Raw genomic sequence first — 56,823 nt, forward strand, 5'->3', positions numbered from 1 at the left:
CAACGGGCGCCACCGGCTCTTCCGAGGGCGGCGGGGGTACGTAGCGGCGTGGCGTACCGGGGGCCAACGGAAGCACCGGCGCGACGTCCTCCGCCGACGGCTGCGAGGCCGCCGGAGCCGAGGCCGTAGGAGCCGGAGCCGCAGGGATCGGGTCGGCCCGGGGTGGGTCGGCCAAGGGTGGGGCGGGACGGGTCGCCGAGGGCTGTGGCGCCTGCCAGGTGGGTGGTGGGGCGACCGACGGGCGTGCGTCCGCCGCCGGGGCCGGCCGCTCCGGCGTGTACGGGCGTTGCGGCGCGGCCGGGCGATCCGCCGCCGGCGGCCGCTGCGGTGCGGCCTGTCGATCGGCGGTGTGCGGCCGCTCCGTGGCGGGCGAGCGGGGCGGGGAGACCGGGCGGCGGTCGGTCGGTGGGGTGCCGGGCAGCGGGTCGCCGACCCGACGGTCCGGCTCCGCGCCGCGTCGCTGGTCCGCCGGGCGGTCCCCGGTGCCCGGGCCGGGGTAACGCGGTGGCGGGGCGGAATGTGCCCCGGACGCCGGTGGCGGTTCGGCCAGCTGCCGGCGTCCCGACGCTGGCGGGGCATCCGACCGCTCGTCGGCGCCGGGCGGGTCCACCGGCGCGGGCAGGTACTCCAGCCGCAGGCGTGCGGCGGGTGGCCCGGAGACGGGCCGGTCGAAGGCGGGCGAGACCGGGGCAGCCGACACCGGTCTTTCCCAACCGGGCGCGGCAGGGGATACGGGCGCCGGCGACACCGGCCGTTCCGGGACGGCAGAGACCGGTCGGTCCCACTCGCGTGCGGCGGGGGAGTCGGGTGCCGGCGACGTCGGCCGTTCCGGGGGAGCGGGGACGGCTGACACCGGTCGGTCCCAGCCGCGTGCGGCGGGGGAGTCGGGTGCCGGCGACACCGGCCGTGCCGGGGAGACCGGGGCGGCCGACACCGGTCGGTCCCAACCGGGGGAGACGGGTGCCGGCGATACCGGTCGCTCGGGGGAGACCGGTGGGACCGGCAGGGCACGGCCGGACGCGGGCGGCGCCGTCGCGGCCGGGCGGACCGGTCGATCGTCGTACCGTGCCGGGGTGGCCGGCGGGCGCTCGTCGGGCCGGGACGGCGTGGCCGCCGGACGGTCGGGCCGGGCGGCCGGCCGCGACCCGACGCCCGGCTCGGCGCTGCGGTACGGGTCCGATGTGCGGTACGGGTCGGGGCTGCGGTGCGGGTCGGCGCGGTGTGGATCTGCGGTGCGGTGTGGGTCGGTGCCGTGGCCCGGCTCCCGGGTGCGGTCCTGGCGCACCGGACCCGGCGGGGGCCAGGGCAGACTGCCGTCCGGCCGTTGGCCCGGCTGCGGCCGGGCCTCGCGGTACGCGTCCTCACGAGGCGCGTCCTCGCGGTACCCGTTCTCGCGGTACGCGTCCGGGCGAGCCTGCTCGCGGGGTCGCCGGTCCGGGTACGCCTCGGCACGGGCCGCCGCCTCACGGGGCTGCTGCCGGTGCGGGTCGGTGTCGGGCCGACGCCGGTCGTCGTCGAGGCGGGGCTGGTCGGGCAGGTCCGGCTCGGGGCGCCGCCGTCGTCCACCGTTGGGTGCGGGTGCTGCCCCGATCCCCTCGTCCGCGCGGTAGCGCGGCTCTGGGCGGCGCGGGTCGTCGGCGGTCCGGTCCGGGTACCCGTCGGCGCGGTACCGCGTGCGGTCGTCCACCGGCGCCCACGGGTCGACCGCGTCGGCGATCCGGCCGTCGTGGTCGCGGGTGGGGCGGACGCCGTACCCGTCGCCGGGGTGCCGTTCGTAGCCAGCCGCCGGTCGTTCCGGTGTGCCGCGCCGACGTGGCGCGTCGCCCGGCTCGGGCACCCAGCCGGGTTCGGCCCGGGGCGCGGGCGAGACCGGCGGCGTGCCCCGGTAACCCCGATCCCGCTCGGTGGGCTCCTGCCGGGGACGGCGGCCGTCGTACCGCTCGGTGGTGGGCTGGTCCCGGTGCCAGGCGGCTTCCCGCGCGGGTGCCCGCTCGTCGGCGGGGCGTCGGTCGGACCAGGCGGTACGCCGGTCCGACTCGGGGGAGCGGCGTTCGTCGCGGCGGGGTGGCTCGGGCAGCGGACGACGGTACGGCTCGTGGTCGTAGTGGCGGGAGTCGGCGCTGTCGGGCCGGCCGTAGGCGGACGTGTCCGCGGAGCGCTCGTCGCCGCGGGGTCGGCCGTAGGTCGGTGTCTCGTCCGGCTCGTCGTCCACCCAGGAGCGGCCCGGGGGTGCCTGTTCCGCCGGTGGTTCGTCGGACCACGACCGGCCGAGGTAGGTGCCGTCCGGGCGGGTGGGGGCGAGCGGCGGCACCTCGGCGCGTCCGGACACCGTCGCCCGGCCCCGCGGCGGCGGCTGGTGCGGCATGCCGATGTCGCCGGGGTATCGCTGCCCGGGGAACTGGGGGTGCCACTCGGTGGTCGGTTCGACCACCCAGGACGGTTCGTTCGGGTCCGGCCACCGGTCGGTGTAGCGGCCGTTCATCCGTCGAGCCCGTCGCCACACCCGGCCGTCGGGCCGATCCTCGCCGGGGGTGAGCTGTCCGCAGCCGCCGTCGGATTACCGCTGGGCGTCCGGTCGCCGCCTGCCACGCCCCGGTGGCCGGCTCGCGTCCGCTCGCTCACGCGTTGTCACCTCGTTGCAAATTGTCGCGCTGGGGCCGCACGTGCCGGTCAGGTCGCCGCTCCGGCAGGCCGTGGCTGCGGATGGAGGGTAACGGCGTGGGCTCGCTCACCGCCACTGTGGTGCCGCCCACCGGCGCAAACGTTATCCCATTGGTTTCGGACATTTGGTCCTATAACCGAATCTGGACTCCGACCCTACCGCACTCGAAGACCACCTGGCCCCGACGGGACCGAAGGGCTCGTTCAGGGATGCTCCATGATGAGGACGGCGAAGGTGCCGGGAGCGAGCGCCTCGTAACGGTGCGGGGCGTCGCCGGGGAACGTGGCGTAGTCGCCGGGGTCGAGTTCGACAGGCGCACCCTCGGGCCCTACCCGCAGTCGGCCGGCGGCGACCACCACGTGCTCGATGCTGCGCGGGGTGTGCCCGTGGCCGGTCCGGACCGCGCCCGGTTCCAGCCTGATCAGGTAGACGTCCCGGCGCAGGTGCGCCGCGCCGGCGCTGAGCAGCTTTCCGCTGAAGTCGGCCTGCTCGGAGCGGACGTCGGGCCCGTCCCCAGCCCGGATGACCCGTACGGCGTCGTCGACGGGCTCCACCAGCCGGCTGAACGGCACCCCGAGAGCGACGCCCAGCGCCCAGAGTGTCTCCACGCTCGGGTTGCCGGTGCCCGACTCCAGTTGCGAGAGGGTGGACTTGGCCACCCCGGCCCGGCGGGCCAACTCGGTCAGCGAGATGCCGACCCGTTCCCGCTCCCGGCGCAGGGCGGCGGCGATGGTGGCCAGCGGGGCAGCCGGTTCCGAAGGCATGCCTTCGCTCCATTGGGTCGAACGTTCGGTCTGGCGAACAACGGCGACCCGTTCAGCATGATGAACGCACGACAGGATCCGCGCAGTTACGGCGAAACTGCTGCCTCCGAGGTGCCTGAGGCAGCAGTTTCGCTGATGGTGCAGGGATCTCGCGGGAGCCGGGGCTCAGACCTTGTCGCCCAGCTTCACCTGGGGCGCCGGAGCGCGCATCCGTCGGAAGGTGATTGACCGCATGACCGCGTAGAGGAAGAGCGAGCCCATCCGCTGGTCGGTCTTCGGGAAGCGCTCCCGGACCAGCTTGCTGATCTTGCGGCAGATCAGCACCGAGTCGACGACCACGCCCAGCGCCAGCGCGCCCCAGAGCACGTTGGAGACCAACCGGACCAGCGGCGGCATGGCCGCGTTCGACCCGACCAGCACGATCAGCGCGCCACCGAAGAACCAGGTGCCGACGGTACGCCGGGAGTCGACCACGTTGCGGGCCAACAGCCGCTCCGGGCCACGGTCGCGGGGGCCTCCCTCGCGGCGGAACTCCGATGCGGCCTCGGCGCGCAGTTGGCGGCGACGCTCCCGCTCCTCCTCCTTGGTGAGGGGGCGAGTGGGGCCGGCCGGGCGCCGGCCGGCGGTGGGCCGCTTGGGCGTCTCCCGACCCTTGGCCGGGGTGTAACCCCGGGGACGCTCAGCGGTCTCCTCGGGGGTCACCGAGGAGACGGCCTCGTCGACGAGGTCGGTGGACTTGCGGCGAAAGAGCGACGGCACGCGGCAAGGGTAGCCAACGGTCCGCGCCCGCTGCACATCGCGGTGCAACGGCCGACGGCTCCAGGTCGCAGCGCGACCTGGAGCCGTCGGAGGAAACGAAGGGTGACCGAGGTTACGGACGCTCGGCGTGCGCGCCCAGGTCGGCGAGCTTCGCCTCGAAGTCCTCGTAGCCACGGTTGATCAGGTCCACGCCGTACACCCGCGAGGTGCCCTCGGCCGCGAGCGCCGCGATGAGGTGGCTGAACCCGGCCCGCAGGTCCGGGATGACCAGGTCGGCGGCGTGCAGCTTGCTCGGCCCGGCGATCACCGCGGAGTGCTTGAAGTTGCGCCGGCCGAAGCGGCACGGGGTGCCGCCGAGGCAGTCCCGGTAGACCTGGATGTTGGCGCCCATCGAGTTGAGGGCCTCGGTGTAGCCCAGCCGCTGCTCGTAGACCGTCTCGTGGACGATCGACAGGCCGCGGGCCTGGGTCAGCGCCACGACCAGCGGCTGCTGCCAGTCGGTCATGAAGCCCGGGTGTACGTCGGTCTCCAGCGCCACCGCGTTCAGCTCGCCACCCGGGTGCCAGAACCGGATGCCGCCCTCCTGGCCGGGGTCGCCCAGCTTCGGTGCGCGGGCGTCGGTGACCTCGTACTCGCCGCCGACCGAGCGGAAGATGTTCAGGAAGGTCATCATGTCGGCCTGCTGCGCGCCCAGCACCTCGACGTGACCACGGGTCGCCAGGGCGGCGGCCGCCCAGCTCGCCGCCTCGATCCGGTCCGGGATCGGCCGATGCGTGTAGCCGTGCAGCTTGGGAACGCCCTGGATCTCGATCACCCGGTCGGTGTGGACCTTGATGATCGCGCCCATCTTCTGCAGGATGCAGATCAGGTCGATGATCTCCGGCTCCACCGCTGCGTTGCGCAGCTCGGTGACGCCCTCGGCCATCACGGCGGTCAGCAGCACCTGCTCGGTGGCGCCGACGCTCGGGTACGGCAGGGCGAACTTGGTGCCGTGCAGCCCGTTCGGCGCCGACAGGTGCAACCCCTCCGGCCGCTTGTCGACCGTGGCGCCGAACTCCCGCAGCGCCTGCAGGTGGAAGTCGATCGGGCGCGGGCCGATGTGGCAGCCGCCCAGGTCGGGGATGAACGCGTGCCCGAGGCGGTGCAGCAGCGGGCCGCAGAACAGGATCGGGATCCGGCTGGAACCGGCGTGCACGTTGATCTGGTCAGTGCTCGCGCTCTCCACGTTCGCCGGGTCGAAGACGAGCTCGCCGTCCTCGGTGCCGTCGGTCACCTTGACGCCGTGCAGGCCGAGCAGACCTCGCACCACCTCGACGTCGCGGATCTTGGGCACGTCGAACAGTCGGCTCGGGCTGTCGCCGAGCAGCGCGGCGACCATCGCCTTCGATACCAGGTTCTTCGCGCCGCGCACGCGGATCCGCCCTTCGAGCGGAGTGCCTCCGTGCACAACCAGGACGTCGTCGGTCAACGCAACCTCCAGCGCGTCGGTGCTGCCGTGTTGATGGTGGGGCGCCTGAACCTTCTCGCTACCCCGGATGCGGCCATGTCGAAACGGCCCGCGTGTGTCGTCGCTTGGGGAGCATAGCCCTCGGTGACGAAAAAGGACTCGGTCACATCGGCGTGTGTGGCATTAATCGGTGATCCGGCACTTTTGCGTACCAAGAGCGCTACGGATCGTGATCAGGACACCGTCGGCGGCGGAGTGTCCGCGCCGGGCAGAGCGAGCATCTGGTCCAGTGCGACCCGGGCGTGGTGCGCGGTGTCGACGTCCACCGTGATCTGGTTGACGACCCGCCCCGCGACCAGCTCCTCCAGGGCCCAGACGAGGTGCGGCAGATCGATCCGGTTCATCGTCGAGCAGTAGCAGACGGCCTTGTCCAGGAACATGATCTGCTTGTCCGGGTGCGCCAGCGCGAGCCGGCGGACCAGGTTCAGCTCGGTGCCGAGCGCCCACGCCGAACCGGCCGGAGCCGCCTCGATCGTCTTGATGATGTATTCGGTGGAGCCCACGTAGTCGGAGGCCGTCACCACCTCGTGCCGGCACTCCGGGTGAACCAGGACGTTCACCCCCGGCACCCGCTCCCGTACGTCGTTGACGCTGTCCAGCGTGAACCTGCCGTGCACCGAGCAGTGCCCCCGCCAGAGGATCATCTTGGCGTCGCGCAGCTGCTCCGGGGTGAGCCCGCCGCCGGGCTTGTGCGGGTCGTAGAGCACACAGTCGTCCAGCGACAGCCCCATCTCCAGCACCGCCGTGTTGCGGCCCAGGTGCTGGTCCGGCAGGAAGAGCACCTTCGACCCCTGCTCGAAGGCCCAGTCCAGGGCGCGCTTGGCGTTGGACGAGGTGCAGACCACACCGCCGTTGCGGCCCACGAAGCCCTTGATGTCGGCCGAGGAGTTCATGTACGTCACCGGCACGGTCTCGCCGGCGATGCCCAGCTCGGTAAGCGTGTCCCAGGCGGCCTCGACCTGACCCAGGACCGCCATGTCGGCCATCGAGCAACCCGCCGCGAGGTCGGGCAGGATCACCCGCTGGGTGTCGGTGGTGAGGATGTCGGCGCTCTCGGCCATGAAGTGCACGCCGCAGAAGACGATGTACTCCGCGTCCGGGCGGGCCGCGGCCTCCCGGGCCAGCTTGAACGAGTCGCCGGTCACGTCCGCGAACTGGATCACCTCGTCGCGCTGGTAGTGGTGCCCCAGCACGAAGACCTTGCTGCCCAGCTTCGCCTTCGCGGCGGTGGCACGGGCCACCAGATCCGGGTCGCTGGGCGCCGGCAGGTCGCCCGGACACTCGACGCCGCGCTCGGTGTCGGGGTCGCTGCCCCGGCCGAGCAGCAGCAGAGCCGTCGCCGTGTTGGAGGGTTCCACCCAGGTCGAAGTCACGTAGTCCATGGTCCCACAGCGCGAGCGCGACGCAGCTTCGCTCGGTGTGGGCTGCCACACTGCTCGGCATGCGCGTGCTGCTCTGCCCGGACAAGTTCGCCGGCACCCTGCCCGCACCGGAGGTGGCCGCCGCGGTCGCCGAAGGTTGGCGCACCGTCACCGACGGAGACGATCTGCTGATCCGGCCGCTCGCCGACGGCGGGCCGGGCTTCGTGGAGGTGCTCGCGGAAGCCCTCGGCGGCCGGCGGGTGCCGGTGTCGACGGTCGATCCGCTGGGCCGACCGGCGGCCGGTGAGATCCTGCTCACCGCCGACGGCACGACCGCCTATCTGGAGAGCGCGCAGGCGTGCGGCCTGCACCTGCTCTCCGCGGCCGAACGCGATCCGAAGGTCACCACCTCGTACGGGCTGGGTCTGTTGGTGGCCGCCGCGGTGGAGAGCGGCGCCCGCACGGTCGTGATCGGGCTGGGCGGCTCCGGCACCAACGACGCCGGCGCCGGAATGCTCGCCGCGCTGGGCGCGACCCCCCTCGACCAGGGCGGCGCCGCGCTGCCGTACGGCGGGGCGGCGCTGGCCGTCGTCGACGCGCTGGACGGCGCGCCTCGGCTGCGCGGCGTCCGGCTGGTCGCGGCCACCGACGTGGACAACCCCCTGCTCGGCCTGCACGGCGCCAGCAACGTGTTCGGCCCGCAGAAGGGCGCCGACCGGGCCGACGTGCTGCTGCTCGACGCGGCCCTGGAGCGTTTCGCGGCGGTGCTGGAACGGGACCTGGCCGGCTGCCCGGCGGGGCTCGGCGCGCTGCCCGGAGGCGGGGCCGCCGGCGGCATCGGCGCGGCGCTCCTCGCCCTGGGCGGCGACTGCGAGTCGGGGATCGGCCTGGTCACCCGGGCCACCAGACTCGACGCCGCACTGGACACCGCCGATCTGGTGATCACCGGTGAGGGGTCGTTCGACCACCAGTCGCTGCGCGGCAAGGTCGTCGCCGGGGTGGCCGGCGCAGCCCGCGACCGGGGAGTGCCATGCGTGGTGGTGGCCGGGCAGGTGAGCACCGGCCGGCGGGAGGCCGCCTCGGCCGGGGTGACCGACGCGTACAGCCTGGTGGAGCACTTCGGTGGCGAGGAGGGCGGCGGGCTCGACGCCGCGCTGAGCCGGCCTGCGGAGGGGCTGCGCGAGCTGGGCGCCCGGCTGGCCCGGCAGTGGAGCCGCTGAGCGTCCCGGCCGCTGGGACTGGGGCCGACCTGGGGCGGGGGTCACGCCACGCGGGTGAGCCAGGCCGAGGCGGCGTACGATCGGCTGAGGACCACAACCGGGAATCACTGGACGGCGTGCGACGTTGGCCAGTGCGTCCGGACCCAAACCGCGCAGGGAGACTTCCACGTGACCACGCCAGCGCAGACCGAGTCGACCGAGGCCCAGGCCCCTACTTCCGTCGTCCTCACCGACGTCGCGGCGCAGAAGGTCAAGGCCCTGATCGAGCAGGAGGGCCGCGACGACCTGCGGCTCCGCGTCGCCGTGCAGCCGGGCGGCTGCTCCGGCCTGCGGTACCAGCTCTTCTTCGACGAGCGTTCGCTCGACGGTGATGTCGTGACCGACTTCGGTGGTGTCGGGGTCGTCGTCGACCGGATGAGCGCCCCGTACCTTTCCGGCGCGACGATCGACTTCGCCGACCGGATCGACGCCCAGGGCTTCACCATCGACAACCCCAACGCGGGCAGCTCGTGCGCCTGCGGTGACTCGTTCAACTGAGTCACACCACACACACCAGCGACGATGGGGCCGTCCTTCGGGACGGCCCCATCGTCGTACCGGTCGGAGGTCGCACACCGGCCTGGGAGCGGTCCCCGAAGGGGGCCGTGGCGGGCTGGTTGCCGTTGTCCGACCGAGCGGTGACCATCGGGTTGCCGTGCCGGTAGGCTGACCGCGCCCTGCTCCCGACCCCGAGGGTTGACATGAAGATCGCCGTCACCGGCTCGATCGCCACCGATCACCTGATGAGTTTCCCCGGTCGCTTCGCCGACCAGCTCATCGCCGATCAGCTGCACAAGGTGTCCCTCTCCTTCCTGGTGGACGACCTGGTGCTCCGCCGCGGCGGCGTGGCGGCGAACATCTCCTTCGGGATGGGCCAGCTCGGCCTGCGCCCGGTGCTGCTCGGCGCGGTCGGCGCCGACTTCGCCGACTACCGCTCCTGGCTGGAGCGCCACGGCGTGGACTGCGACTCGGTGCACGTCAGCGAGGTGGCGCACACCGCCCGCTTCGTCTGCACCACCGACACCGACATGTGCCAGATCGCCTCGTTCTACGCCGGTGCGATGAGTGAGGCCCGCAACATCGAGCTGGCCCCGGTCGCCGACCGGCTCGGCGGTCTGGACCTGGTGCTGGTCGGCGCCAACGACCCCGAGGCGATGCTGCGCCACTCGGCCGAGTGCCGCACCCGCGGGTACGCCTTCGCCGCCGACCCGTCCCAGCAGCTCGCCCGGATGGGCGGCGAGGACGTGGTGGCGCTGATCGAAGGCGCCGAGTACCTGATGACCAACGACTACGAGAAGTCGCTGCTGCAGAGCAAGGCGCAGCTGAGCGACGACCAACTGCTGGACCTGGTCAAGGTGCGGGTCACCACGCTGGGCAAGCACGGTGTGGAGATCGCCGGGCGCGGCATCGACCCGATTCACGTACCGATCGCGCGGGAGATCCGGGCGGTCGACCCGACCGGCGTCGGCGACGGCTTCCGGGCCGGCTTCTTCACCGCGCTCTCCTGGGGAGTTGGCCTGGAGCGCGCCGCCCAGGTCGGCTCGCTGCTGGCCACGCTGGTCCTGGAGACCGTCGGCACCCAGGAGTACGACGTCCGCCGCGACCTGTTCGTCAAGCGGCTCGCCGAGTCCTACGGCGACACCGCAGCGGAAGAGGTTCGCCCCCACCTGCTCCCGTAACCCTTCCAGTTGGGTTGATCATGGAGTTGTGGTGGCCAAATGGCTGCCGTTCGCGGCGTTTGTCCCCCACCACAACTCCATGATCGACGCCGGGTGGGGCGATGGTGGGTCAGTGAGTGCGGCGGACGTCGTAGGCGGGGCCGTCTGGGCCGTCGACGGATCCTAGGTACTCCTGGCCGCGCATCCGGCACCAGGCGGGAATGTCGACCGCCGCCGCCGGGTCGTCGGCCAGCACCCGGACCACCGTGCCGACCGGCACCTCGGGCATCCGTCGCGCCGCCGCGATCACGGGCAGCGGACAGCGTTGCCCCCGGCAGTCGATCACCTCGTCCGGCATCGTCACAGCCCCACCACCCCGGCCTCGGCGCGCAGTCCGGCGACGATCCCGGGCAACTCGGTCAGGAACCGCTCCACGTCCGCCTCCGTCGTCTCCCGGTGCAGGCTGACCCGCACGTTGCCGTGCGAGAGCACCCCCATCGCCTCCAACACGTGCGACGGACGCAACGTGGACGAGGTGCAGGACGAGCCGGACGACACGGCGAAGCCCCGCCGGTCCAGGGCGTGCAGCAGCGCTTCGCCGTCGACGTACAGGCAGGAGAAGGTGACCAGGTGGGGGAGCCGGAGCACCGGGTCGCCCACCACCTCCACGTCGGGCACCTCCGCCGCGACCCGCTCCCGGATCCGGTCCACCAGGGCGGCCAGCCTGGTCGCCTCGGCCGCCGCGTCGGCCGCCGCCGCCCGCAGGCTCGCCGCCGCCGCCACGACCGCGGGCAGGTTCACCACCCCGGGGGTACGTCCGCTCTCCCGCTCGTCGGCCGGCCAGGGTGACTCCCAGCGGGTGCCCTTGCGCACCGCCAACACCCCCACCCCGGGTGGTCCGCCCCACTTGTGCGCGCTCGCCGTGAGCACCGACCAGCCGGCCGGCAGGGGCACCCGGCCCACCGACTGCGCCGCGTCCACGTACAGCGGCACACCCGCGTCGGCGCACGCGGCCGCCGCCTCGGCGACCGGCTGCACCGTCCCCACCTCGTGACTGGCGGTGATCAACGCGGCCAGCGCGACCCCCGGGGCCCGAACCGCGCTCGACCAGGCGGTCAGGTCCAGCCGGCCCAACCGGTCGACCGGCACCGCGGTGGCGGTCCCGCCCACGCCGACGTGCCGCTCCGCCGCGTGCAACACCGCCGAGTGCTCGATCGCCGAGTGCACCAGCGTCGACCCGACCCGGCGCCGCCCCGCCAGACCCCCGAGCACCGCGCCGTGGGCCGCGGTCGTACCACTGGGGGTGAAGGAGACCTCGTCGGCGCGGACACCGAGCGTCAGCGCGGTGGCCTCGCGGGCGGCGTCGAGCAGTTGCCGGGCCCGGCGGGCCTGCGTGTACAGCTTGCCCGGGTCGGCCCAGCCGTCGTCGAGCGCGGCCAGCAGCGCCTGCCGCGCGACCGGATGCGTCGGCGCGGCGGTCGCCGCGTCCAGGTAGACCGGGGATGCGCTCACAGACCTGCCTTCGTTCCCGGCTGCGGGGCTCGCAACCCCGGCGCACTCCTCGCGCTCACAGATCATTACGGTATCGCGGCGGTATGCCCAGGATGCCCCCGATGGGGGTCGGACAGTGACCCCACCACGGCCGAGCCCGTCATGGTCGAGTAATCTGCGACCGTCGGTGACGCCTTTGCCGCCGGTGCTGAGGAAAGACGCACCGCGGCGCGCTAGGGAGGCAGGACCAGGTGGTCGCAAGGAGTTCGGAGGTACGGCCGTCGGCCGTACGGCACAGCGCTTCCCCAGGGGTTGGTGGACGCCGGGGGCGTGGTGCTGGTCGCCTGGCCGGGCTCGGTCTCGGTGGCGTGGCGTTGCTGGTTCTGCTCACGGGCTGTGACGTCGGTCAGACGTTCCACGGCTTCGGCTGGCCGCAGGGCGGCATCTCGGCGGAGTCCAAGCGGATGTACGACCTGTGGATCGCCTCCTGCATCGCCGCGCTCGCGGTCGGCGTCTTCGTGTGGGGCCTGATCTTCTGGTGCGTCGTGCGCTACCGCAAGCGTGGCAACGCGCTGCCGGTGCAGACCCGCTACAACATGCCGATGGAGTTCCTCTACACCATCGCGCCGATCCTGATCGTCTCCGTGCTCTTCTACTACACGGCGATCGTGCAGACCGACGTCGACAAGCTGTCGAAGAACCCGGACGTCACGGTCGAGGTCGTCGCGTTCAAGTGGAACTGGCAGTTCAACTACCGCGACGGCCAGGGCACGGAAGCCCGCACCACCGCGTCGACGCTCGGCACCAGTGAGGTCATCCCGGTGCTGGTGCTGCCGACCAACCGGTCCATCCGGTTCGAGGAGACCAGCCGCGACGTCATCCACTCGTTCTGGGTGCCGGAGCTGCTCTTCAAGCGCGACGTCATGCCGGGCAAGATCCGCAACGTGTTCGAGGTCTCCAGCCTGGATGCCGAGGGTGCCTACGTCGGGCGCTGCGCCGAGCTGTGCGGCAGCTACCACGCGTTCATGAACTTCGAGCTGCGGGTGGTCTCGCCGGAGAAGTACGACCAGTTCCTGGCGGCCAAGCAGAGTGGCAAGTCCACGCAGGATGCGCTGTCCGCGATCGGTGAGCAGCCGTACGCGCAGACCACGCAGCCGTTCGACACGCGGCGGACGCAGGACAACTTCAACCCGGACGACGTTCCGGCCCGCACGGGAAGCTGAGGCAGCCGCATGAAGACCGAGTGGCGTATCTTCCTGATCATCGCCGGGTTCCTCTTCGGTGCCACCATCCTCTACGGCGCCTGGACGAACGGGGAGTCGGGCGGCGTCGAGTGGGTCGGCACCGTCGCCCTGCTGCTGTCGTTCCTGCTCTGCTCGATGTGCGGTGGCTTCTTCTGGTTCGTCTCCCGCCGTATCGATCTGCGCCCGGAGGACCGCCCGGACGCCGAGATCGCCGACGGCGCCGGCGAGGTCGGCTTCTTCAGCCCGGGCAGCTACTGGCCGTTCGGTCTGGCGCTGGCCGCCGCGATCGCCGCGCTCGGCATGGTGTTCTGGCAGTTCTGGCTGATCGGCGCCGGCCTGCTGGCCGTCGTCTTCGCCGCCTGCGGGCTGCTGTTCGAGTACTACAGCGGCACCCGGCGCACCGCCGAGCACTGACCCACCCGGTCGCCGTCGCGACCGACCCGCACGACGAAGGCCCGTTCCCCGAGGGGAGCGGGCCTTCGGTCATGCGCGGCACCCGGTGGGGTGGTGCGGCGGTCAGGCGGCGTGGCGGCGGGCGGGCTGACGGCGGCGGACGGCCAGCCGGGTGACCGGGAAGGCGAACGCGCCGACCACCACGGCGGCGCCGCAGTCGGTGCAGATCAGCTCTGGACAGTCGGTGCCGTGGCCGTCGACGCAGGGCGGCGCCTCGAACAGCGCCACGCCCTCGCAGACGTCGCAGTAGAGCTCGCGATGCGACACGGGCGTCTCCTCTCGATACCAGGCGGACCACCCCCGGATGCGACAACGACGCACCGACGGCAGCAGAGAACCACTCAGCTGTAGTTTCCCAGACGGGTCCGACAAATCTCCGCGCCGACGGGTCCGGCGAGGGCGGGGTCAGGCGGTGGCGGTCTCGATCCAGCGGTCCAGGGTCGCGGCGGCCGCGCCGGAGTCGATCGCCTCGGCCGCGCGGGCCAGGCCGGCGCGGAGCGCCTCGGTCAGGTCGCCGTCGAGTGGGCCCTGGGTGGCGAGCGCCGCCGCCGCGTTGACCAGCACCGCGTCCCGGACCGGGCCCGTCTCGCCGGCCAGCAGGCGACGGGCCACGCCCGCGTTGTACGCGGCGTCTCCGCCGCGCAGGTCCGCCAGGGTGGCCCGGGGTACCCCCAGGTCCGTCGCGTCCAGCACGGCCTCGCGTACGGTGCCGCCCTGGGCCGCCCAGACCCGGGTCGGCGCGGCGGTGGTGAACTCGTCCAGCCCGTCCTCGCCGCGCATCACGATCGCCGAGTCGCCACGGGCCGCGAACACGCTGGCCATCACCGGGGCCATCCGCAGGTCGAAGCAGCCGACCGCGCCGGCCCGGGGGCGGGCCGGGTTGGTCAACGGGCCGAGGAAGTTGAAGAAGGTGGGCACGCCCACCTCGCGCCGAACCGGGCCGGCGTGCCGCATCCCGGGGTGGAACCGGGCCGCGAAACAGAACCCGATACCGGCCTCCTCGACACAGCGGGCGACCTGCTCCGGGCCGAGATCCAGCGGGATGCCGAGGAACTCCAGCAGGTCCGCGGTGCCGCACAGGGAGGAGGCGGCCCGGTTGCCGTGCTTCACGACGCGGACCCCCGCACCGGCGACCACCAGTGCCGTCATCGTGGAGATGTTGACCGTGTGGGCGAGGTCACCGCCGGTGCCGACCACGTCGAGCGCGGTACGGCGCAGCTCCTCGGGGAGCGCCACCGGGACCGCGCGACCCAGCATCGCCTCCACCAGGCCGGCCAGCTCGGCGGGAGTCTCCCCCTTGGCCCGCAGCGCCACGGCGAAGGCGGCGATCTGCGCCGCGCTCGCCGAGCCGGTCATGATCTCGTCCATCGCCCAGGCGGTGTCGGCGGTGGAGAGTTCGTCACCGCGCAGCAGCGCGTTGAGCAGGTGCGGCCAGGTCCGATCGCCCATGGCGGGCCTCCCGAGCATGCGAAGTGCGGGTGGGCTGGAACCGGCGCCGAGGAGATCCGGCGCCGTGGGGGGTGCCGGAGGAGCGTGGGACGTCAGGCGGGTGCGTGCGTCCGCAGCAACTCGGCCACCGTGCCGCCGGTGGTCACCGGGTCGAGCGGGTGCACCAGCGTCGCGTCGACCTCGGCGTACGCGGCCAGCCATCGGTCGGCGGCGCGGGCGATCACCAGGCAGGTCGGGGGAGCGTCGTCCCGGTCGTCCTTGATCTGCCGGGCGATGCCGATGCCGCCGCCCGGGCTCGCCTCACCGTCGAGCAGCAGCAGGTCGATCTCGTAGTCGTCGACCAGCCGGATGGTCTCCGCGTAGGTCGACGCCTCGACGAACTCGATCTGCAGACCGGGCGCGGGCCGGGTGCCGACGGCCATCCGCATCCGATCACGGACCTGCGGGTCGTCGCTGTAGAGCAAAACGGTGCAAAGACGATCGCTCATGGCTGGCCTGACTCCCACCTCGTAGCTGCTCGCAGATCGTACCGGTCGGCGTGACGTAGCCGACATCCCGCCCGGCGTCGCGCGTCGGGGCGTACCGTCCGGGCAGCTCAGGCGGGCGCGGCGTCGGCGGCGCGGTCGCGGGCCTCCTGGCGGTCCAGCTCGCGGTCCACCCGGCGGGCCTCCCGCTCGGACTGCTTGACCCACTGCACCACCAGCACGGCGAGCATGGTCACACTGACGAACTCGCCACCGGCCCAGAGGATGCCGCCGGCGACCACCTGGTCCTGCCAGGGGTCGACCCAACCGAGGTTGAGCGACGGGTACCAGTCGCCGCCGAAGAGCGTGCTGCTCTGCATGATGGTGAGGCCGAGCACGGTGTGGAACGGCACGGAGAGCAGCATCAGCAGCGCACGCGCCGGGTACGGCCAGCGGCCGGGCAGCGGGTCGAGGCCGAGCAGCGGCCAGAAGAACACGCAGCCGGTCATGATGAAGTGCGCGTGCACCAGCTCGTGCGCCCAGGCGTGTTCGAGGGTGAAGCGGTACAAATCACTGAAGTACAGCACGAACGGGTTGACCACGAAGATGGCGAACGCCACCAGCGGGAAGCTGTAGACCCGGGCGACGCGGCTGTGCACGATCGCGAGCAGGCGCTTGCGCGGACCGACCGGCAGGGTCCGCAGGGCCAGGGTCATCGGCGCGCCCAGCGCCAGGAAGATCGGCGCCACCATGGACAGCACCATGTGCTGGATCATGTGCACGGACAGCAGCGCGGTGTCGTACGCGTGCAGCCCGCTGACCGTGACGAGCGCGATACCGCCCAGGCCGGGGCCGAGGAAGAACACGGTACGGGCGACCGGCCAGCGGTCGCCCCGCAGCCGCAGCCGGTACACCCCGTAGAGGTACAGGCCGGCGGCGAGCACCAGGCCGAGGGCCAGCCAGCTGTCCAGCCGGGTCTCGCTCAGCACCGCGCCGACGGTGAACGGCGGCGGGGCCGAGGTGGCGGCGAAGATCGGATCGACGTGCAGCACGCTTTTCAGGCTAGGCCAGGCGAACCGGACCCTGACGCTCGGGCCACGGAAGGCGCAGGTTTGCCACCCCGCTGATCGCCGGCCCCGGTCAGGGGCAATAATGACGGCGTGACTGCGGCCCCAGCCATTGACAAGAGCCGGATCCACTCTCTGACCCGACCGAACATGGTCAGCGTCGGGACGATCGTGTGGCTCTCCAGCGAACTCATGTTCTTCGCGGCGCTGTTCGCGATGTACTTCTCGATCCGCGCGGCTGCGCCGGAGCAGTGGGAGAAGCACACCGAGGCGCTGAACATCCCGTACGCGACCACCTTCACGGTGATCCTGGTGCTGTCCTCGGTGACGTGCCAGCTCGGCGTCTTCGCGGCGGAGAAGGGTGACGTGCACGCGCTGCGGCGCTGGTTCACCGTCACCTTCGTGATGGGCCTGATCTTCGTTCTCGGCCAGCTGAACGAGTACCGGCACCTGGTCGCCGACGGCATCAAGATCAACGGAGACGGGTACGGGTCGGTGTTCTACCTGACCACCGGCTTCCACGGCCTGCACGTGACCGGCGGTCTGATCGCCTTCATCATCTTCATGGTCCGCACGACCATGGGCCGGTTCACCCCGGCGCAGGCGACCTCGGCGATCGTCGTGTCGTACTACTGGCACTTCGTCGACGTCGTGTGGATCGGGCTGTACGCCATGATCTACTGGCTCCAGTGATCTTGCGCGTCACATTCCGCGCTGCTGCTCCGTCCCCTGAGACAGGTCCAACCGGTTAAGGACACCGCTCATGACTTCTGACAACGACCGCCGACGCGGTCTGCTCGCGCGGTTGCGTGAGCGGCCCGCCGCGCGCAGCAGGGGCCGCCGCCGGCTGGGCGCCGCGGTCCGGCTGATCGCCGCGCTGATGCTCGCCGGCGGCGCATACACCGTCTTCGCCCCGGGCGCCCAGGCGCAGGACAACCCGCAGCTGACCGGCGCCGCCGCCGAGGGCAAGGCGCTGTTCGACGTGAGCTGCGTGACCTGCCACGGCCGTAACGCCCAGGGTGTCGAGGGCCGCGGGCCGAGCCTGATCGGCGTCGGCGCGGCATCGGTCGAGTTCCAGGTCAGCTCCGGGCGGATGCCGCTGGCCCGCCAGGAGGCCCAGGCGCACCGCAAGCCCCCGCTCTTCACCGACGAGCAGACCCGCCAGCTGGCCCAGTACATCCAGGAGCTCGGCGGCGGCCCGGTCGTGCCCGACGGCGACGACCTCCGTGAGGACGGCAACATCGCGGCCGGCGGTGAGCTGTTCCGGATCAACTGCTCGCAGTGCCACGCCTTCGGTGGTGGCGGCGGCGCGCTCTCCTCGGGCAAGTTCGCCCCGAGCCTGCACCCCGCGACCGACCGCCAGATCTACGCGGCGATGCTGAGCGGCCCGCAGAACATGCCGGTGTTCGGCGACAACCAGCTTCGGCCGGAGCAGAAGGCCGACATCATCGCCTACATCCAGGAGACGCTGAAGCACGACCAGGACCCGGGTGGGTTCAACCTCGGGCGGTACGGCCCGTCCACCGAGGGCCTGGCGATCTTCCTGGTTGGCATCGTGGCGCTCGTCTTCGCTAGCCTGTGGATTGCGGGTAAGTCGTGACCGAGCAGGCCATCCGAATCAGTGCTGTGGTGCCGCTCGGCGCCACCCGTAGCGAGGTGACGGCATGAGCACCCACACCGAGCACCAGGCCCCGCAGGGCCAGGAGCCGCTCGACGTGAACGACCCCAAGCTGACCCGGTTCGACATCGTTCGTGAGGGCGCGCGCCGGGACGACATCGAAATTGTCCACTACGAGCCGCAGGTGCTGCCGGGCACCAAGGCGGAGCGTCGGCTGACCCGGGTGGTCGCCGGCTTCTTCCTGATCACCGGCCTGGCCGCGACCGCCTTCCTGGCCATCTACATCTGGTGGCCGTGGAAGTACGAGGCGGGCCGGGGCGGCGACAAGTTCTACACCCCGCTGCTCGGCTTCACCCTCGGCGTGGCGCTGCTCGCCGTCGGCTTCGGCATCCTGACCTGGGGCAAGAAGTTGCTGCCCAAGGAGGTCTCGATCCAGGACCGGCACGAGGGCCAGGTTGACGAGGAAGGCCGCACGATCACCGGCCAGACCATGCTCTACATGGCGGACGAGCTGGGCGTGAAGCGTCGCCCCCTGCTCGGCATCTCGCTGCTGGCCGGTCTCGCGCCGGTCGCCGCGGTCGCCGCGGCACCGCTGGTCGGCGGGCTGATCTCGCAGCCGCACAAGAACAACCAGATGTTCACCACCGGGTTCGCCGCCGCCGAGGGTGGCCAGCGGATCCGCCTGGTGCGCGAGGACGGCCGGCCGATCCGCCCGGCGGACATCAGCACCGGTGGGCAGCTGACCGTCTTCCCCGGCATCGACCACGGCGTGAGCAACAGGCACGCCGACTCGCCGACGCTGTTGATCCACCTCCGCGACTCCGACGCGCAGGAGTCGCGCCGGGCCAACGAGCGGGTCGGCCACGGCGACTACATGTGGGGCAACTACGCGGCGTTCTCCAAGATCTGCACGCACGCGGGATGCCCGGCCAGCCTGTACGAGCAGCAGACCAACCGGCTGCTCTGCCCGTGCCACCAGTCCCAGTTCCTGATCACCGACAACGCCCGGCCAGTCTTCGGCCCCGCCAGCCGGCGGCTGCCGCAGCTGCCGATCGAGGTGGACGCCGAGGGCTTCTTCGTGGCGAAGTCCGACTACACCGAGACCGTCGGGCCTGATTTCTGGGAGCGGCCATGAAGCGTCGAAAGTTTGACCTTGCGGCGACGCCGGGCAAGGCCGCGGTGGGAGTGGACGACCGCTTCGCGGTGGCCACCCCGCTGCGCAAGCTACTGAACAAGGTCTTCCCGGACCACTGGTCCTTCCTGCTCGGCGAGATCGCGCTGTTCTCGTTCATCGTGCTGCTGCTGACCGGTGTGTTCCTCACCTTCTTCTTCGAGCCGGCGATGACCGAGGTGGTCTACGACGGCAGCTTCGCGCCGTTGCAGGGCACCCCGATGTCCGCCGCGTACGCCTCCAGCCTGGACATCTCGTTCGATGTCCGCGGCGGTCTGGTGATGCGGCAGATGCACCACTGGGCGGCGCTGCTGTTCATGGCCGCGATCGTCGTGCACATGCTGCGGGTGTTCTTCACCGGTGCCTTCCGCAAGCCGCGCGAGACCAACTGGATCATCGGTTCGCTGCTGTTCTGGGTCGGCTTCCTGGCCGGCTTCACCGGCTACTCGCTGCCGGACGACGGCCTGTCCGGCACCGGCCTGCGGATCGCCTCGGCGATCATGCTGTCCATCCCGGTGATCGGCTCCTGGGTCACCTCGTCGATCTTCGGCGGCGAGTTCCCGGGCACGATCATCATCAGCCGGTTCTTCATCGCCCACGTGCTGCTCATCCCGGGTCTGCTGGTCGCGCTGATCAGCGTCCACCTGGGCCTGGTCTTCAAGCAGAAGCACACCCAGTGGCCCGGCCCCGGCCGGACCAACAACAACGTGGTCGGCGAGCGGATGTTCCCGCGGTACGCGTTGAAGCAGGGCGGCTTCTTCATGGTCGTCTTCGGCGTCATCGCGCTGATGGGCGGTCTGTTCCAGATCAACCCGATCTGGCTGTTCGGCCCGTACGAGGCGTGGGTGGTCTCGGCCGCCAGCCAGCCGGACTGGTACGTCATGTTCCTCGACGGGTCGACCCGACTCATGCCGGCCTGGGAGATCCCCATCCCGATCGGCGACGGGTACGTCATCCCGCCGCTGTTCTGGCCGACGGTCGTGCTGCCCGGGATCCTGGTGGGCCTGTCGACGATGTACCCGTTCCTGGAAGCCCGGCACCTCAAGGACCGCAAGAGCCACAACCTGCTCGAGCGTCCCCGGGATGCTCCGGCCCGGACCGCCGTCGGCGCCATGGCCGTCTCGTTCTACATCGTGCTGACGCTCTCCGGCGCCAACGACGTGATCGCGGACAAGTTCCAGATCAGCCTGAACGCGATGACCTGGGCGGGCCGGATCGGCCTGCTGGTGGTCCCGCCGCTGGCGTACTACGTCACCTACCGGCTCTGCCTGGGTCTGCAGCAGCACGACCGGGAGGTGCTCGCGCACGGCGTGGAGACCGGCATCATCCGGCGCCTGCCGGACGGCCGGTTCGTCGAGGTGCACCAGCCGCTCAGCGCGTCCAACGGGCACGCGGACGGCCACGGCCAGCTGGACTACGTCGGCTGGGTCGTGCCGAAGAAGATGAACCGGCTGGGGGCCCTCGGCCCGGCCATCCGGGGCTTCTTCTACCCGATCGAGAAGCCGGTCGAGGCTCCGGTCTCGCCTGGGCACCCGCCGGTCGAGGCCCGACCCGAGCGCGAGGAGATCACCAGCGGCGAGAGCCGCCGCTGACCGCCCGATCGCACCGTTACGGGGCGCCCGCCGGATTCCGGTGGGCGCCCCGTCGTATCCGCACCCCCCCGCCCATCCGACCAGGAGTCGGACGGCCACAGCGGGACCGGTCGACCCCGCGCGACGGGCGATCGCAGGAATAACCCCGGTGAGCCGGGTATCCGTGCGGTCCAACGTCTCAAGGGGGGGAAGCATGTTGGGTATCAAACGCCTCGGCCTGTTGGCCGCGCTGGTACTGGTCGGTGTCGCGCCGGCTGCGGCCGCGCAGGCCGCGGCACAGCCGTCAACGCAGGACACCCAGTACCTGCAGGCGGTACACCAGGTCAACCTGTTCGAGATCACCGCTGGTGACCTGGCTCAGCAGAAGGGTCAGGACCAGGGGGTCAAGGACCTGGGCGCGATGCTGAAGACCGACCACACCCAGCTGGACCAGACGGTGCAGCAGACCGCGTCGCAGCTCGGGGTGGAACTGCCGAACGAGCCCAGCGCCGATCAGCAGGCGGTCATCGACAAGCTGAACAACGCCAGCGGCGCGGAGTTCGACCGGCTCTGGGTGACCAGTGAGCTGGCCGGCCACGTCCAGGCCATCCAGGCCACCCAGACGGAGATCTCGCAGGGCTCCGAGCCGACGGTGGTCCAGTTGGCGCAGACGGCGCTTCCGACGCTGCAGACGCACTACGACGAGTTGGTGGCGCTCGCCAACAAGTTGGGCGTCCCGGTTCCGCAGACCAGCGCCAGCGGTACGCCCAGCCCGGGCGGCACCGGCACTGAGTCGCCGGCTCCGGGCGGCACCGGCACCGAGTCGCCGGCTCCCGGTGGGACCACCGAGTCCCCGGCTCCGGGCGGCGGCAGCACCGAGGTACCGGCTCCCAGCGAGAGCTGACGTAGCCACCGCAGACGGCCGGTCCGCCCCACGGGGTGGGCCGGCCGCCCTGTGCGCCGTGGGGCCGGCACGGGCCCCGGAACGGCGGGCGGGTCAGTCGGCGCTGGCCAGGCCGATCGCGAACGCCTCCTCCAGGTCGTGCTGCGAGTACGCCCGGAAGGCGATGTGCGACTCGGTGTTGAGCACGCCCGGGACCTTGGAGATGCTGCCCGCGATGACCTGGGCGATCTGGTCGAACTCGCGGACCCGGACGATGGCGATGAGGTCGACGTGCCCGGCCACCGAGTAGACCTCGCTGACACCGGGAAGGTTGGCCAGGTTCTCCGCCACCTCGGGGATCGCATCGGTGGCGCAGTCGATCAGCACGATCGCGGTGATCACGGGGCATTTCTCCGTTCGTCGGCGTCGTCGCCCATGCTAGATGTTCCCGCCCGAGACCGGAGGCGGGAGCCGTCGGGGCTCAGCCCTGGGCGGGGCAGGGCACGGTCAGGTCGCTCCCGGCCCGGATCACGTTCCGCAGCCGCTCACCGGCACGTACGGTCGCGCCCGGCCACACCACCGTGCGGAACACGTCGCCGTCCACCCGCGCGCCCGCGCCGACGACCGACTCCACGCAGCGGCCGGTCACCGTCGCGGACTCCTCGACGAGAGCGCCGCCGGCCGCGGCGTGCAGGTTGGCCGCCAGGTAGTCGGCCGGGGTGCCGGTGTCGATGAAGGTGCCCGGATAGGGCACCACCGTCAGGGCGCCCGCCGCCTCGGCCGGACGCCACACGGCGCGGACCAGGTCCGAGAAGACGACCGGCAGGTCGCGGACCAGCCGCCAGGGCAGCAGCGAGAAGCCGGTGAAGCAGTGCCCGGCGAAGGTGCCCGGCGCCGCCGGGTCCGCGGCGGGCTGGCCGAGCAGGCGTACGGTGTGCCCGTCCCAGCCGGCGAGCAGGGCGGCCACGTCCGGGCCCGGGGGAGCAGCCGGGTCGGCGAGGTACGCGTCGGCGTTGCCGACCAGCACCGGCCGCCCGTCGATCCAGTCCCGCAGGTTGGCCACCCCGCCCGCGGTGCCCAGCGGGTCGCCCGGCTCCACCGACAGGTGCGCGCGGTCACCGACGTGCGCCACCACCTGGTCGCCGAGGTAGCAGGCGTTCACCGCGACCCGGTCGGGACCGGTCAGGCCCAGGCCGGCCAGCCGCGCCAACGCCCGCTCCAGCAGGGGTACGTTGCCCACCGGGCAGAGCGCCTTGGGGACCCGTTCGGTGAGCGGACGCAGCCGCGTGCCCTCGCCGGCGGCCAGCACCACCGCGCACAGCTCCGCCGGCACACCGGCCGTACCCGTCACGGGGTGTCGTCGGGCACCGGTGGCGGGAACTGCCCGGCCAGCGGCCCGATGTCGTAGTAGGCGAGCAGCCGGGCCGTCGGCCAGGTCAGCTTGGGCAGGTCGTCCAGGGGGTGCCAGGTGGCCTCGAAGACCTCCCCACCGTCGACGGTCAGCTCGGTGCTGGACGCCGGCACCTCGGTCTCGAAGACCATGTCCACCCAGCCCTTGGCATGCACGATCGCGTTCGGCACCGCCGGACGCAGCCGGGACGGAGGGAGCCGGACGCCGGACTCCTCGAACAGCTCACGTGCCGCGCCCACCACCGGGGCCTCGCCCCGGTTGAGCAGGCCGGCGGGGAGCGACCAACCCTTGCCGGGCGGCTGGCGCAGCATGAGCAACCGACCCGCGCCCGTCGCCTCGGAGTCACGGACCAGGGTCACCGCGCCGACGATGTACTTCGGCACGGCCAGCCGGACCAGGCGCCGGCGCACCGGCAGCGGCAACCGGTAGAAGGCCTGGTAGAAGAGGGCCCGACCGGTGGCGCGGGAGCGGGGGATCATGACTCCAGGCTAGTGGTCACGAATGTCCTTCGGACGCGCCGGGGCCCGCCGGGTCACTGTCGATGGTCGACCAGGTCGATGAGCTGGCGGACCACGGTGTCCGGTTCGATCACCCGGTCGAAGACCGCGACCAGCAGGGTCTCCAGGTCGGGGTAGCCCAACTCCTCGGAGAGGCGCAGCAGCGGCAGGTCACTGGCGAGGCCCCGGTTGTGCTGGCGCAGGGCGAGCCCGATGGTGGCCCGACCGAGGCGTACCTTGTCGCTGATCGTGATGCCCGGCTCGGTGTGCTCGGCGAACCACCTGTTGATCTGCATCTGCGCGTGCGGCGACTTGACGAAGCTCAGCCACTCCCGGCGAGGGCCGCGCGGCGCCACACCGGCCTCGAAGCCGTTGTCGCCGTCGTTCTCGGTGAAGATCTCCACCACGTCGCCCTCGTCCAGCTCCGAACTGAGGGGGGCCAGCCGACCGTTGATGCGCGCGGCCAGGCAGTGGTCGCCCCGGTCGTTGCCCAGCTCGTACGCGAGGTCGACGGGCGTGGCGCCGGCCGGCAGCACGACCTGCCGCCCGTCGGAGAAGACCTGGATCTGCCCCTCGGCCAGGTCACAGCGCAGCGACTCGTAGAACTGTGCCGGGTCGGCGGCGTCCGGCTCCCAGTCGAGCACCCGGCGCAGCCAGTCCAACTGCTCGGCGCGGGCCGCGGCGCTGCTGCTGCCCGAGCGGGGAAACCGGAAGTCGGCGGCGATGCCGTACTCGGCCGAGCGGTGCATCTCCTCGGTGCGGATCAGCACCTCCACCGTGCGGTCCTGGGGGCCGCAGACGCTGGTGTGCAGCGAACGGTAGAGGTTGTTCTTCGGCGAGGCGATGAAGTCCTTGAAACGGCCGGGCACCGGTCGCCAGGTGCCGTGGATCGCGCCCAGCGCGGCGTAACAGTCGGTGGCCGGGCCGTCGACCACCACCACGATGCGGGGCAGGTCGTACGGGGCGGTGTGGCCGCCGGCGATGGTGTCCTTCCAGATCGAGTAGAGGTGCCGGGGACGCGGGCTCACCTCGGCGTCGACCCGGCTGCGACGCAGCGCCACCCGGGCCCGGGTGACCACCGAGTCGAGGTACGCGTCCCAGCCCGGCCGGTCGTGCACGTGCCGGGCCAGCCGGGCGTGCTCGTCGGGCTCGAGGTGCAGCAGCACCACGTCGTCCAGTTCGCGCTTGAGGGTCTGGATGCCCAGCCGGTCACAGAGCGGGACCAGCACCTCCTGGGTCTTGCGGGCGATCCGTTCCCGCGACGACGCGGAACGCACCCCGAGCGTGCGCATGTTGTGCAGCCGGTCGGCCAGCTTGATGATCAGCACCCGGACGTCCTTGGCGGCCGCGACGATCATCTTGCGGATCGTCTCCGCCTCGGCGTTCTTGCCGTAGAACGCCTTGTCGAACTTGGTCACCCCGTCGACCAGGTGAGCCACCTCGCCGCCGAAATCCTCGGAGAGCGCCTGGAGGGTGTAGCGGGTGTCCTCCACGGTGTCGTGCAGCAGCGCCGCGACCAGGGTGGTGGTGTCCATCCCCAGCTCGGCGCAGATCTGCGCCACCGCGAGGGGGTGGGTGATGTACGGCTCCCCGCTCTTACGGAACTGCCCGCGGTGCATGTTCTCCGCGATGGTGTACGCACGACGCAGCACCGCGGGGTCGGTGCCGGCGTGGATGCCCCGGTGGGTGCGGACCAGCTGCGTGACCGGGTCGGAGTCGGTGGTCGGCCAGCTGAGCAGCGACCGCAGCCGGCGGGCGAGCGGCAGCTCACCCGGCTGTGTCGGCAGGGCGCCCCCCAGGGCGGCGCCGTGTCCGGCGTCGACGTCCACGAGGGACACCTCCTCACCCCGGCTCCGCACCGCCGGATCCCGGCGGCGGGGAGCAGGCCCACGAATCGGGCAGGACTGCACTTCTCTAACAGCCTAAGCGAGTCGACGTAGTCCGATCGGTCAGTTGGTCATGAGCGTTCGGTCGAGAGTTGGTGGGACGCGCCGCTCTCGGCCTTCGCCAGCAGGTCACGGAACCGGCCCGCGCCACTCGCCGGAGAGGACCAACCGGAGGACATCTCGACGAGTCGGGTCTCCGGTCGCTCCAACCAGGACAGGATCCGCTCGGACTCCTCCGCCGTGGCGGCCGGCACCGGACCGTGCCCGCCGGACACCGTCTCGGCGGTGGCCCGGATCGTGGTCAACGTGGGCCGCGGGTGCACGCCCGGCGGCGACACCCCCGCGCCGGCCAGCCGGCCGTGCCGGACCAGCGCCAGCTCCCAGCCGCCCCGGGCGGCCGGCCGGGCCGCCGCCAACTCGACGATCCCGGTCAGCGCGGCCAGCCGCTGCATCCGCACGGTGGCCCGCAGCACGGCGGCCAGCCGGGACCGCACCACGGCGGCCTCCTCGTAGCGCTGGTCACGGGAGAGCACGTCGATCCGGGCGAGCAGCGCGTCCACCACCGGCTGGGGGTCACTGGCCGTCGCGGTGCGGAAGGGCGCGGCGGCGCTGTCGTCGTACTCCTCGGGGGTGATCTTGTGTTCGCAGGGTGCCGGGCAGCGACCCAGCTCGGCCAGCGCGCAGGCCGGCGTGACGGTGCGCAGCGAGAGCCGGTGCGTGCACTGGCGCAGCGGCACCGCGTCGTGGAAACCAGCGGCGGCCAGCTCGGCGGCCCGCCGGGAGGTGAACGGCCCGAGGTACGCGGTGTCGGTGGGGGAGAGGTCGCGGACGATCGACAGCCGAGGGTACGGACCGTCGGTCAGCTTGAGCCAGACCATCCGTTCCGGGTATTTGGACCGGCGGTTGTACGGCGGGGCGTGCGCGGCGATCAACCGCAGCTCACGGACCTCCGCCTCCAAGGAGTGGGCGCACTCCACCGCCTCGACCCGCTCGGCCGCGCCCAGCATCTCGGAGATCCGGGCACGCTTCTCGCCGGCCGTGAAGTAGCTGCGCACCCGGGTGGCGATGTCGACGGAGGTGCCCACGTAGAGCGGTCGGTCGTCGGCGGCCCGGAAGATGTAGACCCCGGGGACCTTGGGCAGCCCCTCGGCCAGGTGCCGTTTGCGGCGCTGGGTCGGGGTGACCGCGCGGGCGAACTCGATGGCGTCGCCGACCGTGTCCACCCGGTGCCCGCCGAGGCGACCGATCAGCCCGTGCAGCACGTCGACGGTGGCCTTCGCGTCGTCCAGCGCCCGGTGGGTGGGTTGGGTGGCGGTGCGGAAGTAGGCGGCCAGGGTGCCGAGCTTGCGGTTGGGCACCTCGTCGCGGGTCAGCACCCGGCGGGCCAGCGCCGCGGTGTCCAGGACTCGGGGGTTGGGCCAACGGTAGCCGTGCTTCGCGCAGGCGGCCTTGAGGAAGCCCACGTCGTACGGGGCGTTGTGGGCCACCAGCACCGCGTCGTCGATGAACTCCAGGAAGCTCGGCAGCACCTGCTCGATCGGTGGCGCCGGCACCAGCATGGCCTGGGTGATGCCGGTCAGCACGGTGATGAAGGGCGGAATCGGCTGGCCCGGGTTGACCAGGGTCGCCAGCACCCCCAACTGCTCGCCGCCGCGCACCTTGACCGCGCCGATCTCGGTGATGCCGCCGCCGTCCGGCGCGCCGCCGGTGGTCTCCAGGTCGACCACCACGAAGGTGGTCGCGTAGAGCGGCAGCGCCGGGTCAACCCCGCCCACCGCCGGGTCGAGACCGGCCAGTGACTCCTGGACGTACTCCGCCTGTGCCATCGGCGGCACGCTAGCGCCACGGTCCGACACTCCCGTCGCAGCCGTCCCATCCGTCACCATGGGGCTAGGATGAGAGATCGGCTCACTCACCGGGCGGTGGGCCCGGTCGCGGTGGGAGACTTGCCACATGCCCCTCACCGAGCCGTACGACGACCACCTCCCGCAGGAGGATCCGGTCGCGCTCGACGGGGCTGTCGGCAACCCGGACGACAACGTAGTCACCGACACATCGGGCGCATCTGACCCGATGACGGGCGACGGCCCCGCTGCCGAGCCCGAGCCGACCCTGCCCGAGCCGGTCCGGCAGCGGATCGTGACGCTGACCGCGGCGGTGCTGCCCACCCTCCCCACCGACGAGGTCCCGGTGCCGTTGCGCCGGGTGGCCAAGTTCGCCCCCAACCGACGCGCCCGGCTCGGCGCACCGGTCATCGCCGCCCAGCTCACCGCCGACCCGCTGTTCCGGCAGCGGGTCACCGCGCGGGTCCTGGCCGACGCCGGTGACCTCGGTGCGGCAGTGGTCGAGGGCACCGCGCCGGCCGCCGCCGACCCGGTCGAGGTGGCCGCGCTGGCCTACCTGGCCCGACCCCGTGGCTGGCGGGAGCTGATCGACGCCAGCGGCGCGGCCGTACGCGCCGAGGCGGACAGCGCCGTCGTCGCCGAGCTGGTCCGCGAGGCCGAGCAGCGGGCCACCCGGGCCGAGCACGACCGCGCGGTGGCCCGGGTCGAGGCCGAGAAGCTCCGCGACGAGTTGGCCCGCGTCCGCGAGGAGCTGGGTCAGCTCCGCGAGGAGTCCCGGCAGGTGGCCCGCACCCTGCGGGAGACCCAGGTCCGCGAGCGGAAGGCCACCGAGCTGCTGGCCACCGAGCGCGGCCGGGCCGCTCGCGCCAGCGCCGACGTGGACGCCGAGCTCCGCCGCGCCCGGGCCCGGCTGGCCGAGGCGGAGGCCGCCGCCGGGGTGGCGCGGGCCAGCGCCAAGGAGGCCCGCTCGGTCGACGACGCGCGGCTCTGGCTGCTGCTGGAGACCATCGGTCAGGCCGCCGTCGGGCTGCGCCGCGAGTTGGCGCTCGACCCGGTGGACAAACTCCCCGCCGACTTCGTCGCCGACGCGTTCGCCGAGCAGCCGGGCACCGCCCCGGCCGGCCCCGCCGCCCGCGCCCGCGACACCGACGACCCGGCCCGGCTCGACCAGCTGCTCGCCCTGCCCCGGGCGCACCTCGTGGTGGACGGCTACAACGTCACCAAGCGTGGCTTCGGCGAGATGTCCCTGGAACAGCAGCGCAAACGCCTCATCACCGGGCTGGGCGGGATCGCCGCGCAGACCGGCGACGAGGTCACCGTGGTCTTCGACGGCGCCGAACGGATGCACGGGCTGCCGCCCGCCCCGCGCGGCGTACGGGTGCTCTTCTCCCGCAAGGGCGAGACCGCCGACGAGCTGATCCGGCGCCTGGTCCGCGCCGAGCCGGCGGGCCGGCCGGTGGTCGTGGTCTCCTCCGACCGCGAGGTCGCCGACGGGGTACGCCGGCACGGGGCGTACCCGCTTGGTGCGGACTCGCTGCTGCGGCGACTCGCCCGCTCCTGAAGGACACGGCGTTCTGCCGCACCGCGCCTTGGTCTATCCCTCTGTCGTACCCGAGCGCTAGCGTCGCTGCTGTCGCTGACGGGAGGGAGTCGCCATGGCACAGGACGACGTCAAGGTCTTCGTCGACCGGGACCTGCGGGGTGCCCGGTTCAACAGGTCGACGCTGGCCGGCGCGGTGATGCGCGGCGTCGACGTGGATGCTCTGGACATCGACGCGCCATGGCTGGCCGAGGGCACGTTCCTGATCAACGGCGTCGATGTCGTGCCGCTGGTCGAGGCCGAGCTCAACCGACGATTCCCCGGGCGCGACCTCCGACAGGCCAAGAATCCGGACGACCTCCGCGTGGCGTGGGCGGCACTCGAACGGGCCTGGGCTGCGGCGGTCGACCGGGCTGTGTCCATGCCTGAGGGTGCGGTCGACGTCTCGATCGACGGGGAGTGGTCGTTCGCGCAGACCCTGCGCCACCTCGCGTTCGCCGCCGACACCTGGCTGGGCAAGGCGATCCTGCGCCTGCCGCAGCCCTTCCACCCGCTCGGTCAGTGGCATGCCGAGTACGAGACCGAGGGCTTCGACATGTCGGTCTTCGCCACGGAGCAGCCGACCTTCGAGGCGGTCCTTGAGCTGCGGGCCGAGCGGCAGGCCATGGTGCGCGACTTCCTCGCAACCGTCACGCCGGACCTGCTCGCCGAGACTCGGCCGGCCGCCTGGTGGCCCGAGAAACAGGTGTCCGTCCTGCACTGCCTTCACGTGATCTTCGACGAGGAGTGGCAGCACCTCCGCTTCGCCCTGCGTGACCTCGACGCGCAGGGCTGAGACGTCGCCCGCACAGCCGCTCGGGCCGCGCCGTCGCTAGATCGACACGAGTTCCTTGATGTCGGGTCTTCCGGCCGGGTGGGATGGCCCGATTTCGCTGATCTGGAGTGGATCTAGCACTGAAACGGGCGGTCGGACGCGGTTCCTGTCGTACCCGGTGGTTAGTGTCGATGTCACCGACGGTGCTCGGTCGGCGACGGCAGGGGTCGCCCGTGCACCGAGAGCCGATCAGGAGGCGTGATGCTCATCGACTGTGACGGGTGCGCGAAGCGGGCCGGAGGCTGTTCCGGCTGCCCGCTGACCGCCCTGTTCGACGAGACGTCCCCGGCGGCCGGGCTGGTCGCCGCCGAGGTCGAGGCCATCGAGGTGCTCGCTCGGGCCGGCTTCGACGTGGAGGTGCTGGCCGCGCCCGCGCGCCCCGGCGCGGCTCGCCGCCGTCCCACCCGCCGGGTCGCCTGAGCGCGACACCGCGCCCGGAAGCGCGCTTCTCCCGGGCCATAGGATGAGCGGTCACGGCGGGAGGAGCGGCGCGATGAGCGGGGAACGACGGCACGACGGCGGGCTGGTCGACGGCGCGCTCGGTAACGCCGGCAGGGCCCGCCGGGTGGTGACGCGGTGACCCCGCGGGGTTGGGCGCTGCTGACCCTGGCCGGGCTGACCATCGCGCTTGGCGTGCTGGCCGCGGTGCTCATCCCGTGGCACCGCCCGCCGGCACCCCGGGCCGACCAGCTCGCCGCGCTGGGTGACCTGCCGGCCGAGCAGGTGGCCAAGGGGCGGGAGTTCCGCGCCGCGCTGCGCCCCGGCGGCTATGCCGCGCTCGCCGTCGGCTTGCTGATCGCCCTCGCGCTCGGGTTGACCCCGCTGGGCAGTCGCCTGGTCGAGCTGGTGGGCCGGCCGTTCGGCGGGCACTGGGCCGCGCAGGCGGTGCTCGGCGGGCTGGCGGTGGTGCTCGTCGCCGACCTGGTGACGCTCCCGTTCGCCGCCTGGCGGCAGAGCGTGCTCACCCGCTACGGGTTGAGCACCAACGGCTGGAGCGGCTGGGCGGTCGACCTGCTCAAGTCGTACGCGGTCAGCGCGGTGATTGGCGCGGTGGCGCTGTTCGGCTTCTACGCGGTCATCCGGCTCGCGCCGCGCTGGTGGTGGGCGTTCGGCGCGGCCGGCGCCGCGGTGCTGGTGGTGCTGCTGTCGTTCGTGCTGCCGGTGCTGGTGGAGCCGGTGTTCAACCGGTTCACCCCGATGGAGCAGGGCCCGCTGCGCACCGAGTTGATGAGCATGGCCGCCCGCGACGGGGTGCCGGTGCGTGACGTGCTGGTCGCCGATGCCTCCCGCCGCACCAGGGCGGTCAACGCGTACGTCTCCGGTCTCGGGCCGACCCGACGGGTGGTCGTCTACGACACGCTGCTGCGTGAGGCGACCCCGGCCGAGGTGACCGCCGTCGTGGCGCACGAGTTGGGGCACGCCAAGGATTCCGACGTGGCGGCCGGCACGCTGACCGGGGCGCTGGGTGCCGCGGCGGCCGTGGTGGCGCTCTACCTGCTCGGCTCGTGGGGGCCACTGCTGCGGCTGGCCGGTGTCGACTCGGTGGCCCAACCGAGCGCGTTTCCGCTGCTGGTCGCCCTGGTCACGGTGGCCGGGCTGGTCGCCGCTCCGGTCCAGGCGCTGATGTCCCGACGCGTGGAGGCGCGGGCCGACGCGCACGCGCTCGCGCTCACCGACGACCCGGAGTCCTTCGAGTCGATGCAGCGCCGGCTCGGCTCGGTCAACCTCGGCGACCCCGACCCGCCCCGCTGGGAATACCTCTATTCGGCCTCGCATCCGTCCACCGTGGAGCGGATGGCCGCCGCCCGCGCGTACGCCCGGGAGGCCGGCCGATGAGCCGCACGCTGCTGATCACCAACGACTTCCCGCCCCGCCCGGGTGGGATCCAGTCCTTCGTGCACAACCTCGCGGTCCGTCAACCGGCCGGCTCGGTGGTCGTCTACGCGTCGAGCTGGCGCGGGGCCGCGAAGTTCGATGCCGACCAGCCGTTCGAGGTGGTCCGGGAGCGCACCCGGGTGCTGTTGCCCACCCCGTTGATCGCCCGCAGGGCGGCCCGGTTGGCGCGCGCGTACGACTGCGACACGGTGTGGTTCGGCGCGGCGGCCCCGTTGGGGCTGCTCGCGGCCGGCCTGCGGAGGCGGGCCGGCATCCACCGGGTGGTGGCGCAGACCCACGGCCACGAGGTCGGTTGGGCGGCGGTGCCGGCCGCCCGGCCGGCGCTGCGGCGCATCGGTCGGGGTGTGGACGTGACCACCTATCTCGGCGAGTACACCCGTAGCCGGTTGGCGCGCGTGCTGGACGGGGTGACCGAGCTGCGCCGCCTCGCCCCCGGGGTCGACGTGGACACCTACCACCCGACCGTGGACGGTGAACAGGTCCGGGCCCGGCTCGGGTTGACCGACCGGCCGGTGGTGGTTTGTGTGTCCCGGCTGGTGCCGCGCAAGGGTCAGGACACCCTGATCCGGGCCCTACCGGAGATCCGCCGTCGGGTGCCCGACGCGGCGCTGCTGATCGTCGGTGGCGGGCCGTACCGGGCGACCCTGGAGAAGCTGGCCCGCCAGACCGGTGTGGAACGGGATGTGGTGTTCACCGGCACGGTGCCGTCGGTCGAGTTGCCGGCGCACTACGCGGCCGGCGACGTCTACGCGATGCCGTGCCGCACCCGCAACCGTGGCCTCGACGTCGAGGGGCTGGGCATCGTCTACCTGGAGGCATCCGCGACCGGCCTGCCGGTGGTGGCCGGTGACTCCGGTGGTGCGCCGGACGCGGTCCGGGAGGGGGAGACCGGCTACGTCGTACGCGGCCGGGACGTCGCCCAGCTCGCCGACCGGGTCGCCCGGCTGCTCGCCGACCGGGACCTGGCCCGTCAACTGGGCGCGGCTGGCCGGGCATGGGTGGAACGGGAGTGGCGCTGGGAGGCGCAGGCGGAACGCATGGCGGCACTGCTCGCCGGCTGACCGCCGCCCGCGTTCACCTTTCCCGGGCGGGCGCGTAGCGCGGCACGTACTCCTGGCCGGTGAGCTTCTGGATCGCCGCCATCACCTCGTCGGTGACCGTCCGGATGTCGCGCGGCCCGTTGATCCGCTCGGCGACCGGGATCGGCGGGCCGAACCGCAGGGTGACCGGGTGTCGACGGGGCAGCCGCGCGTCGACCGGCAGCACCTCGGCGGTGCCGAGCACGCCGACCGGGATGATCGGCACCCCGGCGTCGCGGGCCAGCCGGGTCATCCCGACTCGGCCCCGGTAGAGCCGACCGTCCGGGGAACGGGTGCCCTCCGGGTACACGGCGACCAGGCCGCCGGCGCGTAGCACCGGGATGGCGGCGTCGAGGGCGCGCAGGGCGGCCCGGCCGTCGGCCCGGTCGACCGGGATGGCACCCATGCCGGCGACGATCCGCCGGTTGAGCCAGCCGCCCGGACCTCGGCCGTTGAAGTACTCGACCTTCGCCCAGAAGGTGACGTGTCGGGGCGTCGAGGTGACGAGGAACAACTCGTCGGCGACGGACAGGTGGTTGCCGGCGAGGATCGCCCCGCCGTGTCGGGGCAGATGCTCAAGCCCTTCCACCCGGGGCCGCCAGCCGAACCGCAGCGCGGTGCCGACAGTCAGCTTGGTGACGTCGTACAGCAGGGGCACGTGTCCTCCGGGGTCGAGTCTCAGGCGGGCGCCGGGCCGAGGTGGGCATCCAGCGCGGCGCGCAGCAGGGCGTCGTCGTCGCTGGCGCCGGTGGCCAGCGGCAGGCTGCCCCAGGCCCAGAGTTGGGCGATGCCGTGCAGGTTCGCCCAGAGCGCGCCGGCGAGCACCGCCGCGGGCGCGTCGGTGGGCCGGCGCGCCTGCGCCACCAGATCGGCAAGGACGGCGAACAGCGGCAGGCTCGTCTCCCGCAGCCGCAGCCGGCCGCTGTCCAGCAGGTCGTGGCGGAACATCAGCTCGAACATGCCGCGGTGGGCCGCCGCGAAGTCCAGGTACGTCCGGGCCAGCGCGGTCAATCGGGTACGCGGGTCCGCGTCGACATCGCGCATCGTCTGCTCGACCCGGGCGGTGAGGTCGGCGAAGCCCTCCCGGGCGATGGCGGAGAGCAGGTCGACGTGGGTGGGGAAGTAGCGGCGCGGCGCGCCGTGCGAGACCCCGGCACGGCGGGCGATCTCCCGCAGCGACACCGCCGACTGGCCCTCGCGCAGCACCAGGTCCACCCCGGCGGCCACCAACCGCGCCCGCAGCCCCGTCTCGTCCGCGCTCATAGACACTGTCTACCAGTCGTCGTAGACGTTGTCTACGGCCGGTGTGGGATCTCCCCCTAGCGGCCGCCACAAGATCGTGCTCGATCCAGGATCTAGGGGCCTCGGTGGCGTGGGAGGCCACTACTTCAACGATCGAGCGTGATCTTTGCGTGGCGGTGGTCGATCATGCGCGTGATGGCTGAGCTGCGGTGGGGGCTCGGGAGGGTCAGCGGATGCGGGCCAGGATGCGATCGGCGGGGGCCGGGCGGCCGAAGTGCCAGCCCTGGGCGGCGTCGCAGCCGATCGCGCGTAGCCGCTCGGCCTGCCCGGCGGTCTCCACCCCTTCGGCCGTGACGGTCAGGTCCAGCGCGTGCGCCAACGAGACCAGGGAGGCGAGGATCCGCTCGTCGGTGCGGCCGACGGAGGGCGACCGCAGGCCGGCCACGAACTCACCGGCCACCTTCAGTTCGGTCACCGGCAGATCCCGCAGGTACGCGAGGTTGCTGTAGCCGGTGCCGAAGTCGTCGATGGCGATGCGTACCCCGAGGTCGGCAAGCACCCGCAGGGCGCGTACCGGCTCCTCGGCGGTACTCATCATGGTGCTCTCGGTGATCTCCAGTTGCAGCCGTTCCGGTGGCAGGCCGGTCTGCCGCAGCAGCGCACGGACCTCCTGCACCAGGCCGGGCCGGTGCACCTGCCGTACCGCCAGGTTGACGCTGACGAACGGGGCGGCGGCGCCCCCGGCCGACCACGCCTCGGCCTCGCGGCACGCCTCGGCCAGCACCCACCCGCCCAACTGGACGATCAGGCCGGTCTCCTCGGCCAACCCGATGAAGCTGTCCGGGCGCAGCACCCCCAACTCGGGGTGCCGCCAGCGGACCAGCGCCTCCACGCCGACCAGGCTGCCGTCGCGCAGTGAGGTCAGCGGCTGGTAGTCGAGATAGAACTCGCCTCGCTCCAACGCCGCCGGGATGGCCGCGGAGAGCGCGTACCGGGCCAGTTCGCGTTGGTTGCGTTCGGCGTCGTAGAGGGCCCAGCGCGCCCCACCGGCGGACTTCGCCCAGTGCAGGGTGCTGTCGGCGGCCCGCATCAGGTCCGTGGGGTTGGCCCCGGCCACCTGGCGCTCGACGATGCCGATGCTCGCCGCGATCTGCAGCTCGTGCCCATCCACCAGCGCCGGTGTGCGTACCGCGGCGAGGGCGGTCTCGGCCACCGCGACCATGTCGTCGGTGCCATTGGTGCGTTCCACCAGGATGACGAACTCGTCGCCGCCGAGCCGGGCGACCAGGTGCTCGCCCATGGCCTTGCGCAACCGCTCGGCCACCGTGGCCAGCAGCAGGTCGCCGATCTGGTGCCCCAGGGTGTCGTTGACCACCTTGAAACGGTCCAGGTCCAGGAAGCACACCCCGACCCGCTGCGCGCCCCGGCCCGGCTCGTTGAGCGCGGCGGTGAGCCGCTCGGTGAACAACGTCCGGTTGGGCAGGCCGGTGAGCGGGTCGTGGGTGGCCTGGTGCCGGAACCGGGCCTCGCTGGCCCGCAGCGCCCGCTCGGCCTGGGTGCGGGCCCGCATCGCGGCGCGGCGGATCGACTCCTGCTCGTCGAGCGTCCGGTCGCGCAGCGCGCGGGCGTAGCCGGTCGCCACGGCCGCCAGCAGCCGGGCCATCCGGTCCTCGACGTCCTCGGCCACCAACCCCAGGTCGCGCACGAAGCGGAGCTGGATGACCTCGACGGTACGACCCAGCCCCTCGGCGGAAGCGATGTGCGCGGCGACCAACTCGGCGCCGACCCGGTGCCCGGCACGCAGGTCGAACGGCTCGGTGAGCAACGCGCCGGCCAGTTGCCCGGTGAGCCGGTCCAGCAGGGACTCCAACTGGGCCTGGGTCATCGGTAGGTAGCTGGTGCCGGAAACAGCCTTTGCCCAGGCCCGGGCGAACGTCCCCGAGTAGGGGGTCGCCCCGGGCGACTCAGCCACCGAGGCGCCCGACGCCGCCCATGAAGACCGCGCGCTCGGCGTCCTCCGCGCTCTCCGGAGTGTCCGGTCGCCACTGCGGCACCCAGACCACGCCGGGGTCGAGCAGCTCGAACCCGTCGAAGAGCGCGGTCAACTCGGCGCGGCTGCGCACCCACAGCGGGCTGTCGGTGCGCCGGTAGACCCGCTCCGCCTCGGCGCGTTCGTCCTCGCTGCGCCCGTCGTCGCTGGCCTGTGACAGCACCAGGTAGCTGCCGGGCGCCAACGCGTCGCGTAGCGTCCGCAGCAGCTCCGCCGGTCGGTCGTCGTCGGAGACGAAGTGCAGGACGGCCACGACCATCACGGCCACCGGTTGGCTCAGGTCGAGCAGCTTGCGGACGTCCGGATGGGCCAGGATCGCCTCCGGGTGGCGCAGGTCCTCCTGCACCACCGCGGCCTGCTCGTTGCCGGCGAGAATCTCGCGGCTGTGCGCCACGGCCACCGGGTCGACGTCCACATAGACCACTCGCGACTGCGGGTCGAGCTGCTGGGCGATCTCGTGCACGTTGCCGACCGTCGGGATGCCCGAGCCGATGTCCAGGAACTGCCGGATCCCGGCGTCGGCGAGGTGGTGCACGGCCCGGCGCAGGAACGCCCGGTTGGCCTGGGCCATCAACGGCGCCTCGGGCACCGCGGCGACCATCGCCTGCGCCGCGGCGCGGTCGGCGGCGAAGTTGTGCGAGCCACCGAGGTAGTAGTCGTACATCCGCGCGACGCTCGGGCGCTCGATGTCGATGGTGTCGGGTGCCCAGTCCGGCCGCTGCATGCGTTTCACCCCTCGAGTCCGCGACACGAGCATCGCCGCCCGCGCGGGTATTGTGCACCCGCCACGCACGCCAGACCATAGCGCGCCTGAGGTTGCCCGCCGACGTCGGTCAATGCGCGACGGTCCGCGCCGGCCGAAGCTGGCGCGGACCGTCGGTCGCGACGTCCCGCTCGACGAGCGGGAGGCAGGTCAGAACTTCGGCGCGTCCGGTGCCTCGAGCAGGCCGAGCCGGAGCGCGGTCATCAGGGCCTGAGCCCGGTTGGCCGCGCCGAGCTTCTCGTAGAGCTTGGAGATGTGCGTCTTCGCCGTGGACTCGCTGACGAACAGCTGCTTGGCGATGCCCGCCACGCTCATCCCGTCGGCGAGCAGCCGCAGCACCTGCCCCTCCCGCGGCGACAACTGCGGGCCGGACGGGGCGAGCCGGCGCTTCATCGCCTCGGCCAGGTCGGCCGCGGTGAACGCGCTGGGGGAGGAGGCGGCGTGCCGCGCCGCGGCCACCACCTCGTCGGCCGGGGCGGTCTTCGGCACGAAGGCGCTCGCGCCGGCCTCCAGGGCGCCGAAGAGCTGGTCGTCGCCGGCGTACATGGTCAGCACCACGATGCCCATCGACGCGCTGGACTTACGCAGCGCGCGGGTGGCCTCCAGGCCGCTGCCGTCGGGCAGCCGCAGATCCATGATCACCACGTCCGGCTGCAAGGCGCCGGCCTGGCGTACCCCCTCCGCCGCCGTGGCCGCCTCACCGACGACCTCGAACTGGCGGTCGCGCTCGAAGGCGTGCCGCAAACCCTTGCGAATCAGGTCATGATCGTCGACAAGGAGGACCTTGGTACGGGTGGCCGGTATCGGACTTGTGGTCATCCTCGGGTTACTCCCCTTCTGGTGCTGCGCTGCCGCGCACGTTATCGCGCCGGGCCGAGGTGCCGAGAACCACGGCCACGGTCGTGCCGCTGGGTTGCCGCGGCCTGATCTCCAACCGGCCCCGGATACGTTCCGCCCTCTCGGCCATGATCGCAAGACCGTACCGCCCGTCCGGGCGCTGGTCAGCCATCCCCTGACCGTCATCCGACACTTCTATTTGCGCGTACGGGGGGTCGACCTCACACGTGACCCACAAATTCGACGCCCCGGCGTGCTTGCGCGCGTTGGTCACCGCCTCCTGCGCGATGCGCAGCAACTCGGCCTCGGTGGCGGCGGGCAGCCGGGCGGTGGACTCGTCCAGCGACAGGTGCACCCGCAGCCCACCGGACGCGCCCACGGTTCGCGCGTACTCCGCGATCGCCGCGGCCAACCCGCCCTGCCGGTCCACCTCGCTGCGCAGCTCGAAGAGGCTCAGCCGCAGCTCCTGGATCACCCGGGTCACCTCGGCGCGCAGCGTACGCAGGGCCTCGGCGGTCTCGTCGGCGTCGTCGAAGACGGTGGCCAGGGCATTGTCGATGCCGTAGCCGACCATCACCAGCTCCTGGGCCACCCCGTCGTGGATCTCCCGGGCCAACCGCTGCCGCTCCTCGTTGGTGGCCAGCGAGCGCACCTCGTCGAAGAGCAGCGCCGCCTCCAGCCGCAGCGCGGCTGGGCGGGTCAGCGCCGTCACCCGGGACACCACCGCCGGCGGGTACGCGTGCGCGGCGTCGGCCTCCAGCACCACCAGCCCCACCGTGCGCACCCCGGCGACCAGCGGAATGATCAGCGCGGACACGTCGCCGCCCCGGTGCGAGCGGGACTGCGACCGGGCGGCCGTGGTGGCCTGCTGGGTGGCCCAGGCGTCGGCGATCGCCGAGTCGGCGTCCAGCGTCGTCTCCCAGTCCACCCGGTCGACGCCGGCCTGGGCGAGCACCACGAGCCGACCTCCGCCGCTGGCCGACAGCACCGCGCCCCGGTCCGCCTGGGCCACCGTGCGCAGCTCCTCCAGCAGGTGCTCGGAGATGCCGCCCGGGTCCAGGGTCGCCCCGGGCAGCTGCCGAGCCACCGTACGCAGCTGGGTCAGCAGCCGGGTGGCCTCGGCGTACGGCTGGGGTTTGCCCTCACCGCGCACCGCCATCACCCGGTGCAGCGTGCCGGCGGCGTAGAGCCCCAGCGCCGCCAGGATCAGCCACTGCGCGCAGACCGCGAGATAACCCGGCTGGCCGAGCTGGGACCCGCCGTCGACCCGGGTCAGCGCGCCGCTGACCAGCAGGGTGGCGGCGGTGACCACGAGCAGCGCGGCGCCCTCGGGGAAGCGGCGGCGCAGCGCGGTGACGGTCACCGGGACCGCCAGGTAGGGCAGCACCGCCGACGCGCCCAGGCCGTCGACCGTACCGCCGATGGACGCCACCGCGGCGACGTGGCTCGCGGCCAGCCCCAGCACCACCACCTCGGCCACCCGGCTCAGCGGGCCGACCAGCCGGTGCTGTGGTGCCAGCAGCGACGGCAGCCCGGCCACCGCCAGCAGCGCGATCCACCACAGCTGGGTGACGTCGCGGGTGGCGAACAGGGTCAGGATGGCGACCAGCGCCAGCATCACCAGGCGGGCGGCCGCGGCGAGGGGATGCGGGTGCGGTGCGGTGGCTGTGGATGCGGGCACGTGACGGATGGTAGTCAGCCTCGGTAGATATCGGCGATCTCCGCCGCGTACGTCTTGTGGACAACCTGGCGCTTGACCTTGAGCGACGGGGTCAGCTCGCCGGTCGCCTCGGTGAAGTCGTGGGGCAGGACCCGGAACACTTTGATCGCTTCGGCCTTCGACACGGCCTGGTTCGCGGTGTCGATCGCGGTCTGGATCTCCTTGCGCAGGCCCTCGTGCTCGCGCAGTTGCTCGACGGAGGTGTCGACGGGCATCCCGTTGCTCTCCAGCCAGGTCGGCAGCGCCTCCTCGTCGACGGTGACCAGCGCCGAGATGAACGGCTTCCGGTCACCGACCACGACGCACTGGCTGATCAGCGGGTGCGCCCGGACCAGGTCCTCCAGCACCGCCGGGGCGACGTTCTTGCCGCCGGCGGTGACGATCAGCTCCTTCTTGCGGCCGGTGATGCTCAGGTAGCCGTCGGAGTCGAGCTGGCCCAGGTCGCCGGTGCGGAACCAGCCGTCGGCGCTGATCGTCTCGGCGGTCGCCGTCTCGTTGCGCCAGTAGCCCTGGAAGACCAGCTCGCCGGAGATCAGGATCTCGCCGTCGTCCTCGATCCGCACGGTCACGCCGGGCAGCGGACGGCCGACGCTGCCCATCCGGGTGCCGCTGGGCAGGTTCGCGGCGGCGGCGGGCGAGGTCTCGGTGAGGCCGTAGCCCTCCAGGACCGTCACGCCGACACCCCGGAAGAAGTGGCCGAGTCGGGCGCCGAGTGGCGCGCCGCCGGAGATCGCGTCCCGGCACCGTCCGCCGAGCGCGGCGCGTAGCTTGCGGTAGACCAGCCGGTCGAAGACGACGTGCTGGGCGCGCAGCGCCAGGCCCGGTCCGCCCGGGGTCTCCAGCGCCTCGCTGTACGCGATGGCGACCTGCTCGGCGCGGGCGAAGATGCCGCCCTTGCCGTCCGCGTCGGCCTTCTGCTTGGCGGCGTTGTAGACCTTCTCGAAGACCCGGGGTACGGAGAGCACGAAGGTCGGCCGGAACGCCTGCAGCTCGGCGACCAGGTTCTTGGTGTCGGCACAGTGCGCCATGGTGGCCCGCGCCTGCACGACGCCGATCTGGATGAGTCGGGCGAAGGCGTGTGCCAGCGGGAGGAAGAGCAGGGTGCTCGCGCCGGCGTTGAACAGGTTCGGCAGCACCGGCACCGCGTTGGCGATGTCGGCGTACATGTTGCGGTGGGTGAGCACGCAGCCCTTGGGTCGGCCGGTGGTGCCGCTGGTGTAGATGATCGTGGCCAGGTCGCCGGCGTGGACGGCCTTGCGCCGCCGCTCGACCTCGGCCAGCTCGACCGTGGCGCCGGTGGTGACCAGCTCGTCGACTCCGCCGCGGTCGATCTGCCAGACCTGGCCCAACTCGGGCAGTCGGTGCCGGACACCGGCGATCAGGGCGGCGTGCGCCTCGGTCTCCACCATCACGGCGACCGCGTTGGAGTCCTCGAGGATCCACGCGGCCTGCTCGGCGCTGGACGTCTCGTAGATCGGCACGGTCACCCCGCCGACGGCCCAGATGGCGTAGTCCAGCAGCGTCCACTCGTAGCGGGTGCGGCTCATCAGCCCGACCCGGACACCGGGCTCGATGCCGGCGGCGATCAGCCCGCGGGCCACGGCGGCCACCTCGTCGCGGAACTGGAGGCAGGTCACCTCGGTCCATTCGGTGACGGTGCCGTCGGTGCGCGGGGTGGGGCGGGCGAACTGGACGGTGTCGGGCGCGACTTCGGCATTGTCCCAGACCGGATCGGTGAGGTTGGCCGCGTCGCCAACGGTGACGATCGGCGGGACGGAGAACTCGCGCACCTGCACTCCTTCGTGCTCGCACTGGTCGGGCCGCCGCCGCCGTGGCGTCGGCATGTGTCGAAACCTACCCGGCGGGCGGTCGGGGTGGGACAACCAGGAGGCGGGTAGCCTCCCCCCATGGCGGACTCCTCCACCCAGTCGATCATCATCGGCGCCGCACCGGACCGGGTGACGGCGGTCATCTGCGACTTCGCGCGCTACCCGGAGTGGACCGACGCGGTGCGTCGCGTCGAGGTCGTCGAGGAGCACGAGGACGGCTACGCCAGTCAGGTGCACTTCACCATCGACGCCGGGGTGATGGCCGACGACTACGTGCTCGCCTACGAGTACGCCGAGGACCTGTCCCGGATCGAGTGGCACCTGGTCGCCCCATCGAAGATGCAGAAGGCCCAGCGTGGTTCGTACGACCTGATGGGTAACCCGGACGGCAGCACCACGGTGACCTACACGCTGGAGGTCGACCTGTCGGTCGGCATGCTCGGGATGTTTCGGCGCAAAGCCGAGAAGATGATCATGGACACCGCGTTGAAGCAGCTCAAGCGCCGGGTAGAAGCAACCGGTGCGGCGCAGTGACGTGTCCGGTGGCACGGTAGAGGAGCCGACGGTGGGCGGAACGGATCCGGGTTCGGCCCGGGAAGAGGCGGAGCGGCTGGTCGCCACCCTGCTGGCGGGGGCGCGACTGGCCTCGGCCGGCTCGGCGGGCGGCGCGCTCGGCTCGTTGGGCGGGATGTTGTCCGGTGTCCTCGGTCACAGCGCCGGCCCGGACGCGCGCTCCGGCACCGGTGGTGCTTTCGCCACCGGTTCGGCCGAATGCTGCGTCTGCCCGGTCTGTCGGGGCATCGCCGCGTTGCGGGACCCGAGTCCGGAATTCGCGGAACGTCTCGCGACCGGCGCCGGTGACCTCGCCGCCGGGGTCGCCAGCCTGCTCCGCGCGTTCTCTCCGGCGGAACCGTCCGCGACGAGCCCCGCCGAGCCGGCCGCCGAGTCGTACGCCCCGCCATCGCCGGCACCCACCGCCAGCACCGACGACGTGCTCCCCGAGCCACCCCCGAGCGCCCCGTCCACCGCCACCGGCGACGAGCACGTGTGGCGCGATGCCACCCGCACCGGGCATGATTCTCAGCCGGCGCCGGAGCGGGATGTCTGGTCGGTCGCCACCCGGACGGCGGACCCACTCGCCCCGGCCGCCGTACCACCCGTCGACGAGGCCGGGTCGGCGACCGTACCGGCACCGACCACCCGTCCCGTGGTGCCCGCCTCGCGGGTGCCCGATGACGCCGACGCGGAAGCATCGGGCGACGGCGCCTGAGCGCGGGACATTCCGACCCGGACCGGCACTGGGCCGGGATCTGGGCCGGACAGCACAGCAGAGGGGGGCGGTAGCGGTGACGCTGACCATCGGAGTCGACGTCGGTGGCACGAAGGTGGCCGGCGGTGTCGTGGACGACACCGGCACGGTCCTCGTGCAGACCCGACGGGACACTCCCGCCGATGACGTGGCCAAGACCCGCGACGTCATCATCGAGTTGGTCGGCGAGCTGGCTGCCGGGCGGACCATCGAGGCCGTCGGCATCGGCGCGGCGGGTTGGATCGACGCCAGCCGTTCGACGGTGCTCTTCGCCCCCAACCTGGCCTGGCGTGACGAACCGCTGCGCGAGTACGTCAGCGAGGCCGTCGGTCTGCCGGTGATCGTGGAGAACGACGGGAACGTCGCCGCGTGGGCCGAGTTCCGCTACGGCGCTGCCCGCGACGCCGACGACTCGATGATCATGTTCACCATCGGCACCGGTGTGGGCGGCGGCATCGTCCTCGGCGGCGACCTGATGCGCGGCGCGAACGGCATCGCCGCCGAGCTGGGCCACATGCTGGCGGTGCCGGACGGGCACCAGTGCGGCTGCGGCCGGCTGGGCTGCATCGAGCAGTACGCCAGCGGCAGCGCCCTGGTCCGGTTCGCCCGGGCCGGCGCACGGCAGGAGCCCAACCGGGCCACCGCCCTGCTGAAGCTGGCCGGCGGTGAGGCCGAGGCGATCACCGGCCCGATGGTGACGGCCGCCGCGCAGGGCGGCGACCCGGTCTCCGCCGAGGCGTTCGCCCAGATCGGCCGGTGGCTGGGCACCAGCCTCGCCGACATGGCGCAGATCCTCGACCCGCAGACCCTGGTGGTCGGCGGCGGTGTGATCGACGCCGGTGACCTGCTGCTCGGCCCCACCCGCCGCTCGTACCTCGACGCGCTCGCCCAGCGCGGTCGCCTGCCGGTGGCCGAGGTGCTCCCGGCGGAGTTGGGCAACAGCGCCGGGGTGATCGGCGCCGCTGACCTGGCCCGCCGGATCTGAGGCGGTCCGGGATGGGTGTGCCGGTGCGCGTGGTGTCGTACAACATCCACAGCCAGCGCGACGACACCGCCGCGCTGGCCGCGGTGGTCCGGGCCGCGACGCCGGACGTGGTGATCGTGCAGGAGGGGCCGCGCCGGTTCCGGTGGCGGCAGAAGTCCGCCACGTTGGCCGAGTCGTTCGGCCTGGTGGTGGCCGCCGGTGGGCTGCCCGCCCTGGGCAACCTGCTGCTGACCAGCCTGCGGGTTCAGGTGCGGGGCACCCGCTGCCAGCGCTTCCCGCTGACCCCCGGCCGGCACCTGCGCGGCGCCGCGTACGCCGACTGCCGGGTCGGTGACGCCCGGTTCACCCTCGCCGGCTCGCACCTGTCCACCGACCCGGCCGAACGGCCGTCTCAGGCCGTCGAGTTCAAGCGCGGCCTGGACGCGGCGACCAGCCCGGTGCTGGCCGGGGCGGACCTCAACGAGGGTCCGGAGGGCCCCGCCTGGGCCACCGTGGCGCGCGGGTTGACCGACGCCGCGGTGGCGGCCGACCGGGCCGAGCGGCTCACCTACTCCTGCGCCGACCCGCGCCGACGCATCGACGCGCTCTTCGTCGACCCGCGGATCACCGTGGTCGACTACGACGTGGTGGACACTCCGCAGACGCGTCGGGCCAGTGACCACTTCCCGGTCCTGGTCGACCTGCTGCTCCCCACCACCGACTGACCCCCGACCCCGGCCCGACCGTCGACGCATCCGTCCCAGGACTGGACATCCGGCTCGGTTGTGGAGAGGATTTCGCGGCGACCGGCACGCCTGCCGTACCAAAAGGAGATGTCCCCGGTGTCCACCTCCACCGACCACGGCCGGCCCGACCCGGAGGCGACCTCGCCCGCGGCGAACGGCGACGGCCGACCGGTCTCCGACCGGGGCGACACGGTCTGCGTCATCGGGGCCGGGGCCAGCGGCCTGACGGCCATCAAGAACCTGCGCGAGCACGGGTTCGGCGTGGACTGCTACGAGCGGGAGACCGGCGTCGGCGGCGCCTGGAACTGGCGGCACGACCGCAGCCCGGTGTACGCCAGCACCCACCTGATCTCGTCGAAGCCGTTCACCCAGTTCCCCGACTTCCCGATGCCGGACTCCTGGCCGGACTACCCGCACCACGGTCAGGTGCTGTCGTACTTCGAGCGGTACGCCGACCACTTCGACCTGCGCTCGCACATCTGGTTCGGCACCGAGGTGATCCGGGTCGAGCCCGTCGAGGGGGACCGGTGGGACGTGACCACCCGCTCCACCGGCGGGTACGGCCCCGAGCGCACCGCCCGGTACGCCGCAGTGGTGATCGCCAACGGCCACAACTGGTCGCCGAAGCTGCCCCGCTACGAGGGCCTCGAACAGTTCCGTGGCGAGATCATGCACGCCTCGTCCTACAAGGACCCGGCGCAGCTGCGCGGCAAGCGGGTGCTGGTGGTCGGGGCCGGCAACACCGGCTGCGACATCGCCGTCGAGGCCGCCCAGCAGGCGTCGCGCTGCTGGCACTCCACCCGGCGCGGCTACTGGTACGCGCCGAAGTACGTGCTCGGTCGCCCCGCCGACCAGGTCAACGACACCCTGCTGGCGCTGCGGGTGCCGCTGCGGGTGCGGCAGTGGCTCTACCACTGGACGCTGCGACTGACCGTCGGCGACCTGACCCGCTTCGGCCTGCCCAAGCCCGACCACCGGGTGTACGAGACGCACCCGATCGCGAACAGCCAGCTCGTCTACTACGTGGGCCACGGCGGGATCGGCCCGGTGCCGGACGTCGCCCGGTTCAACCCGTACGCCGTGGAGTTGGCCGACGGCCGCGAGATCGACCCCGAGGTGGTCGTCTTCGCCACCGGCTACCTGCCGCGCTTCGAGTTCCTCGACGCCTCGGTGTTCGGTGACAGCGCGGGCGCGGGCCGGCCCACGCTGTGGCTCAACGCGTTCACCCCGGGGCATCCGACCCTCGCCGTCGCCGGCCTGCTGCAACCGGACTCCGGGCTGTTCACCCTGTCGCACTGGCAGACGGTGCTCTTCGCCCGACTGCTACAGGCCCGTCGGGATCGGCCGGAACGGGCCGCGGCGTTCGCGCAGCGGGTGCGGGACCGGGCCGGGGAGCGGTACTCCGGGCCGGTCAAGGACAGCAGCCGGCACTGGTTCGAGGTCGGGCACGCCGACTACCTGCGCGCCATCCAGCGCGCCCTGGTCGAGCTGGAGGGCAAGTGAGCGCGAGGAGTGAGCTTGCGAGCCCCGCAGTCGCGAACGAAAGGTTGGCTCGGTGAGCGCGAGGAGTGAGCTTGCGAGCCCCGCAGTCGCGAACGAAAGGCTGGCTCGGTGAGCGCGAGGAGTGAGCTTGCGAGCCCCGCAGTCGCGAACGAAAGGCTGGCACGGTGAGCGCGAGCGGTGAACTGCGGATCATGCGGGGTCGGGAGTGGTCCCGGCCGGTCCGGCCAGCCCGGCGGGAGGTGCTCAGCGCGATCCCCGAGCTGGAGGAGGGGCGTCCGCCGCTGCTCTTCGTTCCCGGGTTCGGGCACGGCGCGTGGGCGTTCGCCGAGCACTGGTTGGGTCACGCGGCGTCGCGGGGTTTCCCGGCGTACGCGGTGAGCCTGCGCGGGCACGGTGCCAGCGAGCCGGCGCCGGAGGCGACGCTGCGGGCGTACGCCCACGACGTGGTCCAGGTGGCCGCGAGCCTGCCGCGGCAGGCGGTGCTTGTCGGGCACGGCGCCGGCGCCCTGGTGGTGGCGCACGCGTTGGCCCGCTACCCGGCGCGGGGCGCGGTCCTGGTGGCGCCGGTCTTCGGCGGCTGGGGTGTGCTGGGCGCGGCGTTGCGGCGCAACCCCGCCGGCACGCTGCCGGCGGTGTTCGGCGGGCCGCTGCGGCTCAACCGGGGGCAGCTGTTCAGCCGCGAGTTGCCCGACGAGGAGGCCCGACGGTACGTCGGACGCCTCGGTCGGGCGGGTCGGCGGGCCCAGTGGGCGCTGCTGGGTGAGCCGGAGGCCGAGCCGGCCGTGGGCGCGCCCCCGGTGCTGGTGCTGGGCAGCCCGGACGACCGGGTGGTGCCGGCGTCGACGTTGACCCGGGTGGCCCGCCGGTACGGGTCGGCGCCGCTGCTCTTTCCCGGGATGGGCCACGACCTGATGCTGGACGCGCGGTGGGCGGAGCCGATCGACGCGATCCTGGACTGGCTGGAGAAGGAGCCCGCGGCGCACTGAGCAGCCGGGCCGCCGGTCAGCCGCCGGCCTGGTGGACGGCCGGGCTGCCGCTCGGGGTGGTCGGCCGGGGCACCCGGGCGGTGTCGTCGGAGCCGGTGTCGGTGCTGGTCAGGCGACCGACCAGGGCGCCGCCCTCGTCCAGGGCGCGTAGGTAGGACCGAGCCCAGGCCCGGATGTCGTGCTGGTGCAGGTGGGCGCGCATGGCCCGCATCCGCTGGGTGGTGTCGGCCGGGCTGGCCCGCAGCGCCGCGCGCAGGCCCTGCTTGAGCCCTTCCAGGTCGTGCGGGTTGACCAGGTACGCCTGGGACAGCTCGGCGGCGGTGCCGGCGAACTCGCTGAGCAGCAGCGCGCCCGTGTCGTCGACCCGCGCGGCCACGTACTCCTTGGCGACCAGGTTCATCCCGTCGCGCAACGGGGTCACCGCCATCACGTCGGCGACCCGGTAGAGCGCGGCCAGCTCGGCCCGGTCGAAGGGCTGGGTGAGGTAGTGGATCGCCGGCTCACCGACCCGGCCGAACTCGCCGTTGATCCGGCCGACCTCGCGCTCGATGCGCTCGCGCAGGATCTGGTACTGGCCGACGCGTTCCCGGCTCGGCATGGCGACCTGCACCAGCACCGTGTCGCGGACCTTCACGTCGCCGCTGGCGAGCAGTTCGCTGTACGCCTTGAGGCGCTGCTCGATGCCCTTGGTGTAATCCATCCGGTCCACGCTGAGGACGACCTGTCGGGGATCACCGAGGTCCTGACGGAGTCGGTGGGCCCGAGCGGCCACGTCCGGGCGGTCGGCGAGCGCGGCCATCTCGGCGGTGTCGATGGAGACCGGGAACGCGCCGATGCGCACGACCCGGTCGTCGATGCCGATCCGCCGGTCGGTGGCCGGCAGCTCCAGCACCCGGGTCACCAGCTGGGCGAAGTTGTGCGCCGCCTGCACCCGCTGGAAGCCGACCAGGTCGGCGCCGAGCATGCCGCGCAGCAGTTCGGCCCGGCGGGGCAGTTGCATGAAGAGCTCCGGCGGCGGGAACGGCACGTGCAGGAAGAACCCGATGCGCAGGTCCGGGCGGAGGGCGCGCAGCAGACCGGGGACCAGTTGCAGGTGGTAATCCTGCACCCAGACCACGCCGCCCGGCTCGGCCACCTCGGCGGTCGCCTCGGCGAAGCGCTGGTTGACCCGCTGGTACGCCTCCCACCACCGGCGGTGGTGCTGCGGCTGCTCCACCGAGTCGTGGTAGAGCGGCCAGAGGGTGGCGTTGGCGAACCCCTCGTAGTGGTCGCGCAGGTCTTCCGGGCTGAGCGCGACGGTGTGCATCCGCACGCCGTCCACGTCCGGTAGTGCGGGGGCCGGCCCGGTGCCACCGGCCCAGCCGACCCAGGTCGCCGGGGTGTGCCGCAGGAGCGGGTGCAGCGCGCTGACCAACCCACCTGGGCTGCGCCGCCACTCGCAGGCCCCGTCGGGGGCCTGATTGTCGTCGATGGGGAGGCGGTTGGCCACCACCACGAGAGAACTCTGTCGCATCTCGGGCATTCCGATCAGCAGAGGACTGACCGCCGCGAGCAAGGAAAAACCGGTCAGTCAGCGGGGGAAGTGACGTACAGCGGTATTCCTACTGACAGTAAGTTACACCACTGTTACGCCCCCGGCGGGGCGCTGCCGTCCCGGGATGCGGGCCCAACTCAGACGACGGCGCCGTTGTCCGGGTCGTCCTCGTCCTCGTCGCCGGGGCGCAGCCGCCAGATCAGCGTGACGAAACCGGCCAGGATGCCGGTGAACCCGAACAGCGTGACCGCCGAGCGGTCGATCGGGAGCAGCCACGGGAAGAGGAACAGCACGAACCCGACGACCACCCCGAGCACGCCGATCACCGCGTACTTGCTGACCCGCGGCAGCGGCGGCGGTGGCGGTGGGTGGTAACCCTCGTCGTCCTCGTCGTCGGGCAGGTCGGCACCGAAGGTGTCCAGCCCGTCCAACAGGGAGGGCTCGTCCGGTCGGGTGCCGCGCCCCACGGAGATCCCGGAGATGTCCGTCGCGGACGGTAGGCGGCGGACGTCGGTGGCGGTCGGACCGGGCTCGTCGGCGCCGGAACGGGTCAGCGGCCCGGAGGTCGGCTCGTCCCGCCCGTCCCGTTCGTCCACGTCCTCCGAGGCTGGCCACGGGTGGTCACCGGGCGTGGAGGTGGTATGGAAGCCCGCCACGATTCGCGCCCACTCGGCGTCGATGTCCGGTTCGTCGCGAGCCGGCGGCTGCTCCGGAGCGGTCTCGTCGGCGAGTTGGGTCAGATAGTCCCGGGCGGTGGTCAGGTGCGAGCGGTCGACGTACAGCCGGTCGACCGGCCGGGCCGGCACGGTGGTGGTGCGGGTGACCGGGTTGAGGTCGGCGGAGGGCTGGAGGTAGGCGGCGATCCCACCGGCGGCCAGCACGTCGAGCAGGTGCTCACCGACGCGCGGATCGACGTCGCCGACGACGGCGTACTCGTTCGCGTCGAGCCCGTTGTCCCGCCGTCCCCGGCGGGCCCCACCCGCTGACACCCGGACATCCCCCTTAACGCGCCTTCCGGCGCGGCCACCGCTGCCCCTCGACGCCCGTCCGCACGCCGTGCTCTGAATCGTGACACGTCAGGGCATGGTTCCGGGAGTGCGTTGTGTCGCGTCTTCCAAAGTCACGGCTGCTTCCGCAGGTCGCGGCGTGGCTCCTTTGTCCGTTCTTGCGCGACAAGTGCGATCTCGGTGATCGTTGGCGGCCGGGCGCGCGACCCGCCGAGCGCGGCCCCGCTGACCTGCCGGCGATCCGGGTTTCGTCCGTTGTGGTGAGAGCGCTCGCTTCGTAGGCTCGGCGGCGACGACGGCTGGCGCTGTCGCGGGCACACCACGGAAAGGACGCCGGTGCTCTACTGGCTGCTGAAGTACGTCATCCTCGGTCCGCTGCTCAAGCTGATCTTCCGCCCGCAGGTGGAGGGCCTGCGCAACGTGCCGGCGACCGGTCCGGTGATCCTGGCGAGCAACCACCTCTCCTTCTCCGACTCGATCTTCACGCCGTTGATCACCGCCCGGAAGGTCACCTTCGTCGCCAAGGCCGAATACTTCACCGGCAAGGGGATCAAGGGCTGGCTGACCAAGATGTTCTTCGTCGGCACCGGGACGATTCCGGTGGACCGCTCCGGCGGCCGGGCCGCGCGCGCCGCCCTGGACACCCAGTTGCAGGTGCTGCGTGCCGGGGGAGTGGCAGGCATCTACCCCGAAGGCACCCGCTCCCCGGACGGGCGGCTCTACCGGGGCAAGACCGGGGTGGCCCGGCTCGCCCTGGAGAGCGGCGCAGTGGTGGTGCCGGTGGCGATGCTCAACGCCGACGAGATCCAGCCGCCGGGCAAGCTCATCCCCAAGATCGACCGGGTGAAGATCCGGTTCGGGGCGCCGCTGGACTTCTCCCGCTACGCCGGCCTGGCCGGCGACCGGTTCGTCGAGCGCGCGGTCACCGACGAGATCATGTACGAGTTGATGGAGCTCTCCGGTCGGGAGTACGTCGACATCTACGCCCAGAAGCTCAAGGAGCCCGTCCCGGCGCCGCTGGCCGCCTGACCACCGCCGCGCCGGCCCGCCCTGCCGGCCCGCCCTGCCGGCCCGCCCTGCCGGCCCGCCCTGCCGGCCCGCCCTGCCGGCCCGCCCTGCCGGCCCGGTCGGCGGTCAGGGCAGGTGGAGCAGGGCCGGGGCGTGGTGACGGGTGGCGAAGTCGTGCAGGCGGGCGCGGGTCGCCGCGGCGGCGGGTGGGTCGGTCTCGGCCAGCGGGCCGATCGCCAGCGCCAGCGTGATGACCTCGTCGGTCACGTCGGCCATCCGGGCGTAGCTCGCCGCCGCCGAACGCAGCAGGTTCGCCGCGGTCGAGGCGTCCCCGGCGTGCCGGGCCAGCGTGGCGTCGGCGACCTGACCGGCGGCCCGAGCCCACGGGGTCGTCCGGGGCGCCCGGTCGAGCAGCTGCCGGACCAGCCGGGCCGCGTCCGCGCCGAGCACCCCGGCGACATGCCCGACGGCCGGCACCCATTCCGCGAACGGAATCATCCGGGTGCGTCGCCAGTCCTCGTCCAGCTCGGTGAGCAGCGCCATCGCCTCGTCCCGGTGGCCCTGCACCGCCCGGCAGAGCGCGGCGTGCGCCAGGGTGGAGCGCAGCACCCGGTGGAATCCGCTGCGCCGGGCCGCGACCAGCGCCTGCTCGACCAGATCCCCACCCGCTGCGTCTGGCCCCGCGGCTCCGTCCGGCCCCGCAGCTCCGTCGGGCCCGGAGGTTGCCATCAGCTCGGCGCCGGCCAGCCCGCGCATCCAACCCGAGACCGCCACGATGTGCAGGTCCCACTCGGCGGTCGGCCGTCGGGTCGACTCCGCCGCCATCGCCAGCGCCGCCGTCCAGTCACCCGCGTAGTACGACCGCGCCCACTGGTCGGCGAAGCTGGTGGCCAGGCTGTGCTCGCCGCCCAGGTCGAGGGTGAGCTGCTCGTCGACCAGCCGGGCCGAGCCGGCCAGGTCGCCCTCCTCCTGCAACGCCCAGGCCAGGTTCTGCACCGCCCGGCGTCGACTGGTCAGCCGTTCCACCCGGCAGTGCTCGGTCACCTCCGCCAGCTCCGGGAACGCCTCGGCGGAGCCGGCCAGGTAGCGCGCCACGGCCAGGGTGATCCGCGCGTTGGCCTGGACCTCGCGCAGCTGGAGCCGCTCGGCGAGGGACGCCGCCGCCCGCGCCGCGGTGCACGCCGGCTCGGTCTCCGCGTTCAGCATGTGCACCCGGGCCAGCTCCAGCAGGGCGCCCGCCTTCTCCTGGCTGTCCGGTAGGTCGCTGTAGATGCCGATCGCCTGGTCCAGGCAGTGCAGAGTCGTCGAACGGTCGGCCCGACTCCACGCGGCGGTGGCGAGCAGCGTCCAGGCGCGCGCCGCCCCCGTCCGGTCGCCACTGGTGGTGAGCCGCTCGGCCAGCCGGGTCAGGGTGTCCGTGCCTCCCCCCACCAGGAAGGCGTCCCCGTCCCGATAGAACGCCAGCTCGGCGTCGAACAGCTCCAACGCCGGGTCCGGCTCGACGTCCAGGGCCAGCGCCCGACCGACAAGCGCGGCGGCGGTGTCCAGCGCGTGCAGCTCGTACGCCCGGCGGGCCGCCCGGTGCAGCGCGGCCCGCGCCGACGGGGCGTAGGGGGCGGTGTCCAGACCGACGGTCCGGGCGATCTCGTGTGCCGCCCAGCGATGGTTGGCCAGCACCTCGGCCAGGTCGTACTGCCGGCCGTCGGTGAGCTGCGCCATCCAGTCGGCGGTGCGTTGGTGGCGCAGCACCCGCTCGGCCCGGGGCAGCCGCTGGTAGCAGACGTCGCGTACCAGGATGTGCCGGAACCGGTACTCGGACTGGCCGGGCATCGTCGACGTGCTCTGCTCGTACACCAGGTCGCGACGTTGCAGGCGGTCCAGCGCACGCTCCACCCACTCCACCGGCCGGCCCAGCGCCATCGCCACCGGCGCGGCCCAGAACACCACGCCGACCACGGCGGCGGCCTGGAGCACCGCCCGGTCGGCCGGGTCCAGCAGGTCGAGCCGGTTGGCGATGACCGCTTGCACCGTGCGCGGCATCTCCGCGCCACCGTCGAGGTCGGGGCGGGAGGCCGAACCGACCGCGTCGAGCAGGCCTCCGTCCAGCAGCATCCGGGCGTACTCCTGGGCGTAGAGCGGGTTGCCGTCGGCGAACTCGATCAGCGGGGTACGCGAGCTGGAGGGCAGCGTCGCCTGCCCGAGGAGCAGCGAGTAGAGCGTGTCGATGTCGGTGTCGTGCATGGGCGGCACCGAGATGGACATCGCGCCACTGATCGTGCCGGTCCAGGCCGGGTTCCGCTCCCGCAGCTCCGGCCGGGCGGTCGCGACGACCAGCAGCGGTACGCCGCGCGCTGACGCGCCCAACTGCTCGACGAAGGCGAGCATGGCCTGGTCCGCCCAGTGCATGTCCTCGAAGACCAGCACGGTCGGGCCGGTGGTGGCCAGGGCCAGCAGGAACCGCCGCCAGGCGGCCTCGGTCTCGCCGGGGGTGAGTCGTTCACCGGGTACGCCGATCAGCGGCCCGAGCGCCTCGGCCAGCCGGGTCGCGTGCGGGTCGGCGAGTTCCCCGAGACGGGCCCGCAGCCGCTCGCGCAGCGCGGCCGGGTCGTCGACCTCCGGTACCCCCACCCAGGTCTTCACGATGTCCGACAGCGCGGCCCAGGTGACGTTCTCGCCGAACGGCGGGCACTGCCCGACGAGCCAGGTGATCGGTGGGCCGGGCACGCTGCCCGCGTGTCGAGCCAGCTCGCGCAGCAGCCGGCTCTTGCCCACACCGGCCGGGCCGAACACCGTCACCAACTGGGAGGTCCGCTCGGTCACCATCCGGTGCAGCGCGTTGACCAGCAGGCCGCGCTCGTGCTCCCGGTCCACCATCGGGGTCAGCTCGGCACCGCGCGGGTCCCGGTGTGGTCGGACCTGGACGGCCAGCCAGATCCGGCTCACCGCGGACCGGCCGCGCAGGGTGACCGGCGGCTGGTCGGCGTACTCCATCTCGTGTCGGGTGGCCGACCAGGTGCTCTCGTCGACGACGACACCGCCCGGTGGGGCGAAACCCTGCAGGCGGGAGGCCGTGTTGACCACGTCTCCGGTCACGAAGGCCTGCCCACCGTCGCGGGTGGCGGAGAGGTCGACCAGGGCCTCGCCGGTCGCGATGCCGACCCGGAAGCCGAGCGGCGGCTGCGGACCGGCGGGCTGGCGGGCCAGGTTCCGCTGCAGTTCCAGGCCGGCGCGGACACACCGCAACGCGTCGTTGTCGGTGGCCACCGGCGCGCCGAACAGCGCCATCGCGGCGTCGCCGATGTACTTCTCGACCACCCCGCCGTACTGGTGCACGATCCGGCGCACCGTGGCGAAGTAGGTCTGTTGCAGACTGCGGGCCTGCTCCGGGTCGGCCCGCTCCGCGTAACTGGTGAAGTCCACGATGTCGACGAAGAGCACGCTGACCTGACGCCTGTCCTCCTGCACCGCGACGACGTGGTCCCGCAACGGTTGGCCACAGCTCGTGCAGAAGTTGACCTCGGTGCTGTTGGCGTGCCCGCAGTGCGCACAGTTGACCCCGAGCGGCTGGCCACACCCGCCGCAGAAGCGGTCGTCCGGCCCGGCCGCGCGTGCGCAGTGTCCACACTTGAGGTCGATGTTCAGCTCCGTGGGCGAAAGAGGTCAGTATCGCGGCCGGTCAGCCCAGTCGGGTACCCGACGTGCGGACGGGCAACGTCATCGATCGGTCGGGGTTAGTGTTCCGTACCAGGAAGTTTCATGTCAGGGAGAGTGCCGTGCAGGTACGACTGTCCGCCTCGTGGACCGATCCGGGTGGCACGCAGTGGGCGCCGGGCGACACGATCGACGTCGATGCGGTCACTCTCGCCGAACTGGAGGAGCAGGGCATGGTGGAAGAGCCTGAGGGTCAGTCGGGCGGGTCGGGGGAGACCACGACCACCTCGTCGAGCACGTCCACGGCCGGTAAGCCGACCGATCCGAAGAAGATCGGTCCGGGGCCGGGTGCGCCGCCGGCCGACAGCAAAGAGAACTGATCGTCCGGGTGCGGTCGGCGGGCCAACGGTCCGCCGGCCGCACCCGTCGTGCAGCCTCACCCGTTGGCCGCCGCGAACCTGCCCGGTGTCGGCAGCCGTAGCCCGAGGGCCCGGGTGAGCAGGGGAGCGATCAGCCCCAGGGTGGCCAGCACACCCAACCCCGAGATGACCAGCACCCATCGTGGCCCGACCACCGCCAACAGCGGTGCGCCGACGGCGTAGGCCAGTGCCTCCGCCGCGTACGGGAACATGTAGACGGTGCCGAACACCACGCCGAGCCGTTCGGCCGGCACGTTCTGCTGGATGAGGGTGTCGGCGGCGACGTTGTGCCAGCCCGCGCCGACACCGGCGACCGCCTGGCCGGCGATGGCGAGCGCGATCACCGGGCTGAGGCCGGTGACCAGCGTTCCGGCGCCGAGCGCGAGCAGCGCGCCGTAGAGGACCAGGTCCATCCGGATGCGTACGCCGGTTCTCGCCAGGCACATCGGACCGAGCACCATTCCGACGCCGTAGGCGGTCCCCAGCAAACCGATCGTGACCTCGGTGGCGCCCAGTTCGGCGCGTCCGAGGGGGACGATGGCGAGGTTGTCCAGCGCGGCGAACATCACCATCACCAGGAACCCGACCGAGACCGCACGGACGACGCTGTGCCCTCGGACCACCCGCAGCCCTTCGCGCAAGACCGTGTGCAGTGGCTCGGACCGGCGGGTCGCGCCGGTCGTCGAGAGTGTCCGGACTCCGCCGATCAGCAGCGCGGAGAGGACGAAGGTCGCCGCGTCCACGAGCAGCGTGGCGGTCAGGCCGAGGGTCGCCAGCAGGAGGCCGCCGACGGCTGGCCCGGCAGCGAGCCCGATGTTAACGCCGGTCGCGAGTTGCGCGTTCGCCGCCGGCAGTTGCTCGCGTTCGACCAGGCGGGGGAGCAGGCTGCGTCCGGCGGGAGTGAACGCGGTGGCGGCCGTGGTAGCCGCGGTGATCAGCGCCAGCAGGACGGGCAGGGGCGGCGCGAGCAGCGCGACGGCGAGGTACGTCAACGCCTGGGCGGTGTCGCAACCGATCATCAGCCGGCGCTGGTCGAACCGGTCGGCCAGGGCACCGAGCAACGGTCCGAGCAGGCGGGGCACCGTGGACGCCAGCAGGAGCAGGGCGACCGCGCCGCCACCGTGCCGGTCGTAGACGGCGATCAGCAGCGCCGTCCGGGCCAGCTGGTCACCGGTGTACGACACCAGGCGCGCCGACCAGTATCGACGAAATGCGACATTGCCGCGGAGTAATGACATGACCGGTGGCTCCTCACTGCTGCGGGTATGTCGGCACGGGCCTTGGAACAGGGGCGGGCGCGGCAACCTTGTCAGCGCGGTGCGGGGGCCAACAACCACTCTTCAGCTAGTGATTCATGTCGATTTGTCCTATTTCGTCCCAACGCTCTACGCCATAGCGTCCTTGGCACGACAGGCACCACACATCGACCAGGGGGACGACATGGCGACCACGACGACGACCACCACGACCGCGAGCGGCTGGGCCGGACCGGGTATCTGGGCCGGACCGGGCTTCTGGGCCGGACCGGGCTTCTGGGCGGGCCCCGGCTACCAGTCGGCCGCGACCCGTTGGCCGGGCGCGACCCGCTGAACCCGATCCGCTGAACCGCGAGAACGGTGACGCCGGCTGCCACTGGCAGCCGGCGCAGCCGTGCGTACGGATGGGGGAGTGGGCAGCGGCGGGTGGCGCGTGTCCAGATCGGATGCCCGACCGGCGACGAACCGGGCGGGCCGGTCGGTCAGCGGTCGGCCATGCCGGCGCGGCGGCGTAGCGCGGCCACGTCGGTCACCACGATCCGGCGGCCCTCGGTACGCAGCCAGCCGCGGCTCGCGAACGAGCCGATCGCCTGGTTGACGCTCTGCCGGGAACCACCGGCCATCTCGGCCAGCTGGCTCTGGTTGAGCTCGATCGTGATCATCGGTGCCTGGCTCTCGCCGGCCAACCGAACCAGCGTCTTCGCCACCCGACCGGGCAGGTCGAGGAAGACGTGGTCGGCGTTCTGCTCGGTGAGCCGGCGGATCAGCCCGCCCAGTGAGCGCATCACCGCGTCCAGGATGCGGGGGTTGGAGTGCACCAACTCCATGAACGCGCCCCGCGACAGCGCGAGCGCCGCGCAGTCCTCGATGGCCTCCGCCGAGGCGGACCGGGTGGACGCGTCGAGCAGGGAGACCTCACCGAGCACGTCCGGTGGACGGATAACAGACAGCACGGCCCGCTCGCCGGTGGGTGCGGTGCGGAACACGGCCACCGCGCCGCGGCGCAGCACGATCAGCGACTCGCCGGGGTCGTTCTCCACGAAGAGCAGCTGGCCCTTGCGGTAGGTGCGCGGAACGGCGGCAGCGATGACGCGCTGCCGCACCTCGGGCTCCAGCCCGGCGAACATCTCGACTCCCGTGAGCGCGTCACCCGGCTCTGGCAGGCGAACCTCCACGGCCCAACCCCTCCCCCGGTCATGGACCACAACTCGCTCACCGGGCGAACTTGATGGGCCCCGACAAGGTGAACTGACACCGATTCGGCGTCCGGTAGCGGTACACATCAGATCATGACGGTCCGGTCGCTTGCTGTACACCCCTCGAAGCACTTCCGTGACCGTCACGAGCTGCGACGGACCGTTCACCGGGGTTCCGCCGCACCGCGGCCGACCCTCCGGACGGGCCCCGCCGGGCACGGCCGTGCGGCGGTGGGCGAAGATGCCCGGAATGGTCTACCGCTACTTCTACGACTGCGAGTTCATCGAGGACGGCACGACCGTCGACCTCGTCTCGATCGGTGTCGTCGACGAGTACGGCCGCGAGTTCTACGCGGTCTCCACCGAGTTCGACGACTCCCGCGCCGTGCCCTGGG

General features: G+C 72.5%; 53 protein-coding genes (2 of these 53 only partly in view). 25 read left to right on the plus strand and 28 right to left on the minus strand.

Features of this window, described 5'->3' with window-relative positions:
* The 5 genes from ACIBD9_RS11125 to nadA all read right to left on the minus strand — a co-directional run.
* On the minus strand, positions 1–2,482 hold the beginning of the coding sequence (locus ACIBD9_RS11125) for a WG repeat-containing protein (RefSeq protein WP_396716609.1). 2,657 nt of this gene lie to the left of the window's left edge; the window shows 2,482 of its 5,139 coding nt (coding positions 1–2,482); the start codon lies at positions 2,480–2,482; its stop codon lies off the left edge, out of view.
* A gap of 383 nt (positions 2,483–2,865) precedes the next feature.
* Entirely contained in the window at positions 2,866–3,426 is a 561-nt protein-coding gene (locus ACIBD9_RS11130) for a helix-turn-helix domain-containing protein (protein ID WP_396716611.1), read from the minus strand.
* Positions 3,427–3,591: 165 nt separating this feature from the next.
* Positions 3,592–4,185 (minus strand): DUF3043 domain-containing protein, encoded by a 594-nt coding sequence (locus tag ACIBD9_RS11135; RefSeq protein ID WP_396716613.1) that lies wholly within the window; start codon positions 4,183–4,185, stop codon positions 3,592–3,594.
* A gap of 112 nt (positions 4,186–4,297) precedes the next feature.
* Positions 4,298–5,653: a UDP-N-acetylglucosamine 1-carboxyvinyltransferase gene (gene murA / locus ACIBD9_RS11140; protein ID WP_030337972.1), complete on the minus strand. Its 1,356-nt coding sequence runs from the start codon at positions 5,651–5,653 to the stop codon at positions 4,298–4,300.
* Between the two features lie 212 nt (positions 5,654–5,865).
* Positions 5,866–7,065, minus strand: coding sequence for a quinolinate synthase NadA (nadA, locus tag ACIBD9_RS11145; RefSeq protein WP_396716616.1), 1,200 nt, complete (start codon positions 7,063–7,065; stop codon positions 5,866–5,868).
* A 68-nt stretch (positions 7,066–7,133) separates the two neighbouring features.
* Between nadA and ACIBD9_RS11150 the strand changes: the two genes are divergently transcribed.
* The 3 genes from ACIBD9_RS11150 (at position 7,134) to ACIBD9_RS11160 (ending at position 9,991) form a co-directional block, all read left to right on the plus strand.
* Entirely contained in the window at positions 7,134–8,273 is a 1,140-nt protein-coding gene (locus ACIBD9_RS11150; RefSeq protein ID WP_387176664.1) for a glycerate kinase, read from the plus strand.
* A 168-nt stretch (positions 8,274–8,441) separates the two neighbouring features.
* On the plus strand, positions 8,442–8,810 hold the full coding sequence (gene erpA / locus ACIBD9_RS11155) for an iron-sulfur cluster insertion protein ErpA (protein ID WP_124774267.1): 369 nt from the start codon (positions 8,442–8,444) through the stop codon (positions 8,808–8,810).
* A gap of 203 nt (positions 8,811–9,013) precedes the next feature.
* Positions 9,014–9,991, plus strand: a complete 978-nt coding sequence (locus tag ACIBD9_RS11160; RefSeq protein ID WP_396716618.1) for a carbohydrate kinase family protein — start codon at positions 9,014–9,016, stop codon at positions 9,989–9,991.
* A gap of 109 nt (positions 9,992–10,100) precedes the next feature.
* Here ACIBD9_RS11160 and ACIBD9_RS11165 read toward each other — a convergent pair whose 3' ends face one another.
* A complete protein-coding gene (locus ACIBD9_RS11165) occupies positions 10,101–10,334 on the minus strand; it encodes a sulfurtransferase TusA family protein (protein ID WP_387176567.1) in 234 nt (77 codons plus the stop codon).
* On the minus strand, positions 10,331–11,482 hold the full coding sequence (locus tag ACIBD9_RS11170; protein ID WP_396716620.1) for a cysteine desulfurase family protein: 1,152 nt from the start codon (positions 11,480–11,482) through the stop codon (positions 10,331–10,333). Before ACIBD9_RS11170 ends, ACIBD9_RS11165 begins: the two co-directional genes overlap by 4 nt.
* Positions 11,483–11,712: 230 nt before the next feature.
* Here ACIBD9_RS11170 and coxB point away from each other — a divergent pair, with 230 nt between their 5' ends.
* Both coxB and ACIBD9_RS11180 read left to right on the plus strand, forming a co-directional pair.
* Positions 11,713–12,684 carry a cytochrome c oxidase subunit II gene (gene coxB / locus ACIBD9_RS11175; RefSeq protein WP_396716622.1) on the plus strand — a complete coding sequence of 324 codons (972 nt, stop codon included), beginning with the start codon at positions 11,713–11,715 and terminating at the stop codon, positions 12,682–12,684.
* A gap of 9 nt (positions 12,685–12,693) precedes the next feature.
* Entirely contained in the window at positions 12,694–13,119 is a 426-nt protein-coding gene (locus tag ACIBD9_RS11180; protein WP_387176561.1) for a cytochrome c oxidase subunit 4, read from the plus strand.
* 102 nt (positions 13,120–13,221) lie between these two features.
* Here ACIBD9_RS11180 and ACIBD9_RS11185 read toward each other — a convergent pair whose 3' ends face one another.
* The 4 genes from ACIBD9_RS11185 to ACIBD9_RS11200 all read right to left on the minus strand — a co-directional run bounded on the left by ACIBD9_RS11185 (position 13,222) and on the right by ACIBD9_RS11200 (position 16,123).
* On the minus strand, positions 13,222–13,425 hold the full coding sequence (locus tag ACIBD9_RS11185; RefSeq protein ID WP_238661540.1) for a hypothetical protein: 204 nt from the start codon (positions 13,423–13,425) through the stop codon (positions 13,222–13,224).
* A gap of 138 nt (positions 13,426–13,563) precedes the next feature.
* Positions 13,564–14,607: an anthranilate phosphoribosyltransferase gene (gene trpD, locus ACIBD9_RS11190; protein WP_396716625.1), complete on the minus strand. Its 1,044-nt coding sequence runs from the start codon at positions 14,605–14,607 to the stop codon at positions 13,564–13,566.
* 92 nt (positions 14,608–14,699) lie between these two features.
* Positions 14,700–15,095 carry a hypothetical protein gene (locus ACIBD9_RS11195; RefSeq protein ID WP_387176555.1) on the minus strand — a complete coding sequence of 132 codons (396 nt, stop codon included), beginning with the start codon at positions 15,093–15,095 and terminating at the stop codon, positions 14,700–14,702.
* Positions 15,096–15,202: 107 nt separating this feature from the next.
* Positions 15,203–16,123, minus strand: coding sequence for a cytochrome c oxidase assembly protein (locus ACIBD9_RS11200; RefSeq protein ID WP_396716627.1), 921 nt, complete (start codon positions 16,121–16,123; stop codon positions 15,203–15,205).
* A 108-nt stretch (positions 16,124–16,231) separates the two neighbouring features.
* Here ACIBD9_RS11200 and ACIBD9_RS11205 point away from each other — a divergent pair, with 108 nt between their 5' ends.
* The 5 genes from ACIBD9_RS11205 (at position 16,232) to ACIBD9_RS11225 (ending at position 21,402) form a co-directional block, all read left to right on the plus strand.
* Positions 16,232–16,831, plus strand: coding sequence for a heme-copper oxidase subunit III (locus tag ACIBD9_RS11205; protein ID WP_091408043.1), 600 nt, complete (start codon positions 16,232–16,234; stop codon positions 16,829–16,831).
* Between the two features lie 70 nt (positions 16,832–16,901).
* The gene (locus tag ACIBD9_RS11210) at positions 16,902–17,738 is read left to right on the plus strand and encodes a cytochrome c (protein ID WP_387176552.1); all 837 of its coding nucleotides are present in this window, start codon (positions 16,902–16,904) and stop codon (positions 17,736–17,738) included.
* 64 nt (positions 17,739–17,802) lie between these two features.
* Complete coding sequence (locus tag ACIBD9_RS11215; protein ID WP_387176550.1) at positions 17,803–18,891, plus strand: ubiquinol-cytochrome c reductase iron-sulfur subunit; 1,089 nt, start codon at positions 17,803–17,805, stop codon at positions 18,889–18,891.
* Positions 18,888–20,519, plus strand: a complete 1,632-nt coding sequence (locus tag ACIBD9_RS11220; RefSeq protein ID WP_396716630.1) for a cytochrome b N-terminal domain-containing protein — start codon at positions 18,888–18,890, stop codon at positions 20,517–20,519. Before ACIBD9_RS11215 ends, ACIBD9_RS11220 begins: the two co-directional genes overlap by 4 nt.
* Positions 20,520–20,712: 193 nt before the next feature.
* The gene (locus ACIBD9_RS11225; protein ID WP_396716632.1) at positions 20,713–21,402 is read left to right on the plus strand and encodes a DUF4142 domain-containing protein; all 690 of its coding nucleotides are present in this window, start codon (positions 20,713–20,715) and stop codon (positions 21,400–21,402) included.
* Positions 21,403–21,495: 93 nt separating this feature from the next.
* Here the strand turns inward: ACIBD9_RS11225 and ACIBD9_RS11230 are convergent, their stop codons facing one another.
* The 5 genes from ACIBD9_RS11230 to ACIBD9_RS11250 form a co-directional block, all read right to left on the minus strand.
* Positions 21,496–21,783, minus strand: a complete 288-nt coding sequence (locus ACIBD9_RS11230; RefSeq protein ID WP_074313163.1) for an Lrp/AsnC family transcriptional regulator — start codon at positions 21,781–21,783, stop codon at positions 21,496–21,498.
* Positions 21,784–21,862: 79 nt separating this feature from the next.
* Positions 21,863–22,732 (minus strand): NDP-sugar synthase, encoded by an 870-nt coding sequence (locus tag ACIBD9_RS11235; RefSeq protein WP_396716634.1) that lies wholly within the window; start codon positions 22,730–22,732, stop codon positions 21,863–21,865.
* The gene (locus tag ACIBD9_RS11240) at positions 22,729–23,271 is read right to left on the minus strand and encodes an NUDIX hydrolase (RefSeq protein ID WP_396716636.1); all 543 of its coding nucleotides are present in this window, start codon (positions 23,269–23,271) and stop codon (positions 22,729–22,731) included. Before ACIBD9_RS11240 ends, ACIBD9_RS11235 begins: the two co-directional genes overlap by 4 nt.
* A 53-nt stretch (positions 23,272–23,324) precedes the next feature.
* Entirely contained in the window at positions 23,325–25,118 is a 1,794-nt protein-coding gene (locus ACIBD9_RS11245; protein ID WP_396716706.1) for a RelA/SpoT family protein, read from the minus strand.
* A 128-nt stretch (positions 25,119–25,246) separates the two neighbouring features.
* Positions 25,247–27,001, minus strand: coding sequence for a DEDD exonuclease domain-containing protein (locus ACIBD9_RS11250; protein ID WP_396716638.1), 1,755 nt, complete (start codon positions 26,999–27,001; stop codon positions 25,247–25,249).
* Between the two features lie 127 nt (positions 27,002–27,128).
* Between ACIBD9_RS11250 and ACIBD9_RS11255 the strand changes: the two genes are divergently transcribed.
* The 5 genes from ACIBD9_RS11255 to ACIBD9_RS11275 all read left to right on the plus strand — a co-directional run bounded on the left by ACIBD9_RS11255 (position 27,129) and on the right by ACIBD9_RS11275 (position 32,390).
* A complete protein-coding gene (locus tag ACIBD9_RS11255) occupies positions 27,129–28,580 on the plus strand; it encodes an NYN domain-containing protein (protein WP_396716640.1) in 1,452 nt (483 codons plus the stop codon).
* A 94-nt stretch (positions 28,581–28,674) separates the two neighbouring features.
* On the plus strand, positions 28,675–29,394 hold the full coding sequence (locus ACIBD9_RS11260) for a DinB family protein (protein WP_396716642.1): 720 nt from the start codon (positions 28,675–28,677) through the stop codon (positions 29,392–29,394).
* Between the two features lie 240 nt (positions 29,395–29,634).
* A complete protein-coding gene (locus tag ACIBD9_RS11265; RefSeq protein ID WP_238657243.1) occupies positions 29,635–29,853 on the plus strand; it encodes a hypothetical protein in 219 nt (72 codons plus the stop codon).
* A gap of 156 nt (positions 29,854–30,009) precedes the next feature.
* Positions 30,010–31,269, plus strand: coding sequence for a M48 family metalloprotease (locus ACIBD9_RS11270; protein ID WP_396716644.1), 1,260 nt, complete (start codon positions 30,010–30,012; stop codon positions 31,267–31,269).
* Positions 31,266–32,390, plus strand: a complete 1,125-nt coding sequence (locus ACIBD9_RS11275; RefSeq protein WP_396716646.1) for a glycosyltransferase family 4 protein — start codon at positions 31,266–31,268, stop codon at positions 32,388–32,390. The genes ACIBD9_RS11270 and ACIBD9_RS11275 overlap by 4 nt, the downstream gene beginning before the upstream one ends.
* Before the next feature lie 13 nt (positions 32,391–32,403).
* Here the strand turns inward: ACIBD9_RS11275 and ACIBD9_RS11280 are convergent, their stop codons facing one another.
* The 7 genes from ACIBD9_RS11280 to ACIBD9_RS11310 form a co-directional block, all read right to left on the minus strand.
* Complete coding sequence (locus ACIBD9_RS11280) at positions 32,404–33,066, minus strand: lysophospholipid acyltransferase family protein (protein ID WP_396716648.1); 663 nt, start codon at positions 33,064–33,066, stop codon at positions 32,404–32,406.
* A gap of 20 nt (positions 33,067–33,086) precedes the next feature.
* Entirely contained in the window at positions 33,087–33,671 is a 585-nt protein-coding gene (locus ACIBD9_RS11285) for a TetR/AcrR family transcriptional regulator (protein ID WP_396716650.1), read from the minus strand.
* A 205-nt stretch (positions 33,672–33,876) separates the two neighbouring features.
* Entirely contained in the window at positions 33,877–35,535 is a 1,659-nt protein-coding gene (locus ACIBD9_RS11290; protein WP_396716708.1) for a putative bifunctional diguanylate cyclase/phosphodiesterase, read from the minus strand.
* 79 nt (positions 35,536–35,614) lie between these two features.
* A complete protein-coding gene (locus ACIBD9_RS11295) occupies positions 35,615–36,424 on the minus strand; it encodes an SAM-dependent methyltransferase (RefSeq protein ID WP_387176528.1) in 810 nt (269 codons plus the stop codon).
* Between the two features lie 189 nt (positions 36,425–36,613).
* Entirely contained in the window at positions 36,614–37,282 is a 669-nt protein-coding gene (locus ACIBD9_RS11300) for a response regulator transcription factor (RefSeq protein WP_030337723.1), read from the minus strand.
* Positions 37,283–37,289: 7 nt separating this feature from the next.
* A complete protein-coding gene (locus tag ACIBD9_RS11305; protein WP_387176526.1) occupies positions 37,290–38,981 on the minus strand; it encodes a GAF domain-containing sensor histidine kinase in 1,692 nt (563 codons plus the stop codon).
* 14 nt (positions 38,982–38,995) lie between these two features.
* Positions 38,996–40,810, minus strand: coding sequence for an AMP-dependent synthetase/ligase (locus ACIBD9_RS11310; protein WP_396716652.1), 1,815 nt, complete (start codon positions 40,808–40,810; stop codon positions 38,996–38,998).
* Between the two features lie 117 nt (positions 40,811–40,927).
* Between ACIBD9_RS11310 and ACIBD9_RS11315 the strand changes: the two genes are divergently transcribed.
* The 6 genes from ACIBD9_RS11315 (at position 40,928) to ACIBD9_RS11340 (ending at position 46,357) form a co-directional block, all read left to right on the plus strand.
* A complete protein-coding gene (locus ACIBD9_RS11315; RefSeq protein WP_396716654.1) occupies positions 40,928–41,383 on the plus strand; it encodes an SRPBCC family protein in 456 nt (151 codons plus the stop codon).
* Positions 41,384–41,414: 31 nt separating this feature from the next.
* Positions 41,415–42,119, plus strand: a complete 705-nt coding sequence (locus ACIBD9_RS11320; protein ID WP_396716656.1) for a hypothetical protein — start codon at positions 41,415–41,417, stop codon at positions 42,117–42,119.
* Between the two features lie 76 nt (positions 42,120–42,195).
* On the plus strand, positions 42,196–43,143 hold the full coding sequence (locus tag ACIBD9_RS11325; RefSeq protein ID WP_387176518.1) for an ROK family glucokinase: 948 nt from the start codon (positions 42,196–42,198) through the stop codon (positions 43,141–43,143).
* An 11-nt stretch (positions 43,144–43,154) separates the two neighbouring features.
* The gene (locus ACIBD9_RS11330; protein WP_396716659.1) at positions 43,155–43,847 is read left to right on the plus strand and encodes an endonuclease/exonuclease/phosphatase family protein; all 693 of its coding nucleotides are present in this window, start codon (positions 43,155–43,157) and stop codon (positions 43,845–43,847) included.
* Between the two features lie 117 nt (positions 43,848–43,964).
* Positions 43,965–45,371: a flavin-containing monooxygenase gene (locus tag ACIBD9_RS11335; protein WP_396716661.1), complete on the plus strand. Its 1,407-nt coding sequence runs from the start codon at positions 43,965–43,967 to the stop codon at positions 45,369–45,371.
* Between the two features lie 191 nt (positions 45,372–45,562).
* Entirely contained in the window at positions 45,563–46,357 is a 795-nt protein-coding gene (locus tag ACIBD9_RS11340; protein ID WP_396716710.1) for an alpha/beta hydrolase, read from the plus strand.
* A 16-nt stretch (positions 46,358–46,373) separates the two neighbouring features.
* Here the strand turns inward: ACIBD9_RS11340 and ACIBD9_RS11345 are convergent, their stop codons facing one another.
* On the minus strand, positions 46,374–47,870 hold the full coding sequence (locus tag ACIBD9_RS11345; protein ID WP_396716712.1) for a trehalose-6-phosphate synthase: 1,497 nt from the start codon (positions 47,868–47,870) through the stop codon (positions 46,374–46,376).
* A 158-nt stretch (positions 47,871–48,028) separates the two neighbouring features.
* Positions 48,029–48,880 (minus strand): DUF308 domain-containing protein, encoded by an 852-nt coding sequence (locus tag ACIBD9_RS11350; protein WP_396716663.1) that lies wholly within the window; start codon positions 48,878–48,880, stop codon positions 48,029–48,031.
* A 354-nt stretch (positions 48,881–49,234) separates the two neighbouring features.
* Between ACIBD9_RS11350 and ACIBD9_RS11355 the strand changes: the two genes are divergently transcribed.
* Positions 49,235–49,927: a lysophospholipid acyltransferase family protein gene (locus ACIBD9_RS11355; RefSeq protein ID WP_396716665.1), complete on the plus strand. Its 693-nt coding sequence runs from the start codon at positions 49,235–49,237 to the stop codon at positions 49,925–49,927.
* Between the two features lie 105 nt (positions 49,928–50,032).
* Here the strand turns inward: ACIBD9_RS11355 and ACIBD9_RS11360 are convergent, their stop codons facing one another.
* A complete protein-coding gene (locus ACIBD9_RS11360; RefSeq protein ID WP_396716714.1) occupies positions 50,033–53,548 on the minus strand; it encodes an AAA family ATPase in 3,516 nt (1,171 codons plus the stop codon).
* Positions 53,549–53,679: 131 nt separating this feature from the next.
* On the opposite strand from ACIBD9_RS11360, the gene ACIBD9_RS11365 reads away from it, so the two are divergent.
* Positions 53,680–53,937: a hypothetical protein gene (locus ACIBD9_RS11365; protein ID WP_387176506.1), complete on the plus strand. Its 258-nt coding sequence runs from the start codon at positions 53,680–53,682 to the stop codon at positions 53,935–53,937.
* Between the two features lie 56 nt (positions 53,938–53,993).
* On the opposite strand, the gene ACIBD9_RS11370 is transcribed toward ACIBD9_RS11365, so the two are convergent.
* On the minus strand, positions 53,994–55,214 hold the full coding sequence (locus ACIBD9_RS11370) for an MFS transporter (RefSeq protein WP_396716667.1): 1,221 nt from the start codon (positions 55,212–55,214) through the stop codon (positions 53,994–53,996).
* Between the two features lie 202 nt (positions 55,215–55,416).
* Between ACIBD9_RS11370 and ACIBD9_RS11375 the strand changes: the two genes are divergently transcribed.
* The gene (locus tag ACIBD9_RS11375) at positions 55,417–55,566 is read left to right on the plus strand and encodes a hypothetical protein (RefSeq protein ID WP_354942546.1); all 150 of its coding nucleotides are present in this window, start codon (positions 55,417–55,419) and stop codon (positions 55,564–55,566) included.
* A 148-nt stretch (positions 55,567–55,714) separates the two neighbouring features.
* Here the strand turns inward: ACIBD9_RS11375 and ACIBD9_RS11380 are convergent, their stop codons facing one another.
* Positions 55,715–56,407, minus strand: a complete 693-nt coding sequence (locus tag ACIBD9_RS11380) for a Crp/Fnr family transcriptional regulator (RefSeq protein ID WP_091407574.1) — start codon at positions 56,405–56,407, stop codon at positions 55,715–55,717.
* A 271-nt stretch (positions 56,408–56,678) separates the two neighbouring features.
* On the opposite strand from ACIBD9_RS11380, the gene ACIBD9_RS11385 reads away from it, so the two are divergent.
* Positions 56,679–56,823 carry the start of a polyadenylate-specific 3'-exoribonuclease AS gene (locus ACIBD9_RS11385; protein ID WP_112582786.1) on the plus strand. 353 nt of this gene lie beyond the right edge of the window, so only the first 145 of its 498 coding nucleotides appear in the window; its start codon is at positions 56,679–56,681; the stop codon falls past the right edge of the window.

The organism is Micromonospora sp. NPDC050784, from assembly GCF_044456765.1.
GTDB classification, from domain to species: Bacteria; Actinomycetota; Actinomycetes; order Mycobacteriales; family Micromonosporaceae; genus Micromonospora; species Micromonospora foliorum.

What these genes read in the sequence shown, in the direction of transcription:
- ACIBD9_RS11275 (WP_396716646.1), top strand. Translation starts at nt 31,266, where the DNA reads ATGAGCCGCACGCTGCTGATCACCAACGACTTCCCGCCCCGCCCGGGT.
- ACIBD9_RS11260 (WP_396716642.1), top strand. Translation starts at nt 28,675, where the DNA reads ATGGCACAGGACGACGTCAAGGTCTTCGTCGACCGGGACCTGCGGGGT.
- ACIBD9_RS11240 (WP_396716636.1), bottom strand. Translation starts at nt 23,271, where the DNA reads ATGATCCCCCGCTCCCGCGCCACCGGTCGGGCCCTCTTCTACCAGGCC.
- ACIBD9_RS11375 (WP_354942546.1), top strand. Translation starts at nt 55,417, where the DNA reads ATGGCGACCACGACGACGACCACCACGACCGCGAGCGGCTGGGCCGGA.
- ACIBD9_RS11345 (WP_396716712.1), bottom strand. Translation starts at nt 47,870, where the DNA reads ATGCGACAGAGTTCTCTCGTGGTGGTGGCCAACCGCCTCCCCATCGAC.
- ACIBD9_RS11150 (WP_387176664.1), top strand. Translation starts at nt 7,134, where the DNA reads ATGCGCGTGCTGCTCTGCCCGGACAAGTTCGCCGGCACCCTGCCCGCA.
- ACIBD9_RS11130 (WP_396716611.1), bottom strand. Translation starts at nt 3,426, where the DNA reads ATGCCTTCGGAACCGGCTGCCCCGCTGGCCACCATCGCCGCCGCCCTG.
- ACIBD9_RS11255 (WP_396716640.1), top strand. Translation starts at nt 27,129, where the DNA reads ATGCCCCTCACCGAGCCGTACGACGACCACCTCCCGCAGGAGGATCCG.
- ACIBD9_RS11180 (WP_387176561.1), top strand. Translation starts at nt 12,694, where the DNA reads ATGAAGACCGAGTGGCGTATCTTCCTGATCATCGCCGGGTTCCTCTTC.
- ACIBD9_RS11285 (WP_396716650.1), bottom strand. Translation starts at nt 33,671, where the DNA reads ATGAGCGCGGACGAGACGGGGCTGCGGGCGCGGTTGGTGGCCGCCGGG.
- ACIBD9_RS11290 (WP_396716708.1), bottom strand. Translation starts at nt 35,535, where the DNA reads ATGACCCAGGCCCAGTTGGAGTCCCTGCTGGACCGGCTCACCGGGCAA.
- ACIBD9_RS11195 (WP_387176555.1), bottom strand. Translation starts at nt 15,095, where the DNA reads ATGAGCGATCGTCTTTGCACCGTTTTGCTCTACAGCGACGACCCGCAG.
- ACIBD9_RS11225 (WP_396716632.1), top strand. Translation starts at nt 20,713, where the DNA reads ATGTTGGGTATCAAACGCCTCGGCCTGTTGGCCGCGCTGGTACTGGTC.
- ACIBD9_RS11295 (WP_387176528.1), bottom strand. Translation starts at nt 36,424, where the DNA reads ATGCAGCGGCCGGACTGGGCACCCGACACCATCGACATCGAGCGCCCG.
- ACIBD9_RS11330 (WP_396716659.1), top strand. Translation starts at nt 43,155, where the DNA reads ATGGGTGTGCCGGTGCGCGTGGTGTCGTACAACATCCACAGCCAGCGC.
- ACIBD9_RS11220 (WP_396716630.1), top strand. Translation starts at nt 18,888, where the DNA reads ATGAAGCGTCGAAAGTTTGACCTTGCGGCGACGCCGGGCAAGGCCGCG.
- ACIBD9_RS11160 (WP_396716618.1), top strand. Translation starts at nt 9,014, where the DNA reads ATGAAGATCGCCGTCACCGGCTCGATCGCCACCGATCACCTGATGAGT.
- ACIBD9_RS11370 (WP_396716667.1), bottom strand. Translation starts at nt 55,214, where the DNA reads ATGTCATTACTCCGCGGCAATGTCGCATTTCGTCGATACTGGTCGGCG.
- ACIBD9_RS11300 (WP_030337723.1), bottom strand. Translation starts at nt 37,282, where the DNA reads ATGACCACAAGTCCGATACCGGCCACCCGTACCAAGGTCCTCCTTGTC.
- ACIBD9_RS11210 (WP_387176552.1), top strand. Translation starts at nt 16,902, where the DNA reads ATGACTTCTGACAACGACCGCCGACGCGGTCTGCTCGCGCGGTTGCGT.
- trpD (WP_396716625.1), bottom strand. Translation starts at nt 14,607, where the DNA reads ATGGGCGATCGGACCTGGCCGCACCTGCTCAACGCGCTGCTGCGCGGT.
- ACIBD9_RS11315 (WP_396716654.1), top strand. Translation starts at nt 40,928, where the DNA reads ATGGCGGACTCCTCCACCCAGTCGATCATCATCGGCGCCGCACCGGAC.
- ACIBD9_RS11215 (WP_387176550.1), top strand. Translation starts at nt 17,803, where the DNA reads ATGAGCACCCACACCGAGCACCAGGCCCCGCAGGGCCAGGAGCCGCTC.
- ACIBD9_RS11250 (WP_396716638.1), bottom strand. Translation starts at nt 27,001, where the DNA reads ATGGCACAGGCGGAGTACGTCCAGGAGTCACTGGCCGGTCTCGACCCG.
- ACIBD9_RS11340 (WP_396716710.1), top strand. Translation starts at nt 45,563, where the DNA reads ATGCGGGGTCGGGAGTGGTCCCGGCCGGTCCGGCCAGCCCGGCGGGAG.
- ACIBD9_RS11265 (WP_238657243.1), top strand. Translation starts at nt 29,635, where the DNA reads ATGCTCATCGACTGTGACGGGTGCGCGAAGCGGGCCGGAGGCTGTTCC.